The organism is Mesorhizobium sp. M6A.T.Cr.TU.016.01.1.1 (genome assembly GCF_003952585.1).
Taxonomy (GTDB): domain Bacteria; phylum Pseudomonadota; class Alphaproteobacteria; order Rhizobiales; family Rhizobiaceae; genus Mesorhizobium; species Mesorhizobium mediterraneum.
In genome coordinates this window covers 2,004,469-2,060,974 of sequence record NZ_CP034452.1, presented here as the reverse complement: position 1 = coordinate 2,060,974, position 56,506 = coordinate 2,004,469, and the positions used below count along the sequence as shown (strand labels likewise).

The 56,506-nt window shown below is 63.3% G+C and carries 53 protein-coding genes (2 of these 53 running past the window's edge); 33 read left to right on the top strand and 20 right to left on the bottom strand.

What is annotated here, in order from left to right; all coding sequences use genetic code 11:
* Both EJ075_RS09650 and EJ075_RS09645 read left to right on the top strand, forming a co-directional pair.
* Nucleotides 1-235, top strand: partial view of a CHAD domain-containing protein gene (locus EJ075_RS09650; protein ID WP_126104190.1) — the 3' portion only. It extends 713 nt beyond the left edge of the window; only the last 235 of its 948 coding nucleotides appear in the window; its start codon lies beyond the left edge, outside the window; it ends in the stop codon at nt 233-235.
* Between the two features lie 61 nt (nt 236-296).
* On the top strand, nt 297-1,124 hold the full coding sequence (locus tag EJ075_RS09645) for a lipo-like protein (protein WP_095484701.1): 828 nt from the start codon (nt 297-299) through the stop codon (nt 1,122-1,124).
* A gap of 84 nt (nt 1,125-1,208) precedes the next feature.
* Here the strand turns inward: EJ075_RS09645 and EJ075_RS09640 are convergent, their stop codons facing one another.
* The gene (locus EJ075_RS09640) at nt 1,209-2,585 is read right to left on the bottom strand and encodes an adenylate/guanylate cyclase domain-containing protein (protein ID WP_095484700.1); all 1,377 of its coding nucleotides are present in this window, start codon (nt 2,583-2,585) and stop codon (nt 1,209-1,211) included.
* A gap of 275 nt (nt 2,586-2,860) precedes the next feature.
* Nucleotides 2,861-3,661, bottom strand: coding sequence for a helix-turn-helix transcriptional regulator (locus EJ075_RS09635; protein ID WP_126104189.1), 801 nt, complete (start codon nt 3,659-3,661; stop codon nt 2,861-2,863).
* Nucleotides 3,662-3,774: 113 nt separating this feature from the next.
* Here EJ075_RS09635 and EJ075_RS09630 point away from each other — a divergent pair, with 113 nt between their 5' ends.
* A complete protein-coding gene (locus EJ075_RS09630; protein ID WP_126104188.1) occupies nt 3,775-4,635 on the top strand; it encodes an SMP-30/gluconolactonase/LRE family protein in 861 nt (286 codons plus the stop codon).
* Nucleotides 4,636-4,679: 44 nt separating this feature from the next.
* Here EJ075_RS09630 and EJ075_RS09625 read toward each other — a convergent pair whose 3' ends face one another.
* The 4 genes from EJ075_RS09625 to EJ075_RS09610 all read right to left on the bottom strand — a co-directional run bounded on the left by EJ075_RS09625 (nt 4,680) and on the right by EJ075_RS09610 (nt 8,142).
* Nucleotides 4,680-6,398: a SulP family inorganic anion transporter gene (locus EJ075_RS09625; protein WP_126104187.1), complete on the bottom strand. Its 1,719-nt coding sequence runs from the start codon at nt 6,396-6,398 to the stop codon at nt 4,680-4,682.
* A gap of 128 nt (nt 6,399-6,526) precedes the next feature.
* Nucleotides 6,527-6,796 carry a helix-turn-helix transcriptional regulator gene (locus EJ075_RS09620; RefSeq protein ID WP_095484696.1) on the bottom strand — a complete coding sequence of 90 codons (270 nt, stop codon included), beginning with the start codon at nt 6,794-6,796 and terminating at the stop codon, nt 6,527-6,529.
* Nucleotides 6,797-6,987: 191 nt separating this feature from the next.
* Nucleotides 6,988-7,686, bottom strand: a complete 699-nt coding sequence (locus EJ075_RS09615; protein ID WP_126104186.1) for a phosphatase PAP2 family protein — start codon at nt 7,684-7,686, stop codon at nt 6,988-6,990.
* Between the two features lie 117 nt (nt 7,687-7,803).
* Nucleotides 7,804-8,142 (bottom strand): hypothetical protein, encoded by a 339-nt coding sequence (locus tag EJ075_RS09610; protein ID WP_095485095.1) that lies wholly within the window; start codon nt 8,140-8,142, stop codon nt 7,804-7,806.
* Nucleotides 8,143-8,349: 207 nt separating this feature from the next.
* On the opposite strand from EJ075_RS09610, the gene EJ075_RS09605 reads away from it, so the two are divergent.
* Both EJ075_RS09605 and EJ075_RS09600 read left to right on the top strand, forming a co-directional pair.
* Nucleotides 8,350-10,371 (top strand): PhoX family phosphatase, encoded by a 2,022-nt coding sequence (locus EJ075_RS09605; protein ID WP_126104185.1) that lies wholly within the window; start codon nt 8,350-8,352, stop codon nt 10,369-10,371.
* A gap of 281 nt (nt 10,372-10,652) precedes the next feature.
* A complete protein-coding gene (locus EJ075_RS09600) occupies nt 10,653-11,690 on the top strand; it encodes a phosphatidylglycerol lysyltransferase domain-containing protein (protein ID WP_126104184.1) in 1,038 nt (345 codons plus the stop codon).
* 28 nt (nt 11,691-11,718) lie between these two features.
* Here the strand turns inward: EJ075_RS09600 and EJ075_RS09595 are convergent, their stop codons facing one another.
* Together EJ075_RS09595 and EJ075_RS09590 are read right to left on the bottom strand one after the other, a co-directional pair.
* Nucleotides 11,719-12,480, bottom strand: coding sequence for an ABC transporter permease (locus EJ075_RS09595; RefSeq protein WP_095484692.1), 762 nt, complete (start codon nt 12,478-12,480; stop codon nt 11,719-11,721).
* Nucleotides 12,477-13,403, bottom strand: coding sequence for an ABC transporter ATP-binding protein (locus tag EJ075_RS09590; protein WP_095484691.1), 927 nt, complete (start codon nt 13,401-13,403; stop codon nt 12,477-12,479). The genes EJ075_RS09595 and EJ075_RS09590 overlap by 4 nt, the downstream gene beginning before the upstream one ends.
* 456 nt (nt 13,404-13,859) lie before the next feature.
* Here EJ075_RS09590 and EJ075_RS09585 point away from each other — a divergent pair, with 456 nt between their 5' ends.
* From EJ075_RS09585 to EJ075_RS09555, 7 genes are all read left to right on the top strand, one after another.
* The gene (locus tag EJ075_RS09585) at nt 13,860-15,230 is read left to right on the top strand and encodes a cytochrome ubiquinol oxidase subunit I (protein WP_095484690.1); all 1,371 of its coding nucleotides are present in this window, start codon (nt 13,860-13,862) and stop codon (nt 15,228-15,230) included.
* Nucleotides 15,230-16,234, top strand: a complete 1,005-nt coding sequence (locus tag EJ075_RS09580) for a cytochrome d ubiquinol oxidase subunit II (protein WP_126104183.1) — start codon at nt 15,230-15,232, stop codon at nt 16,232-16,234. The genes EJ075_RS09585 and EJ075_RS09580 overlap by 1 nt, the downstream gene beginning before the upstream one ends.
* 126 nt (nt 16,235-16,360) lie before the next feature.
* Complete coding sequence (locus tag EJ075_RS09575) at nt 16,361-18,934, top strand: mechanosensitive ion channel family protein (RefSeq protein ID WP_126104182.1); 2,574 nt, start codon at nt 16,361-16,363, stop codon at nt 18,932-18,934.
* 229 nt (nt 18,935-19,163) lie between these two features.
* A complete protein-coding gene (locus EJ075_RS09570; protein ID WP_126107291.1) occupies nt 19,164-19,934 on the top strand; it encodes a transporter substrate-binding domain-containing protein in 771 nt (256 codons plus the stop codon).
* Nucleotides 19,935-19,974: 40 nt separating this feature from the next.
* A complete protein-coding gene (locus tag EJ075_RS09565; protein ID WP_095484687.1) occupies nt 19,975-20,646 on the top strand; it encodes an amino acid ABC transporter permease in 672 nt (223 codons plus the stop codon).
* Nucleotides 20,647-20,656: 10 nt separating this feature from the next.
* Nucleotides 20,657-21,316, top strand: coding sequence for an amino acid ABC transporter permease (locus EJ075_RS09560; protein WP_126104181.1), 660 nt, complete (start codon nt 20,657-20,659; stop codon nt 21,314-21,316).
* Entirely contained in the window at nt 21,294-22,019 is a 726-nt protein-coding gene (locus EJ075_RS09555; protein WP_126104180.1) for an amino acid ABC transporter ATP-binding protein, read from the top strand. Before EJ075_RS09560 ends, EJ075_RS09555 begins: the two co-directional genes overlap by 23 nt.
* A gap of 291 nt (nt 22,020-22,310) precedes the next feature.
* On the opposite strand, the gene msrA is transcribed toward EJ075_RS09555, so the two are convergent.
* From msrA to EJ075_RS09535, 3 genes are all read right to left on the bottom strand, one after another.
* Nucleotides 22,311-23,051 carry a peptide-methionine (S)-S-oxide reductase MsrA gene (gene msrA, locus EJ075_RS09545; protein ID WP_126104179.1) on the bottom strand — a complete coding sequence of 247 codons (741 nt, stop codon included), beginning with the start codon at nt 23,049-23,051 and terminating at the stop codon, nt 22,311-22,313.
* Between the two features lie 184 nt (nt 23,052-23,235).
* Nucleotides 23,236-23,526, bottom strand: a complete 291-nt coding sequence (locus EJ075_RS09540; RefSeq protein WP_126104178.1) for a pentapeptide MXKDX repeat protein — start codon at nt 23,524-23,526, stop codon at nt 23,236-23,238.
* A gap of 259 nt (nt 23,527-23,785) precedes the next feature.
* A complete protein-coding gene (locus EJ075_RS09535) occupies nt 23,786-24,874 on the bottom strand; it encodes a TadE/TadG family type IV pilus assembly protein (RefSeq protein WP_126104177.1) in 1,089 nt (362 codons plus the stop codon).
* A 212-nt stretch (nt 24,875-25,086) separates the two neighbouring features.
* Between EJ075_RS09535 and lepA the strand changes: the two genes are divergently transcribed.
* The 3 genes from lepA to EJ075_RS09520 all read left to right on the top strand — a co-directional run bounded on the left by lepA (nt 25,087) and on the right by EJ075_RS09520 (nt 28,017).
* The gene (gene lepA, locus EJ075_RS09530) at nt 25,087-26,892 is read left to right on the top strand and encodes a translation elongation factor 4 (protein ID WP_126104176.1); all 1,806 of its coding nucleotides are present in this window, start codon (nt 25,087-25,089) and stop codon (nt 26,890-26,892) included.
* Nucleotides 26,893-26,896: 4 nt separating this feature from the next.
* Nucleotides 26,897-27,205, top strand: coding sequence for a hypothetical protein (locus EJ075_RS09525; protein WP_126104175.1), 309 nt, complete (start codon nt 26,897-26,899; stop codon nt 27,203-27,205).
* Nucleotides 27,206-27,387: 182 nt separating this feature from the next.
* Entirely contained in the window at nt 27,388-28,017 is a 630-nt protein-coding gene (locus EJ075_RS09520; protein ID WP_281033462.1) for a sce7726 family protein, read from the top strand.
* On the opposite strand, the gene EJ075_RS09515 is transcribed toward EJ075_RS09520, so the two are convergent.
* Nucleotides 27,940-29,172, bottom strand: coding sequence for a hypothetical protein (locus tag EJ075_RS09515; protein ID WP_164547071.1), 1,233 nt, complete (start codon nt 29,170-29,172; stop codon nt 27,940-27,942). The genes EJ075_RS09520 and EJ075_RS09515 overlap by 78 nt on opposite strands.
* A 150-nt stretch (nt 29,173-29,322) precedes the next feature.
* On the opposite strand from EJ075_RS09515, the gene EJ075_RS33090 reads away from it, so the two are divergent.
* Nucleotides 29,323-29,835 (top strand): hypothetical protein, encoded by a 513-nt coding sequence (locus EJ075_RS33090; protein WP_164547070.1) that lies wholly within the window; start codon nt 29,323-29,325, stop codon nt 29,833-29,835.
* A gap of 229 nt (nt 29,836-30,064) precedes the next feature.
* On the opposite strand, the gene EJ075_RS09500 is transcribed toward EJ075_RS33090, so the two are convergent.
* Nucleotides 30,065-31,051: an IS5 family transposase gene (locus tag EJ075_RS09500; RefSeq protein ID WP_126103272.1), complete on the bottom strand. Its 987-nt coding sequence runs from the start codon at nt 31,049-31,051 to the stop codon at nt 30,065-30,067.
* 149 nt (nt 31,052-31,200) lie between these two features.
* Between EJ075_RS09500 and EJ075_RS09495 the strand changes: the two genes are divergently transcribed.
* The 3 genes from EJ075_RS09495 to EJ075_RS09485 all read left to right on the top strand — a co-directional run bounded on the left by EJ075_RS09495 (nt 31,201) and on the right by EJ075_RS09485 (nt 36,549).
* On the top strand, nt 31,201-31,827 hold the full coding sequence (locus tag EJ075_RS09495) for a CDGSH iron-sulfur domain-containing protein (protein WP_126104172.1): 627 nt from the start codon (nt 31,201-31,203) through the stop codon (nt 31,825-31,827).
* A 256-nt stretch (nt 31,828-32,083) separates the two neighbouring features.
* Nucleotides 32,084-34,111, top strand: coding sequence for a hydantoinase/oxoprolinase family protein (locus EJ075_RS09490; RefSeq protein WP_126104171.1), 2,028 nt, complete (start codon nt 32,084-32,086; stop codon nt 34,109-34,111).
* Nucleotides 34,112-34,377: 266 nt separating this feature from the next.
* Nucleotides 34,378-36,549, top strand: coding sequence for a malate synthase G (locus EJ075_RS09485; RefSeq protein ID WP_126104170.1), 2,172 nt, complete (start codon nt 34,378-34,380; stop codon nt 36,547-36,549).
* A gap of 339 nt (nt 36,550-36,888) precedes the next feature.
* Here EJ075_RS09485 and EJ075_RS09480 read toward each other — a convergent pair whose 3' ends face one another.
* The 4 genes from EJ075_RS09480 to EJ075_RS09465 all read right to left on the bottom strand — a co-directional run bounded on the left by EJ075_RS09480 (nt 36,889) and on the right by EJ075_RS09465 (nt 41,147).
* A complete protein-coding gene (locus tag EJ075_RS09480; RefSeq protein WP_126104169.1) occupies nt 36,889-38,421 on the bottom strand; it encodes a YifB family Mg chelatase-like AAA ATPase in 1,533 nt (510 codons plus the stop codon).
* 172 nt (nt 38,422-38,593) lie between these two features.
* Nucleotides 38,594-39,535 (bottom strand): glutathione synthase, encoded by a 942-nt coding sequence (gshB, locus tag EJ075_RS09475; protein ID WP_126104168.1) that lies wholly within the window; start codon nt 39,533-39,535, stop codon nt 38,594-38,596.
* Between the two features lie 221 nt (nt 39,536-39,756).
* Complete coding sequence (locus EJ075_RS09470; protein WP_126104167.1) at nt 39,757-40,131, bottom strand: GtrA family protein; 375 nt, start codon at nt 40,129-40,131, stop codon at nt 39,757-39,759.
* Nucleotides 40,132-40,139: 8 nt separating this feature from the next.
* Nucleotides 40,140-41,147: a glycosyltransferase gene (locus tag EJ075_RS09465; protein WP_126104166.1), complete on the bottom strand. Its 1,008-nt coding sequence runs from the start codon at nt 41,145-41,147 to the stop codon at nt 40,140-40,142.
* 131 nt (nt 41,148-41,278) lie between these two features.
* Here EJ075_RS09465 and EJ075_RS09460 point away from each other — a divergent pair, with 131 nt between their 5' ends.
* The 14 genes from EJ075_RS09460 to EJ075_RS09395 all read left to right on the top strand — a co-directional run bounded on the left by EJ075_RS09460 (nt 41,279) and on the right by EJ075_RS09395 (nt 55,413).
* Complete coding sequence (locus EJ075_RS09460) at nt 41,279-43,072, top strand: GtrA family protein (RefSeq protein ID WP_126104165.1); 1,794 nt, start codon at nt 41,279-41,281, stop codon at nt 43,070-43,072.
* 95 nt (nt 43,073-43,167) lie between these two features.
* The gene (locus EJ075_RS09455) at nt 43,168-44,277 is read left to right on the top strand and encodes an EAL domain-containing protein (RefSeq protein ID WP_126104164.1); all 1,110 of its coding nucleotides are present in this window, start codon (nt 43,168-43,170) and stop codon (nt 44,275-44,277) included.
* A gap of 185 nt (nt 44,278-44,462) precedes the next feature.
* The gene (locus EJ075_RS09450; protein ID WP_095484670.1) at nt 44,463-45,230 is read left to right on the top strand and encodes an SDR family oxidoreductase; all 768 of its coding nucleotides are present in this window, start codon (nt 44,463-44,465) and stop codon (nt 45,228-45,230) included.
* The gene (locus tag EJ075_RS09445) at nt 45,227-46,186 is read left to right on the top strand and encodes a 2-dehydro-3-deoxygalactonokinase (RefSeq protein WP_126104163.1); all 960 of its coding nucleotides are present in this window, start codon (nt 45,227-45,229) and stop codon (nt 46,184-46,186) included. The genes EJ075_RS09450 and EJ075_RS09445 overlap by 4 nt, the downstream gene beginning before the upstream one ends.
* Nucleotides 46,183-46,824, top strand: coding sequence for a 2-dehydro-3-deoxy-6-phosphogalactonate aldolase (locus EJ075_RS09440; protein WP_126104162.1), 642 nt, complete (start codon nt 46,183-46,185; stop codon nt 46,822-46,824). The genes EJ075_RS09445 and EJ075_RS09440 overlap by 4 nt, the downstream gene beginning before the upstream one ends.
* Entirely contained in the window at nt 46,821-47,702 is an 882-nt protein-coding gene (locus tag EJ075_RS09435) for an SMP-30/gluconolactonase/LRE family protein (protein WP_126104161.1), read from the top strand. Before EJ075_RS09440 ends, EJ075_RS09435 begins: the two co-directional genes overlap by 4 nt.
* Nucleotides 47,703-47,881: 179 nt before the next feature.
* Nucleotides 47,882-48,952, top strand: a complete 1,071-nt coding sequence (locus tag EJ075_RS09430; RefSeq protein ID WP_126104160.1) for a D-alanine:D-lactate ligase-like protein — start codon at nt 47,882-47,884, stop codon at nt 48,950-48,952.
* 112 nt (nt 48,953-49,064) lie between these two features.
* The gene (locus tag EJ075_RS09425; protein ID WP_126104159.1) at nt 49,065-49,751 is read left to right on the top strand and encodes an XRE family transcriptional regulator; all 687 of its coding nucleotides are present in this window, start codon (nt 49,065-49,067) and stop codon (nt 49,749-49,751) included.
* Between the two features lie 3 nt (nt 49,752-49,754).
* Complete coding sequence (locus EJ075_RS09420) at nt 49,755-50,825, top strand: extracellular solute-binding protein (RefSeq protein WP_126104158.1); 1,071 nt, start codon at nt 49,755-49,757, stop codon at nt 50,823-50,825.
* Nucleotides 50,826-50,835: 10 nt separating this feature from the next.
* Nucleotides 50,836-51,726, top strand: coding sequence for an ABC transporter permease (locus EJ075_RS09415; protein ID WP_126104157.1), 891 nt, complete (start codon nt 50,836-50,838; stop codon nt 51,724-51,726).
* The gene (locus tag EJ075_RS09410; protein WP_126104156.1) at nt 51,726-52,511 is read left to right on the top strand and encodes an ABC transporter permease; all 786 of its coding nucleotides are present in this window, start codon (nt 51,726-51,728) and stop codon (nt 52,509-52,511) included. Before EJ075_RS09415 ends, EJ075_RS09410 begins: the two co-directional genes overlap by 1 nt.
* Nucleotide 52,512: 1 nt before the next feature.
* The gene (locus EJ075_RS09405; protein ID WP_126104155.1) at nt 52,513-53,622 is read left to right on the top strand and encodes an ABC transporter ATP-binding protein; all 1,110 of its coding nucleotides are present in this window, start codon (nt 52,513-52,515) and stop codon (nt 53,620-53,622) included.
* A 24-nt stretch (nt 53,623-53,646) separates the two neighbouring features.
* Nucleotides 53,647-55,032: an FAD-binding oxidoreductase gene (locus EJ075_RS09400; RefSeq protein ID WP_126104154.1), complete on the top strand. Its 1,386-nt coding sequence runs from the start codon at nt 53,647-53,649 to the stop codon at nt 55,030-55,032.
* Nucleotides 55,033-55,059: 27 nt separating this feature from the next.
* Nucleotides 55,060-55,413, top strand: a complete 354-nt coding sequence (locus tag EJ075_RS09395; RefSeq protein ID WP_126104153.1) for a cupin domain-containing protein — start codon at nt 55,060-55,062, stop codon at nt 55,411-55,413.
* A 24-nt stretch (nt 55,414-55,437) separates the two neighbouring features.
* Here EJ075_RS09395 and EJ075_RS09390 read toward each other — a convergent pair whose 3' ends face one another.
* The 3 genes in view from EJ075_RS09390 to EJ075_RS09380 are tightly spaced (at most 28 nt apart) and all read right to left on the bottom strand, a layout consistent with a single transcriptional unit that may run on beyond the window.
* Nucleotides 55,438-55,725: a DUF1330 domain-containing protein gene (locus tag EJ075_RS09390; RefSeq protein WP_091591899.1), complete on the bottom strand. Its 288-nt coding sequence runs from the start codon at nt 55,723-55,725 to the stop codon at nt 55,438-55,440.
* A gap of 28 nt (nt 55,726-55,753) precedes the next feature.
* The gene (gene pyrF, locus EJ075_RS09385) at nt 55,754-56,437 is read right to left on the bottom strand and encodes an orotidine-5'-phosphate decarboxylase (RefSeq protein WP_095485091.1); all 684 of its coding nucleotides are present in this window, start codon (nt 56,435-56,437) and stop codon (nt 55,754-55,756) included.
* A gap of 20 nt (nt 56,438-56,457) precedes the next feature.
* Nucleotides 56,458-56,506, bottom strand: partial view of an NADPH-dependent FMN reductase gene (locus EJ075_RS09380; RefSeq protein ID WP_126104152.1) — the final stretch only. Its footprint extends 548 nt past the window's final position; only the last 49 of its 597 coding nucleotides appear in the window; its start codon lies beyond the right edge, outside the window; the stop codon is at nt 56,458-56,460.

Here is a 56,506-nt window from a genome sequence, read left to right as displayed (position 1 = left end):
GCGTGAACTTCTCGATGCCGACGACCGGCCGCTCGGCTCTCCTCAAGAAACACGGCTCCTGAGCAAGCTGTTGAAGCGCTCGGAGAAAAGCCTGAAGAAGACCTGTCTCGCCGTCGCAGCCGGTCTGTTCGGCGACAGCCCCAGGCGCTCGACAAGGAAACTTGCGCGCAAGGCGCGCGACGATCTGGCCGCCGCGCCGCGCGAAGAGGCCGGCGCGCCCGGCGCCGCCGGCTGACGCAGTCCTTCGGTTCGGGATCATGGTCTAGGCCGCCGGCCTGTGGTAATCGCCGTCTGGCATGATCGAGACCGGTGACACGCTTCTGGACCGACTTGGCCGCTGGCTTGCCGGCCGGCTGCAGGAGGAATCATCCGGCTACGAGCCTTACACGCCGTCCGATGCCGAAACGCTGCGCCGAACGCTCGAGCCCGGCGACATCCTGCTCATCGAAGGCAACCAGAAGATCTCGGCAGCGATCAAATACCTGACCCAGTCGACCTGGTCGCATGCCGCCTTCTATGTCGGCGATGCCTTGCCCGAACCGGCAGACGGATCGGAACGGCGCCGCCTGATCGAGGTCACGCTTGGCGATGGCTGCATCGCCGTGCCGCTGTCGCGCTACCGGACTTATAACACGCGCATCTGCCGGGCGAGCGGTCTGGCGCCGGAAGATCGCGACGAGGTCGTTGCCTTCATGATCGGCAAGCTCGGCCTCAGATACGATCTCAAGAACATCTTCGACATGCTGCGCTACTTCTTCCCGACACCGCCGGTGCCGGTGCGCTGGCGCCGCCGCATGCTGGCTTTCGGTTCCGGCGACCCGACCCGGGCCATCTGCTCCTCGCTGATCGCCGAGGCCTATGGCCAGATCCGCTATCCGATCCTGCCCGAGATCACCCGGGCGCCCGGCCGTGCCTCGGCCCAGTCGAATTATTCGCGCAAGGAAATCCTGCACATCCGCCACCACTCGCTCTACACGCCGCGCGATTTCGACCTGTCGCCGTATTTCCGCATCGTCAAGCCGACGCTGGAATACGGGTTCGACTACCGGGCGGTGACCTGGGAGGACAAGGCAGGCACAGACGCCGCAGCCGCGAAGGCTGGAGCAATCACCTCAGGCACGTGATGGCTTTCGGCCTGGGTCAGGACATACCCCTATGGCGTGGCCGCTATCCGGCCGAGGTGCAGGCGTTTCACATGGCGGCCTATATCACGCCGAGACCGCAACAGCGCCCTGGTTTTCGGCTCTGTGTTCGACCCAAACATGGACCGGTTCGTCCCGGCCGCGGATGCTCACCGGTCCATGATCGCGCGCATTCAACTGTGTCGTGGGCGATTCCGCCTGCGCGGCCTCAATCAGTCGTGACCCAAAGCAAATATTCGCCTGAAGCTCACGGCAGAGCGCTTGCAAACGGCTGGCGACGTTGACGGTGTCGCCCACCACCGCGAAGGACAGATTGCGCTCGCTGCCGACCGCGCCGATGACGACTGCGCCATATTGTGCACCGATCCGAACGTCCAGCGGCGGGTACCCCCTGGACACCCGCTGCACATTCCAGTCTTTGAGAGCGGCGATCATCGCTTCAGCGCACTGGATGGCCCGAGTCGCGTCGTTATGGCTGGCTTGCGGAACCCCGAATGTCGCCATGATGCAATCGCCGATATAGTTATCGACTGTGCCATGGTGGTCGAAAACGACCTGCTCCATGCGACGGTGGAACTGACGCAGAAGTTCGAACACTGCTTCGGCCGGATGATCCTCGGAATAGTGTGTGAAGCCGACGATGTCGGCGAACAGCACCGCGATATCCTGCCGGCGGACCGGGCCGAAGGGCTCGTCATCCGTGGCGAGCTGGTCGACGACATTGGGCGAAAAATGCCGGGCGAGATTGGCGCGGGCGCGCTCTGCCTTGACATAGTCTTCCGACAGATGTCGGGAACGAGAGACGACCAGCGCCATGATCGCGCCGATAATCAGCACAACCAACACGTTGGTCGCCTGCGCGAATGTATCGACGAAATTGGGATTGAGATAGAGGTTCAGTCGCTCTGTCATCGGCAGCGAATAGAGGTTCGTCGCCGGAATGACGGTTCCCGCATGAAAAATCACCCACCCCACCCCGATCGCCCACGTCAAGGCCGCGAGCGCGCCGAGATAGAGCGCCAATCGTGTCGAAAGGGTCAGCGCGCCAAGGCATACGAAAATCAGCAGGAATTTGAAGCTGCCCTCGCGCAGTTGCATCGCGGCCGGCGCGACCTCCAGGGAAAACGGGTTGGGCGTTACCAGCAGAACGGTCAGCAGAATGATGTCCAGCGTACCCACGAGGTAACCGATCCACCATGGCGCGTTGCGACGGCGCGCAAAGAGAAACTGGATCAGGCCGACGAGCTGGAACAGCACGAGGCCCGCCAGCACGAAGAGCAGCGAGGCATCCCAGCGGCTGATCGATGAAAAGAAGCAGGAGATCACGGCGAGCGATGCCGTACGCGCCCAGAACTGCAATGCAGCACCCTGGCGTTCTGCGCGCTCCCGCAAATTTTTCAGGCGCGAATAGCGGCGAAGTTCAAGTGTTGGCGCCGTCGGCATAGGATCACTTCGATTTCACGGGGACGTGTCACGCATTCGGCAAACCCGCCCTCTACTGGCAAATCAGTGCGCGAACTCTACCATGAATGTGGTTTCATTTTTGAAGCGCGGCTGCAAAGAGCAAAAAGTGTCCGGACAAAAGATCATCGTGGAAACTGAAGCAGGACAGGCGGAGGCTTCCCAGTTCAGGTCACCAAAAATGGTGGCAGTCGGCGCCGCCGGAGTGGTGCGCGACAAGCCGTCAGGTACAATCCTGCTCGGGATGATTGGCTGTGTCAGGCCGGCAAAGCACGGCGTCCCTTTGCAGGAGCGACGGGCCGGTCAGACGCCCCGGCATCTCGCGGGTGCGGCCCGATCGGCATGATCGCCGGGAACGGCGTCGCGCCAAAGGCAAACGTCCATTTGTAGCCGGTGAGCGCGTCTTCGGGCGTCGTGTGCTGGTCGTGATGGGCAAGCAGCTTGGCGCGCTCGGCCAGCTCCTCCGCCTCGCGCCTCAGCATTTCCGCCGTTTCCGGCCGCATTCGCCTGGAGAAGCTGACGAATGTCGCCTCCCGCTCCAGATGCGTGATCGCCCAGCCGATAAAATTCTTGTTGGTCATCTCGAACAGCGGCCTGAGCGGCCCTTCGAAATTCCACTGGATCGGCGTCTCGACCAGCAGCCTCGCCGACAGGCCCCGGCCGGGCGCGACGAGGCCGAGCTCCTCGAGATCACGCAGATAGAGGAACATCGAGGCCTCGCTCAACCCTTGTGAGCGCATGATGCCTTCGGGCGTGAATTTCTCGGAGAGCATGACGAAGATGAACAGCAGCGCCGGCCGGCTGGCGAGCTTGCGCTCGATTTCCGGCACGATGTGGTTGGCCGGCCCCGGTCCCCTGTTCATAGAGCCGAGCACGTTTTCCAGTTCCACGCCGGCAGCGGCACAAATCTCCATCAGCCGGTCGAGCTTGCAGTTGCGCTCGTGGAAAATTCGCTTCACCGTCGGCTCGGAAACGCCCATGCGCTCGGCAAGCACGCGATAGGTGACGCCCTTTGCCTTGAGCGTCCGCTTCAGCGCCTCGAAGATCAGGCCATTCATGCGATGCACCTCTTTCCCGCAGTTTCGTATCGATTTTCGATACTAGCTGTAATCAGCCTTCCAGAAAAGTATCGGAAAACCTAGGTCTCCGCTGTCATCACAGGAGACTCGCCATGAAAACCCTTATCCGCTCGACACTTCTCGCCGTCATCGGCATCGCAACGATGCCCACCGCCCATGCCGGTGAAATCTGGCGTGCCACTGGCCTCGAACAGCCGGAATCGGCGTTCTTCGACGCTGCCGGCAAGCGCATCATCGTCTCCAATATCGTCGGCAATCCCAGCGAAGCTGACGGCAACGGCTATCTGTCAATCCTGTCCCTGGACGGCAAGATGGTTGCTCAGCATTGGACCGACGGCATGGACGCACCCAAGGGCATGGCGATCTCGGACGGCAAACTCTACGTCGCCGATATCACCCATGTGCGCGTCGTCGATCTCGAAAGCGGCAAGCTGGTTTCGACCATTGATGTGCCGAATGCTGTCTTCCTCAACGACATGACCGCCGATGCTTCCGGCAAGGTCTATGTCACCGACATGCTGGCCGAAGCCATTTACCGCATCGATGGCGGTCGGCCGGAATTGTTCGCGAAGGACGCAGCCCTTGCTTCGCCCAACGGCATTTTCGCCGATGGCAACAGGCTGATCGTCGCCTCCTGGGGCAAGGGCATCAAGCCGGATTTCAGCACCGCGGAGCCGGGCGGCCTGCTTTCGGTCGATCTCGCCACCAGGACAGTTTCGCACCTGCCCGGCGCGCAAAAATTTGCCAACCTCGACGGTGTCATTGTCGTCGGCGACAGCGTCTACGCCACCGCCTACATGGCCGGCAGGCTCTACCGTTACAAGGCCGGCGGCAAGCCTGAGGCAGTCGCGACTTTCAAGCCGGGCAGCGCCGACATCGGCACCGACGGCAAGTCGACCATCTATGTGCCGCAGATGAACGAGGGCGAAGTCGCGGCGCTCTCCCTCGACTGAGCTTCCCCAGCGATTGACCGCCGACCGGCTATTCCGGTCGGCGGTTACTCCGCCTCCGTCTTCCTTGCCAGTTGCGCCCGCGCGTCCCTGATCGAGGCGGCGAATGTCACCAGCGGCCGCTTGACACCGTGCTTGATCAGCATGCGCCGTGTCTGCTGCGAAGCGCCTGCTATTATGAAACGGACGCCGGCGCGCCTCGCCTTGTGGGCGGCACCCTCAATGACATTGGCGGCCGTCGAATCGAAGAACGGCACCGCCGAGCAATCGAGGATGAAGTTCTTGCGCTGGTCGGCGATGCGGTCCAGCACCGTGCCGACGGTCGAAGCGGCGCCGAAGAAGAATGCGCCAGAGATCCGGTAGACGACGGTATCGGCGTCGCTCGCCTCGCTGGAATCATAGGCGCCGCCACCGTTGCTGCCGTCAGCGACATCGTCCTGCACCAGCGGCAGGTCGGTCTCCACGGCGATGCTCTTGGCCATACGGTCGATGAACAGGATCGAGCCCAGCGCGAAGCCGACGATGATGCCTTCGGTAAGATCGCGGAACACGACGATCAGGAAGGTCGCCATCAGCACCAGTGCGTCACCGCGTGAGGCGCGCAGCAGGGTGGCAAAAGCCTGTTTTTCGAACATGTTCCAGCACACCACCGCCAGCACGCCGGCAAGAGCTGCGAGTGGGATGTAGCTGGCCAGCGGCGCCGCCACCAGCATGAAGACAAGCAGGAACAGCGAGTGCAACATGCCCGAAACCGGCCCGTGCGCGCCGGACCGCACATTGGTCGCGGTGCGGGCAATCGTGCCTGTGGCGCAGATGCCGCCGAACAGGGCGGAGGCGATGTTGGCGAACCCTTGCGCCACCAGTTCGCAATTGGAGCGGTGCCGACGCCCAGTCATGCCGTCGGCGACCACGGCCGACAGCAGCGATTCGATGGCGCCGAGCAGCGCGAAGGCAACGGCGTCCGGCAGCACCGCGATCGCCTTGTCGAGGCTGAGCGCCGGCAGCGCCGGAAAAGGCAGGCTGCGCGGAATGCCGCCATAGCGCGTGCCGATCGTTTCCGCCGGCAGCGCCAGCAGCGCCACGACCAGCGAGGCGAGCCCGACGGCAATCAGCATGCCCGGCCAGCCGGGGCGCCACCGCTTCAGCCCGACAATGGTGGCGATGGTCAGCACCGCCACCAGCGTCGCCGAGATGTTGAGCGTGCCGGCGGCCTCACCGATCGCCACGAGCTTCGGCAGCAGTGGCCCGGGCTCGTTGCCGGCGAGCTTCAGCCCGAACAGTTCGACGATCTGTCCGGAAAAGATGATGATGGCGATGCCCGCGGTGAAGCCGACGGTCACCGGGTAGGGGATGAATTTGATATAGGTGCCGAGTCTGAGATAGCCGATGGCGAGCAGGAAAATGCCGGACATCATCGTCGCCAGAAGCAGCCCATCGATGCCTTCGCGCTGGACCGTCGCCGCCACCAGCACGATGAAGGCGCCGGCTGGACCGCCTATCTGGAAGCGACTGCCGCCGAGCGCCGAGACGATGAAACCGCCGACGATGGCGGTGAACAGGCCGCGCTCCGGCGTCACGCCGGAAGCAATCGCGATCGCCATCGACAGCGGCAGCGCCACGATGGCCACGGTCAATCCGGCGATCGCATCGGCCTTGAAATGCCCAAGCGTATAGCCCTCGCGCAGCACCGTCACCAGCTTCGGTGTGAACAGTTCGGAAAATGCCGGCCGCGCCGGTTGATGAACTACCCGTCGGGTTCGATCCATGGACTACCTTCCGCTCCTGATGCATGTCGCCCAAAAATGCTGAGCGGTTTTGGGGCATGCATAAAACCAAGAAGGCGGCGGGGATCGTCGGCAGGACTGTCGGCGGTCGCCGTCGCGACTTTGTCGACTCAGCCCGGCGGGTTCCGCGGCACGACCGGCTTGAGGCGCACGCCCCTGCCACCGCGCTCGCTGGCCTGGTTCTCGCCGATCAGTTCCACGCCGGCCCCATCGAGGGCCTGGATGACCTTCATCAGCGTATCGACCACGCCCCTGACCACGCCGTCGCTCGCTTCCATGCGCTGAATGGTTGGAAGCGAAACCCCGGCGCGCTCGGCGAGCGTCTTCTGATCGATGCCGGCCAGCGCCCTTGCGGCGCGCATCTGCGCGGCAGTGATCATCGGCTAAAAACCCCCGTCTTAGTCTGCATTCCCATGCATAATACTATCATTTTGATGGTTCAAGCATCATGATGCATATGTCAGACATGCACGCACCAAGATCGGTTGTATCCTGCAGAGCTTGTGCGCCAGCTGGGACAGCAGGCCCTCGGCTGTCGAGAATTTTCGAGGAGAATTAGCCGCGGCGTCGTTCAGGCGTCGGTCTGCCCGCGCCATCGCTGCAACGCCCATGCGGCCAGCCAGCATAGCATCGCCCAGGCGAAGCCGGCGCACCACCCGGCCAGCACGTCGGACGGCCAATGAACGCCGAGATAAACGCGGCTGATGCCGACCAGCAATGTCGTCAGTACGGCAAGTGCCAGCACATAGATTTTGGTCGTTCGCCCAGGCAGGAAGCGCGACGCCATGCTGCCCAGCGTCAAATATGTCACCGCCGACAGCATCGCATGGCCGCTCGGAAACGAAAGCGTCGCCACGTCGGCGAGATGCGAGACCAGATCGGGGCGCGGCCGGTCGATTCCGAGCTTCAGCGTGCTCGACAGGGCCTGCCCGCCCGCCACTGCCACGAAAACGAGAAACGCTGGTCCCGGTCTGTGGATCAGCAGCAGATAGACGATCACCGCAGCAGTGATCAGCACGAGCACGCTGGCGCTGCCGAGGCTGGTGATGTCGCGCATCGCTCCTTCCAGCCATGGCGGTCCGATCGGATTGTCGGGCTGGCCCGCTTCACGGAAGGCGAGCAGGATTTCCGTATCGAAGGCGTGCGGCGTGGTGGCTCGCGCCACCTCCATCAGCTCCTCGAACCCCCACAGTCCGCCGGCGATGACCAGTCCGGCCAGCAGCACTGGGAATTCGATCCAGTTAAGCAACTTGTTTGCGGTATTCTTCATCGACCTAATCGCCTACAGCGCCGCGCGTCCTTTGGACGCGCAAAGGACGCGGTAGCGCTTTAATTTTGCGCATGATCCCCAGCGAAAATTGATTCCGATTTTCGGGGTCATGCGCAATCACAGTTTTTGCAGATAGGGCCCGAGCGTGATCAGCGCCACCGCTGCGACGGCGAGCACGATGCCGGTCGCCTGCAACGCATTGACGCGCTCGCCGAAGAACACCAGCGCCACCACGTTCACGGATACCAGCTGGATCACCGCCGACAGGCTGAACGACACCGACATGCCGAATTCACGGATCAGCCTCAGCATGATCAGATTGCCCAGCGAATAGAGCGCCAGGGTCAAAACGATCTTGCCGAGGCTCGGCGCCAGTCCCCATTGCTTCGCCGCCGTCGCCGCCAGAAGGAAGATCACTGTAGAAATGCCGAGCTGCCCCAGTCCCCAAAAACTCACTTTTTGTCCCTCTCGAAGCGGTGCTTCCGCGCCTGCAGCAGATCTTGTTTCCGAAGCGTCGGTCGCGGTCAAGCGGGGCTGATCATGGACATGAAATCGGGGCTGGAAATTGGCCGGCAACGTCATCAAACTGTGATCTCCCGGCGATACGCGGTCAGTCAAGCAAGACGCTCCAGCCATCCCAAAGAAGCCAGAGGCAAGCCCCCCATGACCGAACATCGCTCGTCTGAACATCGCTCGACCGAACATCGCTCCCCCGACGCCAAGTTCCGCACCAGTCTGCTCGAGGAAAACGATGGGCCAGGAACCAATCCCACTGACAACAAGACGATGGGCGAGATCATCGCCGCGCGTTTCTCGCGCCGCGGTTTTCTACAGGGATCGCTCGCGGCAACCGCCATCGCCGTCACCGTCAGCCCGCTCGCGCTGATCCTCGCCGACGATGCCCGCGCCGCCGGCGGCTCGGCCTTCACCTTCGACGAGGTCGAGGCAGGCGTCGACGACAAGCATCATGTCGCTCCGGGCTATGACGCCGACGTGCTGCTGCGCTGGGGCGATCCGCTGTTTGCCGATTCGCCGGAATTCGATCCGACTAAACAGTCGGCGCAGGCCCAGGAAAGACAGTTTGGCTACAACAACGACTATGTCGGCTACATCCCGCTCGACGGCTCGGCCGAGCATGGCCTGCTGGTGGTCAACCACGAATACACCAACCCGCATCTGATGTTCCCGGGCCTCGTCACCATCGTCGATGGTGAGGCCAAGCAGGCGCCGCTGAGCAAGGAACAGGTCGATGTCGAGATGGCCGCGCATGGCGGCACCATCGTCGAGATCCGCAAGGTATCAGGCAAATGGCAGGTGGTGCGCGACGGCAATCTCAATCGCCGCATCACCTCCAACACCGAGATCGCGCTGTCCGGCCCCGTCGCGGGCCACGACCGCGTCAAGACCAATGCCGATCCGACCGGCACCAAGGTCATTGGCACCGTCAACAATTGCGCCGGCGGCGTCACGCCCTGGGGCACCTATGTCATGGCCGAGGAAAACATCCATGGCTATTTCTCGGGCGAACTGCCGGCCGGTCACGCGGAAGCGGCCAACTACAAGCGCCTGGGCATTCCCGAAGGCGCCTATGAGTGGGCAGCGCATTACGACCGCTTCGATATCGGCAAGGAACCGAACGAGCCGAACCGTTTTGGCTGGATCGTCGAGGTCGATGTCAACGATCCGACTTCGATGCCGAAGAAGCGCACTGCCATGGGCCGCTTCAAGCATGAGGGTGCCGAATCGATCGTCGCCAAGGATGGCCGCGTCGTTTTCTATCTCGGCGACGACGAGCGCTTCGACTATGTCTACAAGTTCGTCACCACAGGCAAGTTCAACGCCGAGGACCGCGCCGCCAACATGGATCTTCTCGACGACGGCACACTCTACGTCGCCAAATTCGCCGAGGACGGTACGCTTGAATGGCTTCCCATCGTCTTCGGTCAGGGCCCGTTGACGAAGGAGAACGGCTTTGCAAGTCAGGCCGACGTGCTGATCGAGACGCGCCGTGCCGCCGACCTGCTCGGCGCCACCAAAATGGATCGCCCCGAGGACATCCAGCCCAATGCCGCCAATGGCAAGGTCTATGTCATGCTGACCAACAATTCGAAGCGCAAGGCCGATCAGGTCGACGCCGCCAACCCGCGCGCCGAAAACGCTTTTGGTCACATTATCGAGATCGTCGAGGACGGTGGCGATTTCACTGCTGCCAAGGGCAAGTGGGAAGTGCTCTTGAAATGCGGCGATCCCTCGGTGGCCGAAGTCGGCGCCACCTTCTCGACCGCAACGACCGCCAATGGCTGGTTCGGTATGCCGGATAATTGCGCCATCGATGCGGCCGGCCGGCTCTGGGTCTCGACCGACGGCCAGGGTCCGAAGGCGACCGGTCGCACCGACGGCCTGTGGGCGGTCGACACGGAAGGCGAGGCGCGGACAACTTCAAAGCTGTTCTTCCGCGTACCGATCGGCGCCGAGATGTGCGGCCCGCTATTCACGCCCGACGATCAGACCGCCTTCGTCGCGGTCCAGCATCCGGCCGATGGTGGCGAAGACTGGGAGGCTTTTGGCCGTCCCTCTTACTACGAGGACCTGTCGACCCGCTGGCCCGACTTCAAGCCCGACATGCCGGTGCGGCCGTCGGTCGTCGCCATCACCAAACAGGGCGGCGGCAAGATCGCGGTCTAGGGATCGGCTCGCTCCAAAGTACACGCTGATAAGTCGTGAAGGAGGGGTTTCGGCTCGACCGAAGCCCCTCTTTTTTATGCCCAATTGCCAGTTTATGCCCAATTGCTGAGATTCCGTTCCGTTCTCGCTGCCACCACTCATCGGTGTTCACCACGCCGGTTGCGCTCTAAATGGGACATGCGCGATATGATCGACAATCAGACCGCCCAATGCGACTGATTCGAAGCCCGCGGGCTGGCGGGTATTCCCAATAGCGAAGCGCGGCACGCGGAACCTCGACCATGCCCTCCTTGCGCATTCATTTCGACCGCCTGCTCGAAGGCGCAGCGCCGAAGGTAGAGCGGCGGGAGCTGACGCATGTCGAGCGCCTGGCGCTGGTGCGCCGGCATGGCGATTTTTCGCTCGCCTATTCGACCGCCGTCCAGCGCAACCTTTCCTATTTCGGCGACGCTGACGGCTACATCGCCTTCGGTACCAAGATGAAGCACCATTTCGCGCTCGGCGACCCGGTGGTTCACCCGCCCGATCGGCCCGACTACATCAGGCGTTTCGTCGAGGCCGCCGACAACCCGTGGTTCGTGCAGATCGGCGAACAGACGGCGCGCGTGCTCGCCGGGCTCGGATACCAGGTCAATCGTCTCGGCGTGGATACGCGGCTGGTCCTGCCCGCCCATGATTTTTCCGGAAAGCGCAACGAAACCGTGCGCTATTCCGAGCGATGGCTGTTGAAGAAGGGGTTTTCCTTTGCCGAGGACAAGCGGACCATCTTTCTCGACGAGATCCAGCGACTATCGCAGAATTGGCGAGCGGACCGCATCGTCAAGCGATGGGAGATGGCCTTCCTCAACCGTCCCTTCAGCGATCATCTCGGCGTCGACATGCGCCGCTTCGTCCTGCATGGCCCCAATGGCGAGCTCGTGGCCTTGCTCGACTTCGATCCCCTGTTCAGCGGCGGCGAGGTGATCGGCTACACCACCTCGTTCAAGCGCAAGCACGTCGATGCCACGCCGCATGCCGAGATCGGCCTGACCAAATTCGCGGTCGACCGCTTCCGCGAGCAAGGCATCTCCGTCGTCACGCTCGGCCTGTCGCCGCTTGTCGACATCGGACCCAGCGGATTTGCCGAAAGCGACTTCTGGCGCACCTCTTTCCAGCGCGCCTATGGTTCGCCATGGATCAATCGCCGCAAGTTCAACCTGCAGGGGCAGGCTGCTTTCAAACGCCGCTTCCACGGCATCGAGGAGCCGACCTACGTCGCCTTCCGCAAGGGGACCTTCGTCGGGATGCTGGGGCTGCTCCGCTTGGTCAAGTCCATTTGAAAGCGGCCATTTGACCGATTTGGCGGGGTCAGTTCCGCAGCCGGTAGCCGGTCCTGAAAATCCAAGCGACGATCGCTATGCAGATAAGCAGGAAAACGACGGTCATGCCGAGGCTGATGCCGATCGAGACGTCGGACTTGCCGTAGAAACTCCAGCGAAAGCCGCTGACCAGATAGAGGACAGGATTGAACAGCGTCACCGTGCGCCAGATGCCGGGCAGCATATCGATCGAATAGAAGCTGCCGCCAAGGAAGGTCAGCGGCGTGATGATCAGCAGCGGCACCAGCTGCAGCTGCTCGAAGCTCCTCGCCCAGATGCCGATGATGAAACCGAACAGGCTGAACGTCACCGCCGTCAGCACCAGGAAGGCGAGCATCCAGAACGGATGCTCGATGGTCAGCGGCACGAACAGTGACGCGGTCGCCAGGATGATCAGGCCGAGTATGATCGACTTGGTCGCCGCACCCCCGACATAGGCAACGATGATCTCCAGATAGGACACCGGCGCTGACAGCAATTCGTAGATCGAGCCGACGAATTTCGGGAAATAGATGGCGAAGGAGGCGTTGGAGATCGACTGCGTCAGCAGCGACAGCATGATCAGCCCCGGCACGATGAAGGCGCCGTAGCTGATGCCGTCGATCTCGGTGATGCGCGAGCCGATGGCCGAGCCGAAGACGACGAAATAGAGCGATGTCGAGATGACCGGTGAGACGATGCTCTGCAGCACGGTCCGAAAGGCGCGCGCCATCTCCATCTTGTAGATCGCCCAGACTGCTCGCAGGTTCATGCGTCCTTCCTCACCAGATTGACGAAGATCTCCTCGAGCGAGCTGTTTTGCGTGTCGATATCGCGGAACTGGATGCCGGCCGTCTCAAGGTCGCGGAGCAGCGAGGCGACGCCCGGCCGTTCGCTCTGGTTGTCATAGGTATACGTCAGTTGGTCACCGTTCGGCGAAAGCTCCAGCGCATAACGCGAAAACGTCTCGGGTATGGCGGCGAGCGGGCTGCGTAGCTCCAGCAACAGTCGTTTGCGGCCAAGCGTGCGCATCAGTTCGGCCTTGTCCTCGACCAGCACGATCTCGCCGCGATTGATGACGCCGACGCGGTCGGCCATCGCCTCGGCCTCCTCGATATAGTGCGTGGTCAGGATGATGGTTACGCCATCCTCGCGCAGCCGGCGCACCATCGCCCACATGTCCTGGCGCAGCTCGACGTCGACGCCGGCTGTCGGCTCGTCGAGGAACAGCACCCTCGGTTCGTGCGACAGCGCCTTGGCGATCATCAGCCGCCGCTTCATGCCGCCGGACAGGGTGATCGCCTTGGCGTCCTTCTTGTCCCACAACGACAGGTCGCGCAGCACCTTCTCGACGAAGGCGGGGTTGGCCGGCTTGCCGAACAGGCCGCGGCTGTAGCTGACAGTCGCCCATACGCTCTCGAACGCGTCGATGGTCAGTTCCTGCGGCACCAGCCCGATCAGGCTGCGCGCAGCCCGATAATCCCGGCTGATATCGTGGCCGTCCACGGTGACCGTGCCCGACGAGCGGTTGACGATACCGCAGACGATCGAGATCAGCGTTGTCTTGCCGGCGCCATTCGGCCCGAGCAGCGCAAAGATCTCGCCGCGCTCGATATCGAGGTTGATCTCCTTCAGCGCCTTGAAACCGGTAGCGTAGGTCTTGGTGACCCCGGAAATGGAAATGATGGAGGGCATGGCTGAAAAACGGCTGCTTGAAAGAGGTCTGTTGATTTTAATCCGCTGAATGTCGGTGCGCGCAGCCGGAAGTCAATGGCACTCCTGACAGTTCTGGACATTGGCCTGCGAAGACGCATCCACCCCTGCCGCAGTCGTGCGGTCGCACGCCGGTCTGTTCACCAGGCGATACAAGGCAGAGCCGCACCGGTCGGCAATGCCGCCGCAGACGGAAAAGCGAGCCTTTTCCTGTCCGAAACGGATGAACGGCTCAACAAGTACAAGCTCGGATCCTTGCGGTCCAAGCGGGTCGGAATGTTCACCGTGATGACCAACCAACCCACAGATCATCGAGTCCAGGATCAGGGATGAATAATCCCGTCCTGCGGCGTTCCGCCTCGCGTGACGCCACGCCGCTTTGACCGTTCGGCGCATCCGGCCTATCTTCTGCCACATAAGCAGCAGCCGGAACCCGCTATGGACCCGCTCATCCTTTCGCGCATTCAGTTCGGCGCGAATATCTCGTTCCATATCCTGTTTCCGGCTATCACCATTGCGCTTGGCTGGATGCTGCTGTTCTTCAAGCTTCGCTATAACGCCACAGGCGATTCCGCCTGGATGCGCGCCTATTTCACCTGGGTGAAGGTGTTCGCGCTGTCCTTCGCCATGGGCGTGGTTTCGGGCGTCACTATGAGCTTTCAGTTCGGCACCAACTGGCCGGGTTACATGAAGACCGTCGGCAACATAGCCGGCCCGCTGCTCGCTTATGAGATCCTCACCGCTTTCTTCCTCGAGGCAGCGTTCCTCGGCATCATGCTGTTCGGCTTCCGCCGCGTCTCCAACCGCATCCACACAATGGCAACCGTGCTGGTGGCCGGCGGCACCACCCTGTCCGCCTTCTGGATCATAGCGCTCAATTCGTGGATGCAGACGCCGGTCGGCTTCGAGATGCGCGACGGGGTCGCCCACGCCGTCGACTGGTGGGCCATCGTCTTCAATCCGTCCATGCCCTACCGGCTCGTCCACATGCTGCTTGCCTCCGGCCTGACGGTTTCGTTCCTGATCGCCGGCCTGTCGGCGCTGCGCTATCTCTATGGCGACCGCTCGGAATCGATGTGGAAGGCATTGCGCACCGGTGTCTTCACTGCGGCGATCCTGATCCCCATCCAGATCTTCGCCGGCGACCAGCATGGCCTTAACACACTGGAGCATCAGCCGCAGAAGATCGCCGCCATGGAGGCAAACTGGAACACCGGTCCCAACGTGCCGCTGGTCCTTTTTGCGCTTCCCGACGAGGCGGCCAAGGAGAACAAATTCGAGCTGACCATCCCCGACGGGGCCAGCCTCATCCTCAGGCACAGCGCCAGTGGGGTCGTGCCGGGGCTGAACGACTATCCCGGCAATCATCCGCCGGTCTTCCCGGTGTTCTGGGGTTTCCGCATCATGGTCGGTACCGGCATTCTGATGCTTGTCGTCTCCTGGTCGGCGGCCTTCTTCCTCAAGCGTCGTCATAGCCTGCCGAAGCCGCTCGCCCTGGCGATGGTTCCGATGGCGTTGTCCGGCTGGCTGGCGACGCTGGCCGGCTGGTACACCACCGAGATCGGCCGCCAGCCCTGGCTGGTCACCGGCGTGCTGAAAACTGTCGATGCCGTCGGCCCGGTCGCCGGCAGCCATGTCGCACTGACGCTTGCGATATACCTCATCCTCTACGTGCTGCTTCTGATCGCCTATCTCGGCGTGCTGGTGCATCTGGCGCTGAAGGCAGCGAAGGACGGCGACGCCTCGCCGCTGCCCGGCGTTCTCGACGCGCCGCTGTCGCAGCCGGTTGCCCAACCAGGAGAACGGTGATGACCTTCGATTGGCCGACCCTGCTCCCTTTGATCTTCGCCGGCCTGATGGGCCTCGCCATCCTGATCTACGTCATCCTCGACGGCTTCGACCTCGGCATCGGCATCCTGTTCGCAGTGGCCGAGGATGCCGAGCAGGACACCATGATCGCCGCGATTGGCCCGTTCTGGGACGCCAACGAGACCTGGCTGGTGCTGGCCGTCGGCCTGCTGCTGGTTGCCTTCCCGCTGGCGCACGGGCTCATCCTCGGCGCGCTCTATATCCCGGTCTTCCTGCTTCTGGTCGGCCTGATCCTGCGCGGCGTCGCCTTCGATTTCCGCGCCAAGGTGCCGGCCGGCAGGAAGCACCGCTGGAACCGCATCTTCTTGCTCGGTTCCGTCATTGCCTCGCTGGCGCAGGGCTACATGCTGGGCGTCTATGTGCTCGGGCTCGATTTCGGCCTGGCGGGCATCGCCTTCGGCGCGCTGGTGGCGCTCTGCCTTGCCGCTGCCTATGCGGCGATGGGCGCGGCTTGGGTCATCTACAAAACGGAAGGCGACCTGCAGAAGAAGGCGGTGCTCTGGCTGCGCAGGGCGCTGGTGCTGACCGCGCTAGGCATGGTCGCCGTCTCACTGGCCACGCCGCTCGCCAGCCCGCGTATCTTCGACAAATGGTTCGTCTGGCCCGCCATGCTCTATCTGTCGCCGCTGCCGATCTTGTCGGCGGTGCTGTTCGGGTGGCTGTGGTGGCAGACCTTCCATCTGCCGAAGGCGGACGATCGCCATGCGCTTATGCCGTTCCTGACGCTGGCCGCCATCTTCACGCTCGGCTTTGCCGGCCTAGCCTGGTCGTTCTATCCCTTCGTCGTGCCCGACAGGCTGACCATCTGGCAGGCGGCGTCGGCGCCCGAAAGCCTCGCCATCATCCTGGCCGGCACGGTCGTCGTGCTGCCGATCATCATCTTCTATTCGTTCTATGCCTATCGCGTCTTCGGCGGCAAGGCGACGGATCTGACCTACGATTGACCGGCAAGCGCCGCGATCCGGCGGTGTTCCCATGACCCAGCGGAAATAGAATATTCATCTTCCGGGGCAATAACCCTTCTTCGACAGTCCGGCCCCTGCTGCGCGGGCGAGAAGAAGGACAATGCAATGAGCGGTGTCCCCGTCGCATCAGATCGAGTGGCCTTGGTCCTGATCCGCATGATCGCTCTGATCGCGGCGCTTGCCTTGGCCGGCCTGCTGCCGTTCCTGCAGCCGGCGCATGCCCAGGAAACGGCCAACTGGACCGGTGCCAACTGGACCGGTGTTTGGGACACGAAATGGCGCGGCGGCGGCGCCGAGATCACGTTCGAGCAGACCGGCGCCGAGGTGAAGGGCGTCTACCCGCTCTATAATGGCCGCATCGAGGCAAAGGCCGAAGGTGAAAAGCTTGTCGGACGCTGGTTCGAGGGCAATCGCCAGGGCGCTTTCCTCTTCGTTCAGTCGCCCGACGGCGAGAGCTTCATGGGGCGCTTCGAAACCGCTACTGCCGAATGGTGGACAGGCGTGCGCGTCAGCGCCGTCGAGGAGATCCGTGTCGACCAGACCAGCCCGATGACGACCATGCGCTCGTTCCTGCAGGCGATGAACGAGAGCGGCGCCGACAATGTGCCGCGCGCAACCGGCGGCGGCATGGGCCTCGCCGCCCGAGCGGCCGGGTTGGTCGATGTCGCCGACGCCGACCGTGGCGGCCTCAACATGCCCGACTACACCAAGCTTCTGTTCAATGTCATCGACAATGCGACCTTCCGCCTCTGGAGCCTGCCGCATGACGCGATCGCGGGCGACGAGGTGAGCGCCAAGCTCCAGCAATATGGCACCAACGTCTCCTTCGACGTCACCTTCCGCCGCAGACAAGGCGAGTGGTTCATCGTCGGGCCGCCGCTCGGCCCGCTCCAGGCCAAGCTCGCCGAATTCCAGGCGGCCCGCGGCGAAGCCGTCGACATGGTCGACAGTCCGAGCAAGCTTGCCTCGCCGCGCGATGCGTTCAAGGTGCTGCTCAGCGGCGTTACCGAGGCCGGCGACCCGGCACAGGCGGCGCTTGATCTGCGCGATTACACTCCAGCCGTGCGCGCCGACGAGGCGGTCCTTCTCGAGCGGTATCTGAAGAAGGTCATCGATCGTATCGGCTATGTCTACTGGCAGGAAATTCCGGACGATCCCAAAAGCAACACGCCCTATGTCTATTTCGAGCATCCGTCCGGCAACATCGTCATCGGCCCGGTGGAAACGGACCCCGCTGGCACCGGCAACGGCAAGATCTGGCAATTCACGCCCGAGACGCTCGCCAACATCCGCACGCTCTATGCCGATGTAGAAGAGGTCCCGGTGGCGCCGGAATTCGCCGCTTTCGCCAGCAACGACCCGTTCTTCGCCACGCGTGGCCTGGCGCGCGAGATCAGCCCCCGCCTGCTCACCCGCGCCGGACCGATGGAGCGCTGGCAATGGTGGATGCTCGGCCTCGCAGTGCTGGCCGGCATTGCCTTCGGCTTCATCGCCAATGCGGTCATTTCCTTTTTTGCGCCCAGTCAGAATCGTTCGCAGCGGTCGGGTTTCTTACGCGTCGTCGAATGGGCGGTGCGCGCGATCTTCCTAGGTCTTTTCCTTTTGGTGGCATTGCGCCCGCTTGGCCTGCCGCAAGTGGTCGCAGCACCAGTGAAGGCAGTGGCCTGGAGCCTGATCGTGATCGGCTTCGTTCCGGTGGTCTGGCATCTGATCGGCAGGATCGCCGATCGTTACCGCAATATGTGGCAGGTGCCCGGCTATCACGACACGCTGATCTCGCTGTCCACCGGCGTGGCCCGCGTGGCCGTGCTGGTCGTCGCCTTCCTGCTGTTGGCCGAAGTGCTTGCCATCCCCTATGAAGGCGTCATCGCCGGCCTCGGCATCGGCGGCCTCGCCGTGGCGCTGGCGGCGCAGCCGACGCTGCAGAATTTCCTCTCCGGCCTCACGCTCTACGCCGACCGGCCGGTCAGCGTCGGCGACTTCTGCAAGTTCGGCGGACAGTCGGGCACCATCGAGCATATCGGCATGCGCTCGACCCGCATAAGATCGCCCGACCGCACAATCATCTCGGTGCCCAATTCGGACTTCGCCGGCATGCAGATCGAAAATTACGCGCATCGCGACCGCACCCGTTTCGCGACGACGCTGCAATTGCGCTACGAGACCACGCCCGATCAGTTGCGCTATACTTTGGCCGAGCTGCGCAAGCTGCTGATCGCGCATCCGCGCGTCATCGACGATCCGTGTCACGTGCGCTTTGTCGGCTTCGGCCCCTATTCGCTCGACATCGAGGTGTCGACCTATGTCATGACGGCGGACGGGTCCGAGTTCCTCGCCATACGGGAGGATATCCTTTTGTCCATCATCAACATCATGGACGATGCCGGCACGCAGTTCGCCTTCCCCTCGCAGTTGGAGTACACCGCCGCCGATCTGCCGGCCGACGAGGAAAAACGCATCGCGGCCGAAAAACGGGTCAGCGACTGGCGCGAGGCGGAAAACCTGCCTTTCCCCGACTTCAGCCAGATCGAGAAGCTCGCCCTCAACAACACCCACGCCTATCCGCCGCAGGGCTCGGCGCATTTTCGCGAGACGAAGCCCGCCCCGACATCGACTGCGGCCGGGGCCACGCCGGAAAAGCTGCGCTGGAGCCTGCCGTGGCGCAAAGGGACGGCATAGCGGACCGTACGCTCCGCACGACGCCAAACCCGCCACAAGAATTATCTGCACAATATTTAGGCAACCTGCCAGTCGGGCGGCATGGGTCGCGAAAGCGGCCTTATCCAATCCTACAGGGGAAGCCCGATTCCCGCCGATTTCGATGGTTTGGCATGTCTGTTGCTTTGCCCTGGCGACCAATTGGTTTGTCCAGTCAAAGGGGAAAATAATGAACCGTCGCAATGTGTGCATGCTGGCCTTGGCCGCCGTGGTCGGAATGGCCATGGCTCCGTCTTCGCAGGCGCGGGCTGACGCCTTGAGCGACATCGGCGCGCGGGGCACCGTCCGCATCGCCGTTCCACAGGATTTCCCGCCCTTCGGCAGTGTTGGCGCCGACATGACGCCGCAAGGCTACGATATCGACATCGCCAATCTGATTGGCGAAAAGCTCGGCGCCAAGGTCGAGATCGTCCCGGTCACCAGCGCCAACCGCATTCCCTATCTTCAGACCAACAAGGTCGACCTGGTCATCTCCAGCCTCGGCAAGAATCCCGATCGCGAGAAGGTCATCGACTTCTCCGAGGCCTACGCCCCCTTCTACAACGGCGTGTTCGCTCCGGCGGATGTCGCGGTCGCAAAGGCGGAAGACCTCGCCGGCAAGACCATTGGCGTCACCCGCGGCGCGATCGAAGACCTCGAACTGACCAAGGTCGCCCCCGCGAGCGTTGAGATCAAGCGCTACGAGGACAATAACGGCACGATTTCAGCCTTCCTTTCGGGCCAGGTCGAGGTGATCGCGACCGGGAATGTCGTCGCCGCCGCCATTATCGAAAAGAACCCGCCCAAGCGGCCCGAGCTCAAATTCCTGATCAAGAACTCGCCTTGCTACATCGGCATGAACAAGGAGCAGCCGGCGTTGATGGCCAAGGTCAACGGGATCATCGCCGCCGCCAGGTCCGACGGCGCCCTCAACGCGATTTCGCAAAAATGGCTGAAGGTGGACCTGCCGGCTGACCTGTGATCGCCGCCCGCCGCGTGTGGTTTAGGTCAGACAGCAAGCCATGACCTATCAGTTCGATTTCGGCTGGCTGATCGATTCTCTGCCGGTGCTGCTCAAGGGCATCCGGATCACCGTGCAGCTCATCCTGATCGGCGCGGTGTTCGGCGTGGCATTGGGCATAGCCTGTGCCTGGGTGCGCGCCCTCGGGCCGAAATGGCTGAAACCCGTCGTCGCGACCTATGTCGAGCTGATCCGCAACACGCCCTTTCTGATCCAGCTGTTCTTCATCTTCTTCGGCCTGCCGTCGCTTGGCATCAGGATGTCGGAACTGAGCGCGGCCAACCTCGCCATGATCGTCAACCTCGGCGCCTACAGCTGCGAGATCATCCGCGCCGGCATCCAGGCCACGCCACGCGGCCAGTTCGAAGCCGGCGCGAGCCTCGCCATGACCCCGTTCCAGACCTTCTGGCACGTGGTTCTGGTCCCGGCGCTGCAGCGCATCTGGCCTGCGCTGTCGTCGCAGATCGTCATCGTCATGCTTGGTTCTGCCGTCGTTTCGCAGATCGCCGCCGAGGACCTGACCTTCGCCGCCAACTTTATCCAGTCGCGCAATTTCAGGGCCTTCGAAACCTACATCGTCTCCACCTTGATCTACCTGGCCCTCGCCATCCTGCTGCGCCAGATGCTGGCTGGCCTGGGCTGGATGCTGTTCCTGAGGAAGGCGTCGCGATGAGACATGCGCCATGACCGAGTTCAGCTTCTGGGACATCCTGCGTAACCTGCTTTTGGCCGCCCGCTGGACCGTTGTCCTCTCGCTGGTCTCCTTCATCGGTGGCGGCATCGTCGGAGCGGCCCTGCTTTTCCTGCGCATCGGCGGCCGGCGTTGGGCACGGCTTCTATCACGCGGCTACATCCAGCTGTTCCAGGGCACGCCGCTCCTGATGCAGCTCTTTCTCGCTTTCTTCGGCCTTGGCCTGTTCGGCATCGACGTTCCCGCCTGGCTTGCCGCTTGTGTCGCGCTCATCCTGTGGACCGCCGCCTTCCTCGCCGAGATCTGGCGCGGCTGCGTCGAGAGCATCGCCAAGGGCCAGTGGGAGGCGTCCGCCAGCCTCGGCATGGGTTATCTCCAGCAGATGCGCTACGTCATCCTGCCGCAGGCGCTGAAAGTGGCAGTGCCGCCGACGGTCGGCTTCTCGGTGCAGGTGGTGAAGGGCACCGCGCTCACCTCCATTATCGGCTTCGTCGAATTGTCGAAGGCCGGTTCGATCGTCACCAACGCCACGTTCCAGCCGTTCACCGTCTATGGCCTGGTCGCGCTCATCTACTTTGCTTTGTGCTGGCCGCTGTCGAAATCCAGCCAGCTCCTGGAAAGGAAGCTCAATGTCGCTCATCGCAATCACTGAGGTGAAGAAGCGCTTCGGCGACAGTGAGGTGCTGAAGGGGATTTCCATCGACATCGCGCCGGGCGAGGTCGTCGCCATCATCGGCAAGAGCGGTTCGGGCAAGTCGACGCTGCTGCGCTGCATCAACGGGCTGGAGACCATCGATGAAGGCTCGATCGTCGTCGCCGGCGCCCAGTTCCTGCCCGACGAGGTTCATCTCAAGGCGCTGCGCCTGAAGGTCGGCATGATTTTTCAGCAATTCAACCTGTTCCCGCATCTCACGGCTGGCGGCAATGTCATGCTGTCGCAGATGGTGGTGAAGAAGACGCCGAAAAAGGACGCCGAAGCGGTCGCACGTAAAATGCTCGATCGCGTCGGTCTCGCCCACAAGTTCGACGCATTGCCGGACGAACTGTCCGGCGGCCAGCAGCAGCGCGTGGCGATCGCCCGGGCGCTCGCCATGCAGCCCATCGCGCTGCTATGCGACGAGATCACCTCGGCGCTCGACCCCGAACTCGTTGCCGAAGTGCTGGCCGTCGTCAAGGAATTGGCTGCGGAAGGCATGACGCTGGTGATGGTCACCCATGAGATGCGCTTCGCCCGCGATGTCTGCTCGCGCGTCGTCTTCATGCATCAGGGCCGCGTCCACGAGATCGGCGCCCCCGAGGACGTCTTCGCCAACCCGAGGACGCCGGAGCTCAGGCAATTTCTGGGCGTGCAATAATCCATGTCGCCCAAAAGTGCGCAGCGGTTTTGGGACAACGACAAGAACCGCGGCACAGCAACGCCGGCAATCCTTCACGCCCCCCTCTGGCCTGCCGGCCATCTCCCCCACGAGGGGGGAGATTGGATGTCACCTCGGCCTTCGCCAATCTCCAACGTTGAAGGAAGGGCGGGATGGCAAAGCTGCCGATCTCCCCCCAAGTGGGGGAGATGTCCGGCAGGACAGAGGGGGGCGCTGTCCCGCCGACGTCTGATGGGCAGGCGTCGCCGTCCGCCGCCCGCGAAAAGAAAATCAGCTCTTGTTGGCGGCCATCACCAGCACCGGCTTCTCGCTGTAGAGATCCGGAAAGAGCGTCTTCAAATTCTCGACCTTGGGCAGGTCGTTGTAGACGATGTAGGGATAGGTCGGGTTCAGCGTCAAAAAGTCCTGGTGATAGTCCTCGGCCGGGTAGAAGGGTTTTCCGGTCTCCAGCGTGGTCACGATCGGCTCCGGAAACACCTTCGCCTTGTCGAGCTGGGCGATGTAGCTCTCGGCGATCTTCTTCTGGGCGTCGCTTTCGGCAAAGATCGTCGAACGGTATTGGGGGCCGCGGTCCGGCCCCTGATAGTTCAGTTGCGTCGGGTTGTGCGCGACCGAGAAATACACCTGCAGCAACTGGCCGTAGGTCACCTCTGTCGGCTCGTAGGTAATCTCGACGGCTTCGGCGTGCCCGGTCCGGCCGGTGCCGACCGTCTCGTAGACGGCGGTGTCCTTGTCGCCGCCGGCATAGCCGGAGACGGCGCTGGTCACGCCCCTGACGTGCTGGAACACGCCTTGCACGCCCCAGAAGCAGCCGCCGGCGAAGACCGCCTTCTCGGTGCCGCTAGCGGGTTTTTCGTCCATCGCCGGCGGCGGGATCACCACCGCCGCCTCGGCCGAGATCGCCGGCGTCTGCCACAAGGCGGCGCCGGCCGCGGCGAGCATCAGCGCCGCAAGAGCGCTCCTGGCGAAGCGCGTCGACCTTCTCGCAAATGGTTCTCGAATACCGGTCATGTCTGATCTCCCATGATGGTGTTGTGACTATAGAACATTTGGGTCCGCCGGCGTCTCACATTGCCGTGCATATTGGGCCGTGCGTTTTTGGATTGCTGCGCCGGCGCAGGTTGCCCGCGCCGGGCCGCCAAGGCCGTCCCCGACCTGGACAGGGACGGCTAGGGACTGCCGAGGCCGACAAGACCTACTTGGCCATCCCCATCGCGTCGCAGGCCTTCGTTGCCTCGTCCTTCTTCATCGCGTCGGTTGCCATGGCTGCCTTGTCCATGCAGTCCTTCATCTTTTCGGCGGCCATCGGGTCGGCCGGCTTCATCGCGTCGGTAGCCATGGCATCGGCGGGCTTCATGGCATCCGTGGCCATCGGGTCGGCGGGCTTCATCGCATCCTCGGCGCGGGCGATGCCACCGGCGAAAAGCGCCGTCGAGCAAAGCGCGAAGGCAAGCGCCGGCAGCGTCAGGCGGGTGAAGTCGGTCATGCTGGTCTCCTCTGGAGTTGGTGGCGCGCCGGAAATGGCGATCCCATCAGCTCTTCGCCGCGACCTGAGACTTCGTTACAGCCATCACTGCTTCGTGATCGGTTCGCCCCGGTTGTCACCGCCAGCGCGATCCCCAGGGACGATCGAGTCGCCGCGACAGCGGCCCAAACGACAACGCCGCCCGGCGACGGCCGGGCGGCGTTGTGATGAGGCGTTATGCGATTGCGAGGCCTTGCGGCGCCCTGCTGCGGGGGCCAGCCTATTGTGTGAGCACCGTTTCCGAAGGCCGCTTGTTGAAACCGCACCTGCCCGTCACGGTGTAGAAGAAGTCGGCATCGGTTACGGTGTTGTTGGTCAGGGAACCGCCATCTTCCCATGCTTGACTGCTGGCGATGTTGCACGGCACGGCCGTAAAGATGTCCACCGTCGTACTGGCTTTGGTCTTGACCTTGTCGATAAACAGTCGGCCAGACGTGACCGGATCGTCCGATCGCAGGGTTTCTTTCGTGCCCTTGGGCAGCTTACTACCGCCAAGACCAGGATTGGGATTCGGAATCTTCATCTCCAGATAGAGCGCGTCCATGTCCTTCACGTCGACCACCGCGCCGGCGCCAGTGGCGGGGTACATGGTGTTGACACAGGTGGTCGCGTATTTCTTGCCGTTGGAGTCGGTCTGGGTGATCGTGGTGGTGGGCAAGCCGTAAAAGCTCGTCACCGTTGTGGTCGTGCATACTTGTTTCTGGGCCAGCGTCTCTGTCGATCCGTTGATCGTATACACATTGGACGTTCCGTAGCCTTTCGGATCGCCATACCTGTTGTGTACGTAGGAGATCTTCATCAGCTTGTTGGCCAACGTGTCACCGAACTTGGTGCCGTACAGCGTCATCGTCTTGTCCCAATAGCCCGAGATCTTGTCGACCTTGAATGTGGCCGCTATCAGCGCCGGCCTCTTGCGCACCGCCGAGGCAACCCCGATCTGCACCGTTGGGACGTGGGCGATCTGCATGAAATTGGTCGGCATGGCGAAGCCGGCCGAAGCGTTGATGGTGGCAGTGCCGTCGGCGGCGACGACGAAGCCGTCGAGTTTGGCAGTGCCTTGCCCGCTATTGGCGGCAAATGACTCCTGCAGCTTAATCTGACGGTCCGCCAATGACGTGTCCGTCGGCAGCGTCGTAATCGACAGGGTCGCGGCATCGAGCGCGTTCTGCATCGATGCCTTGGTCGAAACGGCCGAGTTGTAGTCGAGCGAAAAGCCAAGGGTGGCAATCATCGGGATAAGCGCGATGGCGAGTATCGGCGCAAGGGAGCCGCTCTCGGAGTTGAGAAAATGACGTCCTGCTTGCAGCATGTCTTGGTTCCCCCAAACGGTGACGGGGTGTGCCCTATCACGCAGGGCGCGAACTATGCTCTAACGGGATGGATCAAAGTTTAACGAGTTTGCTCCCGCGGCCGGCAGGACAAGCGCTTCAGCCAAATGCTGGCGTCCAATGCATGCGCAGCGACTGGCCGCACACCCGGCCGCTTGCCCGGGCAAGCTGCCCCTGCTAAAGCCGCCCCATCATGACAACGCCGATCAAGAACATCCGCAATTTCTCCATCGTCGCCCATATCGACCATGGCAAATCCACGCTTGCCGACCGGCTGATCCAGTCCACCGGCGGGCTGGAGCTGCGCGACATGAAGGAGCAGGTGCTGGACTCGATGGACATCGAGCGCGAGCGCGGCATCACCATCAAGGCGCAGACCGTCAGGTTGAAATACCACGCCAGCAATGGCGAGGACTATATCCTCAACCTGATCGACACGCCCGGCCATGTCGACTTCGCCTACGAAGTGTCGCGGTCGCTGGCCGCCTGCGAGGGCTCGCTGCTGGTCGTCGATGCCTCGCAAGGCGTCGAGGCGCAGACGCTGGCCAATGTCTACCAGGCGATCGACAACAACCACGAGATCGTCGTGGTGCTGAACAAGGTCGACCTGCCGGCCGCCGAGCCCGAGCGCATCCGCGAGCAGGTCGAGGAGGTGATCGGCATCGATGCCTCCAACGCCGTGCTGATCTCGGCCAAGACCGGCCTCGGCATTCCCGACGTGCTCGAAGCCATCGTCAACGAATTGCCGCCGCCGCGCGAGGGCGACATCGCGGCGCCGCTCAAGGCGATGCTGGTCGACAGCTGGTACGACGCCTATCTCGGCGTCATCGTGCTGGTCCGCGTCATCGACGGCGTGCTGAAGAAGGGCCAGACCATCCGCATGATGGGCACCGGCGCCAAGTACCTGGTCGAGCGCACCGGCGTCTTCACGCCTGCCCGCATCAATGTCGACGAGCTCGGCCCCGGCGAGTTCGGCTTCTTCACCGGCTCGATCAAGGAAGTGGCCGACACCCGCGTCGGCGACACCATCACCGAGGACAAGCGCCAGACGGCGCAGGCGCTGCCAGGCTTCAAGCCGGCGCAGCCGGTGGTGTTCTGCGGCCTGTTCCCCGTCGACGCCGCCGATTTCGAGGATCTGCGCGCCGCGGTCGGCAAGCTGCGCCTCAACGACGCTTCTTTCTCTTATGAAATGGAAACCAGCGCCGCGCTAGGCTTCGGCTATCGCTGCGGCTTCCTTGGCCTCTTACATCTGGAAATCATCCAGGAGCGGCTGGAGCGCGAGTTCAACCTCGACCTCATCGCCACCGCGCCCTCGGTCGTCTATCGGCTGCTGCTGAACGACGGCACGACGAAGGAACTGCACAACCCGGCCGACATGCCCGACGTGGTCAAAATCCAGGCCATCGAGGAGCCGTGGATCCGCGCCACCATCCTCACCCCGGACGAGTATCTCGGCGGCATCCTAAAGCTGTGCCAGGACCGGCGCGGCATCCAGGCCGACCTGTCCTATGTCGGCAAGCGCGCCATGCTCATCTACGATCTGCCGCTCAACGAGGTCGTCTTCGACTTCTACGACCGGCTGAAGTCGATCTCCAAGGGCTACGCCTCCTTCGACTATCACCTGACCGACTATCGCGAGGGCGACCTGGTGAAGATGTCGATCCTGGTCAACGAGGAGCCTGTCGACGCGCTGTCGATGCTGGTCCACCGCACGGCAGCGGAAAAGCGCGGCCGGCTGATGTGCGAGAAGCTCAAGGAGCTGATCCCGAACCATCTGTTCAAGATCCCGATCCAGGCCGCCATCGGCGGCAAGGTCATCGCCCGCGAGACGATCTCGGCGCTGCGCAAGGACGTCACGGCCAAATGCTACGGCGGCGACGTCTCGCGCAAGCGCAAGCTGCTCGACAAGCAGAAAGAGGGCAAGAAGCGGATGCGCCAGTTCGGCAAGGTGGATATCCCGCAGGAGGCGTTTATTCAGGCGCTGAAGATGGGGGATTGAAGAGATGGCTGATCCTTACTTTCGCGATTTTTGGATCGTCACCCTTTCCGGCGAACAGCTTTTCCCAAAGAAAATTCGTGATCGAGACACGGGCGAATTGCGCTATCAGTTCTTGGGTGAGGGAAGTAACAAGAAGTCTGATGGAAGCTCCACTCCGGACCCTGCTGAAGCGGCAAGACGTTTCTTGGCCGGCGAGAGCCTTCGATTCGGAAACGAAAGCGCAGCCGCAAATCGATTCAAGATTAACGGCGGCTTTATCCAAAGCTTTGGCGCAAGTGCAGATTTCTGGTCGACAACTTATTTGAGTAAATAAAGGCGGACGGCTGGTGAATCGCCTGCCGCTGACACCTACAATATTTGGCTAGAGAGTATGTCCGTCACGTTGCTTGCCTAAATATGGCGATTTACCATTCGAAATTCCTTGGCCAAAGGTAAAAATCCTGTTAACCTTTTGACGATACGCTGCCGAAACGAAATCGCCTTTCAAGGATCTCAATGCGAGACGCGGACGTAAGGCGGGCGATCAAGTTGAAACTTGATGCCCTCCATAAAGACGATCCCTCGACACGCATCGTCGAGGAAATGGGTATTTGGGGATCGACAGTCCGTGTTGATATGGCTGTCATAAACGGTGAACTTGCTGGCTATGAGCTGAAGAGCAATGCCGACACCGTCCTTAGGCTTCCCTATCAGGCTGAGATTTACAGTAAGGTTTTCGACCGGATGACACTAGTTGTCGGTGACAAACTCGCCGACAAAGCTCTTCCCCTGATACCTGCATGGTGGGGGTGCACGATCGCAACCATGCATAATGACCAGATACGTCTCACGCTGAAGCGAAAAGGCCGCAAGAACCCGTCCGTTGACCCTAGCATAGTCGTCCAAATGCTGTGGCGGGAAGAGGCGATATCGGCCCTCGAAGCGCACGGCTTGGCGGATGGGTGGCGGACAAAGAGGTCCGCCGAAATAGCACACCGTCTTTTGACAAGCTTATCGCCGAAGCAGCTGGCCAATGAAGTCCGCAAGGCGCTGAAGGCCCGAATGAAGCTAGGGCAACTGGCTACGGGTAAGTTCGATATGTCTGTTGATGCCGTATGCGACCCAAGTGGCAGGGCTACCCGCTGAGGTCCCGGGTACACCTGCGATAGCATCGATGGTCTGATCGCCCCAGCAAACTGGCAATGGTACACGCTGAGGAAGCGCCACAATGGATGCAGCATAGCTGCGGTATTGTACGTCGCGGGGGACTGAACCGGGTCCTTTGGTTTTAACCCCATGGAAAATCTGAAACTGGCCGTGCGGAGTATATTTTGCGTTGATAGGCACAGGGCCAGGTATGTTGTCAGTGGAAGCATCAGGGCCCACCGTCGCGTAGTCTCCGAAGTGCAGGACGTAGCCAACGGGATGGGCGACAAGAGCCTGCCACAGATCAAGTTCCGCGCGTGCCAACATCGTTTGGCCAACTAGGTACCCGGTCAGCGTAGCTGGAATATTCCCACCAGCGACCGTTACAGAACGCCACGCTTGGGCCTGATGCAAATTCTGAAACACAGTGCGGGTAGCGGCGCCCAACGCCAGCGCAGTTCCGACACTGCCGCCAAGGTCAACGATCAAATCGGTTTGGGCTATCGGGCAGTACCAGTTGCCAACCAAGTTTGCGAGATTGGTCATTTCATTCAGCGTGACGCGCAACGCCGCGCCCCTATTGTCAGCCGCGATCATGCGTGTAACCGCTGAGTGATACGCCGGTGGCGCCAAGTACTTTACTGACGGCACAAGCGTGAGCCCCGCCGCATTTGCGCTTGCTCGAATGTTGTCAAGATGGTGGAACGCAGGTGTCCCCGGCAGATCGGAGACGTCGATGAATATCTTGCCATTCCCCCACGCGTCTCGGACCTGCTTAACGAATGCATCGGGCGCACTCAGTGGCGCGTTCTTCGGTGGTGTTTTCGGTGGTGCCTTGGGCGGCTTAGTATCGCCGTAGCTCAACTGGGATACCACAATAAGCGGAATAACGTTGGCGCGACCAGCTGGGCTAAGGTTACTCAGCGCCGAGCGTTCACCTTGCTTCCATCTTAGAATTGGACTGTAATTTACCATGCGAATCTCCCCCCGGTTTTCGCTCAACTTGTGAAAAAGTAACACACCAATTGCTCCATCGCCAGACAAGTCCTGACGAATATTTAACGTCCATCGCGGAAGCGCGATCTGGCTACTATTCCATTTATTTGCTAGTTGCACGCGAGTCGCTGCTGCTGATTTAGATTTCTGGGTATCCAATGAGTCCGAGCACATCCGCCAAGCAGCTTAGATTCCTTCAAGATATTACTCTTGCCTAGGCTCCATCGAAGCCTTCGATGTTTCTAACCCCGACCCTTCACCATGAGCCTGCGTTGTCATATCCTCTCCTCGGCTCGGGGAAGACATTATATGGGTTCCATCTCAGACACCGCCGCCGCGATCGGCCTCGCCATCGGTGGCGCCTTCGGCCTGGCCGGCACTTTTGTCGCCAGCGCTCCGCTGCGCGAAACGCTCTGGACGATCGACGGCGTGGCGCTCGTGGTGGCGACCGCGCTGCTAACGATGAAATACCAGCGGCTGGGCAATGACTGCGTCGCGGCCGGGTTCCTCACCTTCCTCGCCGGCGAGAGCCTGCTGCTGGCCGGCAATGCGGCGGGGCTGGAGGCCAGCGTTCCCTCCTATGTCGGCGGCATCTCGCTGTGGGCGGCTGCGCTCGTGCTGATCAGCGTGCCGAGCACCTTTGCCCTGTGGATGCGGCTCACCGGCCTCATCGCCGCCATCCTGTTTGTCGTGACGGTGGCCATGGTGCTGTGGGGGGCGCCCTTGCTGCCGACCTCGGCGCCTTTGCCCGCCGCCGGCTATCCGTTCCTGGTGCTGACCTTCATCGGCTGGATCTGGACCTTGCTGAAGTCCGGCCGATGAGGAGAGATGGCTGGCCGGCGTTGGAATTTCGTCCAACACCCCTCATCCGTCTCGGCGCTGCGCGCCGATCCACCTTCTCCCACAGGGAGGGCTTTGCACGGGGAGCGAAGTGGATTTCGGTGGTCAGTGAGGGCCTTTTTGAAGGCCGGCAGAGCGGTTTTCCGCGGCCCTTGCGGGGCCTTTGTCGGTTTAGGCAGCCATCCTGCCGGATTGTGGACGCACTCCTCCCTCATGTCCGCCTCTCATCGGGTGGATAGAGGACGCCAATCATGGTGCGCAGATTGTAAGCGCAGGCGGCCAGTATGCACTGCGTGCGGTTGGTGGCGAGGTTGAAGAAGCGCAGGCGTCGCATGCCGTAACGCTCCTTGAACACGGCGAAAGGCCGCTCCACTGCCGCCCGCACCTTGGCGATCAGCCGGTTGCGCAGCTTGTGGCGCGGCGGCAACTCGGGGTGATGCTTGTTGGGCCGCCGCATCAGCCGGTCCTTAATGTTGGCGGCGGCGAGCCGGGCATGGCGGGCGTGGGTGTAATAGGCTTGATCGCCATAGGCCGCCTTCTCGTCGCCGCAGATCAACTGGTCGGCCGGCTCGGTGTCGGTGACCGAGGCGTCGCTCGCCTCGACACGCCGGATCAAGGTGTGCTCCTGGTCGACGCCGATGTGCATCTTGTAGCCGAAGGTGCTCTTCTTGCCCTTCTTGCCCCAACGCGCATCCTTGTCGGCCGACGGCTTGACCGGACCTTGGTGGCCCTTTTTCGGCTGCTTGGGCGGACGGCCACGAGCCTGCAGGAACGTGGCATCGACCAAGGTGCCGCGCTTGACGATCAGGCCCTTCTCCTCCAGCTGACGGTTGATCTCCTCAAAGACCTTGTCGATCAGTCGCTCACGCGTCAGCTCCTCGCGGAAGCGCCACAGTGTCGAATGGTCGGGCGTGCGGTCCGAAAGGCTGAAACCGGCAAAGCGGCGGAACGACAATCGGTCCCGGATCTGCGCCTCAAGCGCCGGATCGCTCAGCCCATGCCACATGCCCAGCAAAAGACAGCGCACCAGCGGTTCCGCCGGATAGCTGGTGTTGCCCGAGCCAGGACCGCTGCGCTGACCCAGCAATGTTCGGATCGGCGCCCAGTCCAGTTCCTTCGATACTAGGTCGAAAATCGTCTCATCCGACGCCGCCAGACCGTCCGCCAGACTCAACTGACCCAAAACACGATCCGCCATCCCGAATCTCCCTGCTCCAACCTTCACCACAGAATCACCGTTCGGCTTCTGTGCAAAGGTCTCACAGGGGGAGAAGGGAAGAGCGCGCACTGCCAGCTTGACGCCGTCCTGACCCTCGCCATAGCGTAGTCCGACAGGAGACCCCACCCATGGCAGGCACGGTCGAAGGCGAAAAAATCGATGTCGGCTTTTCCGGCCGGCGCTGCATCCATTCGCGCAACTGCGTGCTGGGCGATCCGCATGTCTTCGTGCCCAACGCGAAGGGCCAGTGGATACATCCCGAGGCGGCCAGCGTCGAGAAGATCGTGGCGATCGCCGAAAGCTGCCCATCGGGCGCCATCACCTATGTCAGGAAGGATGGCGGCCCGCAGGAAAAGCCACCGGTGGTCAACACCGTGCGCATCAGGGAAAACGGCCCGCTGGCGGTGCATGCCGAGATCGTGCTGAATGGCGAAACGTTTTATCGCGCCACGCTCTGCCGCTGCGGTGCCTCGGAGAACAAGCCGTTCTGCGACGGCAGCCACACCAAATCAGGCTTTGCCGCCACCGGCGAGCCGGCGCTGAAGGACACGCCGGCGCTGGACGCGCGGAACGGCCCGCTGACGGTGACGCCGACCACCAACGGCCCGCTCAAGCTCGAGGGCAATCTCGAAATCGTCACCGGCACCGGCCACACGGTCGACCGCACGACGCGCACCTTCCTCTGCCGCTGCGGCCATTCGGCCAACAAGCCGTTCTGCGATGGCAGCCACAAGCGGGAGGGGTTTGTCGGGTAGGTTGACGCTGGAATCTCCCCCCTTGAGGGGGAGATGGCCGGCAGGCCAGAGGGGGTCGTCTCGCGTGGAGCGCCGACTTCTTCTTTCGCCCTATAAGAGCCTGGCACTTCACGCGAAGCGACCCCCTCTGTCGCCTTCGGCGACATCTCCCCCTCAAGGGGGGAGATTAGGCGCTTGGCCCAGCGCTCGTGGCTTTATCCGCCGGTCCGTATCGGCTAAGGGGCGGGGACGAAATTCGCCGGATCGCTGCCAGAAAATGACCACCAAGCCCAAATCCACCCCCCTGTTCCTCGGCATCGACACCGGCGGCACCTATACCGACGCCGTGCTGTGGTCGGAGGCCGGCGGCCCAAGCGGAAAAGTGCTGGCCAAGGCCAAGGCGCTGACCACGCGCCACGACCTCGCGGTCGGCATATCGAGCGCGGTCGATGCGGTGCTGCAAAAAGCCGGCACCGACCCTGCCGCGATCAAACTGGTGTCGATGTCGACGACGCTTGCCACCAATGCGCTCGTCGAGGGCCAGGGCGGGCGCGTGGCGCTGGTGATGATCGGCTTTTCCGAAGGCGATCTTGCCCGCGATGGGCTGAAGGCGGCGCTCGGCACCGATCCTGTCGTGTTCTGCCCCGGTGGCCATGATGTCCACGGCAATGCGGCAAAACTCGACCTGTCTGGGCTGGAGGCGGCGCTGCCGGAACTCGGCGCCTCGGTGTCCGGCTTTGCCGTCTGCGCCTATTTCGCCACCCGCAACCCGGCGCATGAGCTTGCCGCTCGCGACCTGATCCGCGAAAAGACCGGCCTGCCGGTCACCGCCAGCCACGAGCTTTCGGCCAAGCTCGGCGGTCCGCGCCGGGCGCTGACGACGCTGCTCAACGCCCGGCTGATCTCGATGATCGACCGGCTGGTGGCAGCGACTGAAGGTTTTCTTGTCGCGCGCAAGATCGCCGCACCGCTGATGGTGGTGCGCGGCGATGGCGCCCTGGTCTCGGCGGCCTTCGCCCGCCAGCGGCCGATCGAGACGATTCTTTCAGGTCCGGCCGCCAGCCTGGTTGGCGCCCGCCACATGACCGGCCTCGACAATGCAGTCGTCTCCGACATCGGCGGCACCACCACCGATGTCGCTGTGCTCGACGGGGGCCGCCCCAGGCTCGATCCGGAAGGCGCCACCGTCGGCGGTTTCCGCACCATGGTCGAGGCCGTCGCCATGCGCACTTTTGGGCTCGGCGGCGATTCCGAAGTGGCGCTCGAAGATGGCGCGCTCAACCCAAAAATCCTGCTCGGGCCGCGCCGCCTGGTGCCGCTGGCGCTGGCCGGCATGATGCATGGCGAAGTCGTCGCATCAGAGCTCGAACGCCAGCTGCGGGCGCCGAACCCCGGCCGCATGGATGGTCGCCTGGCGATCAGGACCGGCGTGCCGGAGCGGCTGGCCGCGGGCCTGACCGGCGCCGAAGCCAAGCTTTACGAGATGATCGGTGCTGTGCCCCTCGCCGTCGACAGGCTTTTGACCTCGAATGCCCAGAACGCCACCTTGAACCGGCTGGTGTCGCGCGGGCTGGTGCATGTCGCCGGCTTCACGCCGTCGGATGCTGCCCATGTGCTGGGCAAGCAGGCGAATTGGGATGCGGCAACGGCCCGGCTCGGCGCCGAGCTGTTTGCCCGCAAGCGCGACGGGCGGGGACAGTCGATCGCCGCCTCGCCGGAGGCTATATCGGAACGGGTGCTGACCACACTGACTCGCCTGTCAGCGGAAGTCGTCCTCGAAACCGCCTTTGCCGAGGACGGGTTAGACGGCGCGGCGACCGTCGCCCATGCGCTGGTCCAGCGCGCCGTCGATGCCCATCCCGGCATTGCCCGCCTCAGTGTCGCGCTCGACCGTCCGGTGATCGGCCTCGGCGCCTCGGCGCCGCTGCATTATGCCGGCTTGCCTCCGCTCATCGGCAACGGCTGCGTCGTGCCGGAGGATACCGATGTCGCCAACGCGCTCGGCGCGGTCGTCGGCCAGGTCAGGGTCTCGGCGGAGGCGCGCGTCAGCCAGCCCAAGGAAGGGCTGTTTCGCGTCGCCTCCGGCGAAACCGTGCGCGATTTCAATGACGAGGCGGCGGCGATCGCGGCGGCGGAAACCGACGTCCGCGCCATTGCCGCCGGGCGGGCCAGGGACGCCGGCACCGACAGCGCCGAGATCGAAATCGCCACCGAATTCCGCGTCTCGACCGTCGAAGCCCAGCGCATGTTCATCGAGGCGCATGTAGTGGCGGTGGCGTCGGGAAGGCCAAGGATTGCGGTGTGAGCGCGTAATCTCCCCCCTCGAGGGGGAGATGTCGCCGAAGGCGACAGAGGGGGTCGCCGCGCGTGCAGCGCTACTTCCTTCTGTCGCAGGAGGCCGAGCCCGGTCGGACCGACCCCCTCTGGCCTGCCGGCCATCTCCCCCTCAAGGGGGGAGATTGGCAGCTTCGCCGACTTCGAAAATCTTCCCCTTCACCCTAAGCTGAATTGACCGTGCTACCCTGACATGCCAAAGGCCCGGCCAAAGCCTTTCATCTTGGAGAAGCCCTGATGACCGATCGCGTCGAAATCGCCGGATTGCGGATTGCCCGCGAGCTTTATGATTTCGTCGTGAACGAGGCGCTGCGGGGCACCGGCATTGCCGCCAACGCCTTCTGGACCGGCTTCTCGGCCATCGTGCACGATCTTTCGCCGAAGAACCGGGCGCTGCTGGAAAAGCGCGATGCCCTGCAGGATCAGATCGACCGCTGGTATCGCGACAATGGCGCGCCCAGCGACATGGAAGCCTACAAGGCGTTCCTCAAGGAGATCGGCTATCTCGTGCCGGAGGGGCCGGCCTTCTCCGTCGCGACGGAAAATGTCGACCCGGAAATCTCGGTGGTTGCCGGGCCGCAGCTGGTGGTGCCGGTGATGAACGCGCGCTATGCGCTGAACGCCGCCAACGCGCGCTGGGGTTCGCTCTATGACGCGCTCTACGGCACCGACGCTATCCCCGAGACCGACGGCGCCGATAGGGGCGGGAAGTTCAATCCCGTGCGCGGCGCCAAGGTCATTGCCTGGGCGAAGGGTTTTCTCGACGAGTCGGTGCCGGCCACCTCGGGAAAATGGGCTGGGGTGAACGGGCTTTCGGTTGCCCACGGCATGTTGCGGCTGGGCGAGGGCGCCGGCGCCACCACGCTTGCCGACCCAAAACAGTTTGCCGGCTATCGCGGCGATGCCGACAATCCCGAAGCCGTCCTGCTCACCGGGAATGGCCTGCATATCGAGATCGTCATCGACCGCAGCAACCAGATCGGCAAGACCGATCCGGCCGGCATTGCCGACGTCGTGCTGGAATCGGCGCTGACCACCATCCAGGACTGCGAGGATTCGGTCGCGGCAGTCGATGCGCAGGACAAGGTCGTGGTCTACCGCAACTGGCTCGGCCTGATGAAGGGCGACCTTGCCGAGGAGATCACCAAGGGCGGCAAGACGTTTACGCGAAAACTCAATCCCGACCGCTCTTACACCGCGCCCGATGGCGGCGCGCTGACGCTGCCCGGCCGCTCGCTGATGCTGATCCGCAACGTCGGCCACCTCATGACCAATCCGGCGATCACAGACCGCGACGGCAACGAGGTGCCGGAAGGCATCATGGATGCGACGATGACGGCGCTGATCGCGCTGCATGATGTCGGGCCGAACGGACGCCGGCAAAACTCCCGCGCCGGCTCGATGTATGTCGTAAAGCCCAAGATGCACGGGCCGGAGGAAGTCGCCTTCGCCGTAGAGATCTTCGACCGCGTCGAGGCGCTGCTGGAGATGCCAGCGAATACCATCAAGATGGGCATCATGGACGAGGAGCGGCGCACCACCGTCAACCTCAAGGAGGCGATCCGCGCCGCCAAAGACCGCGTCGTCTTCATCAACACCGGCTTCCTCGACCGCACCGGTGACGAGATCCACACCTCGATGGAAGCCGGCCCGATGATCCGCAAGGGCGACATGAAGCAGGCTGCCTGGATTGCCGCCTACGAAGCCTGGAATGTCGATACCGGGCTGGAATGCGGGCTGGCCGGCCGCGCCCAGATCGGCAAGGGCATGTGGGCGATGCCCGATCTGATGGCGGCGATGCTGGCGGAGAAGATCGCTCACCCCAAGGCCGGCGCCAACACCGCCTGGGTGCCATCGCCGACGGCGGCGACGCTGCACGCCACTCACTATCACAAGGTCGATGTTCATGCCGTCCAAGTGGCGCTGAAGAGCCGGCCCAAGGCAAAGCTCGACGACATATTGTCGGTGCCGGTCGCGGTGCGGCCGAACTGGTCTCAGGCAGACATCCAGAAGGAGCTCGACAACAACGCCCAAGGCATTCTGGGCTATGTTGTGCGCTGGATCGACCAGGGCGTCGGCTGCTCGAAAGTGCCTGACATCAACGATGTCGGCTTGATGGAGGACCGCGCCACGCTGCGCATTTCCTCGCAGCATATCGCCAGCTGGCTGCATCATGGCGTCTGCACCTCGGATCAGGTGATGGAGACGATGAAGCGCATGGCAGCGATCGTCGACCGCCAGAACGAAGGCGACCCGCTCTACCAGCCGATGGCGCCGGACTTCGACAAGTCCATCGCCTTCCTCGCCGCCTGCGACCTCGTCTTCAAGGGCCGGGTCCAGCCCAACGGCTACACCGAGCCGGTGCTGCACGCGCGGCGATTGGAGCTGAAGGCGAAAGAGCAGGCCTGAGCGAAGCGTCCCCTCCCCCTTGAGGGGAGGGTGGCCCAAAGGGCCGGGTGGGTCCTGCGTGAAGTGCGCCGACGGCTACGCCCTCTCCTTCAGCAGTCGGTGGGCAGCCTTACTTCCAAAGAAAATGCCCGTTCCAACGCACGCAGAACGAACCCACCAGGCGTCATAGCCGGTTAACCAAATGAGCAATAAGACGAGAAGGCTGACAGCACCGGCGACAAGTGCACCCACGGCGAGAGCCACCGCTGGGGATCGAGTTGGTCTGTCTAGTGGCATATTTCTTATCCAGGTCGCGTCGAGCATCCCATCTCCCGGGCCGGTTCTCGGCCTCTCCTTGTATCACGCCGCCTGCGCCATTCGCTCCGAGCTCTTGCGGTAGGAAATCGCCTCGGCCAGATGAATGCGCCCGACCGTCTCGCTGGCCTCGAGATCGGCCAGCGTCCGCGCCACTTTCAAAACGCGGTGGTAGGCCCGCGCGGAAAAGCCGAGTTTCTCGCTGGCATCCCTGAGCAGCGCCAGGCCTGATGCATCCGGCATCGCGATCTCCTCGATGACGGAGGGCGAGCAATGCGCGTTGGTGGTGGCGGAGGTCGCGCCGTGCCGCTCGAAACGCTCGCGCTGGATCGTGCGGGCGCGGGCCACGCGCAGCGCCACCGCAGCACTTTTCTCCGCCCGGTCCGGCCGGATCAGATCGCTGGCCGAGACCGCCGGCACCTCGATCCTGAGGTCGATGCGGTCGAGCAGCGGGCCGGAAATGCGCGCCTGGTAATCGGTGCGGCAACGGTCGCCGCGCAGGCAGCGATAGCCCGGCTCGCCGGCCATGCCGCAGCGGCACGGGTTCATCGCCGCGACCAGTTGGATGCGCGCCGGATAGGTGACGCGATGATTGGCGCGGGCGATCATGCAGTCGCCGGTCTCCAGCGGCTGGCGCAGCGCATCGAGCGCCTGCGGCGAGAATTCGGGAAACTCGTCGAGGAACAGCACGCCGTGATGGGCAAGCGACGCCTCGCCCGGCCGCACGCGCAGGCCACCGCCGACCATCGCCGCCATCGAAGCCGAATGGTGCGGCGCGCGGAATGGCCGCCGGTCGGTCAGTTTTCCCTCACCGAGTTCGCCGGCCACCGACGCGATCATCGAGACTTCGAGCAACTCCCTCGGCGCCAGCGGCGGCAGGATCGACGGCAGCCGCTGCGCCAGCATCGATTTTCCCGACCCCGGCGGTCCGATCATCAGCAGGTTGTGGCCGCCGGCCGCCGCCACTTCCAGTGCCCGCTTGGCGGTCTCCTGGCCCTTGATGTCGGCCAGATCAGGCAGATCGCGCGCCGAGACATGGATGCCGGCTTCCGGCCGCGACAGAACCTGCGTGCCGCGAAAATGATTGGCGATGGCGATCAGGCTGCGCGGCGCCAGAATGTCGAAATCCTTGCCGGCCCAGGCCGCTTCCGGTCCGCAGGCGAAAGGGCAGATCAGGCCTTTGCCCTCGGCATTGGCGCCGATCGCCGCCGGCAGCGCGCCGGCCACCGCGGCGATAGTGCCGTCGAGCGACAGCTCGCCAAGCACGACATAGCCGGCCAGCATGTCGCCCGGAATGGCGCCAAGCGCCGCCATCAGGCCGAGCGCGATCGGCAGGTCGTAATGGCTGCCTTCCTTGGGCAGGTCGGCCGGCGCCAGATTGACGGTAACCTTCTTCGACGGCATCGACAGGCCGGACGCATGCAGCGCCGCCTGCACCCGCTCGCGGCTTTCGGCCACCGCCTTGTCGGCGAGGCCGACGATGTGCATGTTGACCTTGCCCGGCGCGATCATCACCTGCACGTCGACCGGCACGGCCTCGATGCCCTGGAAAGCCACCGTGCGGACCCGCGCAACCATTTTTTCACCCCGGATGCAGGCTTGCCCAAGCCTCTGCGATCATGCCGCGAACGGCTTCACCAGAGACAACCACAGATTTACGGCCAAGGCAAGAACATTAGGGGAACAGACAAATACCATTGCTGCCAGGAAGTTGCGTCAGAGTTGCGGGCTCGAAATGCGCCTGGGAAGGCTACTTGCGCTTGCCCTCGACCGCATCCCAGAACAGGCTCGCAATATCGGCGCCGCCGAAGCGTTTTACCTCGCGCACGCCGGTCGGCGACGTCACGTTGATCTCGGTCATGTAGTCGCCGATCACGTCGATGCCGACGAGGATAAAACCGCGCTCCTTCAGCGACGGGCCGATGCGGGCGCAGATCTCGCGCTCGCGCGCCGTCAGTTCGGTTTTTTCGGCGCGGCCGCCGACATGCATGTTGGAGCGTGAATCATGCTCGGCCGGCACCCGGTTGATGGCGCCGACCGGCTCGCCGTCGATCAGGATGATACGCTTGTCGCCCTTGCGCACGTCCTTCAGATAACGCTGCACGATGTAGGGCTCGCGGAACATCTGGCCGAACATCTCGAGCAGCGAGGCGAGGTTGCGGTCGGCCTCGTGCAGATGGAAGATGCCGGCGCCGCCATTGCCGTAGAGCGGCTTGACGATGATGTCGCCGAACTCCTTGCGGAAGGCGGCGACCTCCAGCGGATCCTTGGTGATCAGCGTTTCCGGCATCAGGTCGGGAAACTCGGTGACGAAGATCTTTTCCGGGCTGTTGCGCACCCAGGCCGGGTCGTTGACCACCAGCGTCTTAGGATGGATACGCTCAAGTATGTGCGTCGTGGTGATGTAATTCATATCGAAGGGCGGATCCTGCCTGAGCAGGACGACGTCCATCTCCGACAGGTCGGTGCGCACTTCTTCGCCGAGCGAATAGTGATCGCCTTTCTCATCGCGGACCTGCATTGCCTCGATGCGGGCAAACACCTTGCCGCCGCGCAGCGACAGCCGGTCGGGCGTATAGTGGAACAGCTGGTGACCGCGGCGCTGCGCTTCCAGCGACAGCGCAAACGAGGTGTCGCCGGCAATCGAGACGGTGGAGATGTGGTCCATCTGGACGGCGATTTTCAATTTCATGGCGGCTCTCCGGCGCACTTGGAGCGACGTGCGTCCATTTGGACGCACAAAGTACGCTCCAACACTTTGAATCTATCCATCGTGCTTTCCGAAAATCGATTCCGCTTTTCGGGCCGATGCATCGACCACAGCGATATATGGAACTCGGCGCCTTCTGCCAATCGGCCCAAGACCTATATCGACCAAGACTATATGGGGCCGCGCTTCGCTTGGCGCACCCTTCACCGATCGAAGACCAGCCTGGAATAACCGAGGAAGGAGAGCGCCATCGCGACCAGCGAGGCGATGGCAAGTGCCGTCAGCGGTGGCATTGCCGGCAGCGCCATCAGGATGGCGCAATAGGCGAGGTAATTGACGATGCTGGTGGCGATGCCGACGCCGCCATAGCGTGCGCCCTCTTGCGCGATGCCGCGGCTCGACGGCGAGAAGGTCAGGTGGCGGTTGATGGCCCAGGTGACGGACAGCGCAAAGCCGATCGAGACGACACGTGCGACGAAGGGTCCAAGCTGCGTGAAGGCCAGCAGAAGCCACAGCGCCGCCGCGTCGACGACGAAACCGACGCCGCCGGCAAAGATGAAGCGGACGAGGCGTTTCACAACAGAGCCTAGGCCGCCCGTGGGGTCTTGCCCGGTCCGGTCTTCAAGGTCGCGGTCGCGCCTGCGCGTTCGCGCTCGACCCGGCCGGAAGGCATCGACAGATAGAAGATGCGCTTCTGCTCGGCCCGGCCGCGCGATACCGAATCGAGGATCAGGCCGGTCACCGCCGCCAGCATCGACAGAAGCAGCAGGCCGACCGACAGCACCCAGGTCGGCATGCGTGGGACAAGGCCGGTTTCGACGAACTCGATCAGCACCGGCATCATCAGGAACAGGCTCGATGCCAGGAAGAGCACCGCGAAGGCGCCGAAAAAGCGCAGCGGCTGCGTCTCCTTCATCAGCATGGCGAACATCCACAGGATCTTCGCGCCGTCGCGATAGGTCGACAGTTTCGACGAGGAGCCCTCCGGCCGGCGGCCATAGTCGAGCCCGATCTCGCTGACCGGCAATTTGAGCTGCGAGGCGTGGACCGACATTTCGGTCTCGATCTCGAAGCCGCCGGAGACGGCGGGAAAGCTCTTGACGAAGCGCCTGGTGAAGGCGCGGTAGCCGGAGAAGATGTCGGTGAACTCGCTGCCGAACAGCCATTTGTAGAGGCGATTGAAGACGCTGTTGCCGAAGGCATGGCCAGTCCTGCCGGCATCGTCGGTGACGCCTCGCCTTGTCCCGACCACCATGTCGGAGCGCTCGGTGAGCAGCGTGTTGATCAGTTGCGGCGCGTCCTCCGGCGCATAGGTGCCGTCGCCGTCGGCCATCAGATAGATGTCGGCTTCGATGTCGGCGAACATGCGGCGCACCACATTGCCCTTGCCCTGGCGCGGCTCGCGGATGACGGTAGCGCCGGCCGCGCGGGCTCGGAGCGCCGTCAGATCGCGCGAATTGTTGTCATAGACATAGATCGCGGCCGTAGGCAGGGTTTCGCGAAAACGCCGCACCACGTCCGCGATCGTCAGCTCCTCGTTGTAGCAAGGCAGAAGCACGGCGATGGCGGGTTCGTAGCGAACTTCTTGCGGCATTTTCGTCTCCGGATGCCTTGGCCCGGGTCCTTGGCCGTGCTGAATGCCGGCCTGCTCGGGCGCCTTTACTATTTATTGAAGCCGTTAAGGCTAGGTTTAAGTTGCCCCATATTCCTTCCAAAGGTCATAGAATGAGCATAGCCAAGCATGGCGCCTCCATTTGGAGGTCCGAAATCGTGCTGGCGCTGCTTGCCACGCTGGTGGCGTTCGCCGTCAATGCCTGGGCCGGATTCCCCCAATTGACCAACGCCCACGGCGACAACGACAATTTGCTGCGTTTGGTCGAGGTTCGCGACTTTCTGGCCGGCCAGGGCTGGTTCGATCTGCACCAGTACAGGATGGGGCTCGAAGGCGGCTTCGTCATGCACTGGTCGCGGCTGGTCGATGCGCCGATCGCCGCCATCATTCTTGCAGCGACGGCCCTGACCGGCAGCATGGCTCTGGCCGAGAACGTCGCGCAAGTGCTGTGGCCGGCGCTGCTCTTCTGCCTCGCGGTGTTTTTCATCACCCGCGCGGCGCGCAATTTCGCCGGTGAGGCCGCCGTGCTGCCCGCTGTCGTCGTCGGCGCGGCGGCGTTGCACTTCATAGGCATCTTCTCGCCGGGCGCGCTTGATCATCACAATGTTCAGCTCACGCTGACCATAGCCAGCCTCAGCCTGCTGCTTGAAGCCACCATGCGCGGGCCGGCAGCGCTGTTCTCCGGCGTGTGCGCCGCGCTGATGCTGGCTGTCGGCATGGAAACTGCCCCCTATGTCGCCACCATCGGCGCCTGCGTCGCGCTCCTGTTCGCTTTTGACGCAAATGGCGAAAGACGGATCGCTAGGGACTTCGGCGTCGGTTTTGCCGGCGCTTCCGCTCTCGTCTTTGTCACCACTGTTCCCGTCTCCGCCTGGAGCCAGGCGCAATGCGATGCCTTCTCGACCGTGCAGTTCGTCGTCGCCGTGTTGGCCGGAACCGGCCTTGCGGCGATAGCCTCGATCGAGGCCGGCGGCCGCACGCGCCGGCTGGTGTCGCTTGGCATCCTTGCGCTCGCGCTGGGCACGGTCGTTATGGTGTTGTTCCCGCAATGCCTGGCGGCTCCCTACGCGAACCTCGATCCGCGCCTCAAGGAGCTGTGGCTCGATCACGTCGACGAAGCGCAGTCGCTGTTCAACCTTGTCGCCCAGGACCCGGCCAGGGTGGCGGCGCGCTATGTCACGCCGGCCGTCGCGCTCGTCCTGATGGCGCTTCGCTTTGGCCGTGGCGGTTGGCGGCGGCAGGACAGTCTTGTCGGCGCGCTGCTTGTCGTGGCGTTCGTCGTCAGTGCCTGGCAGGTGCGCGGCTCGACATTCTCGGTCGCGCTGGCGGTCATCCCGCTTTCCGCCTGGATCGCCAGTTGGCGTCAGCGGGCGGAGACCAGTCATTCGAGCAGCGTGGCGCTGCGCATGGCCGCGGTCTGGCTCGTCTCGGTGAATGCCGTGTGGACGGGCGCCGCGGCAGCGGCCGCGGTGGCGTTCGAAGCCGATAAGACGGCGGCCAATGACAGCGGTGCCGACATGGCCTGCCAGCGCCAGGCCTCCTTTGCAGCGCTTGGCGGTGTGCCGGACACCACGGTGCTGGCGATTTCCAATCTCGGGTCGCCGATCCTCGCCTATTCCGGGCATCGCGTCTTCGCCGGGCCCTATCACCGCAACATCGCCGGAGATCTGCTTGCGCTCGACACCTTCCTGGGGTCATCCACCGCTGCCAGGACGGTCGTGGCAACGCATCATGTCGGCCTCGTCGCGGTTTGTCGTGGCAATGCGGAAAGCGAGCTTCTCGCCGCCAAGGCGCCTCAGGGCTTTCTTGGCGGGCTGATGCGCGGCAACGTGCCGGAATGGCTCGAGCCGGTCGCGCCAGTCAGAGCAGGTTCCCTCGAGCTGTACCGCGTTCGGCTCGACCGCTGAAACGGTTCTTCACCTGTGAAAGAAATCGGTTTGGGATATGGTTCCTAAAGGGTTTGCTGCCAGCCTCGAAATATTCCGACCTAACAGGGTTACCGATGCAAACGACGTTTGGCACCGGGCAAGCAACCGGGGAAAGCACGGATCTGGCCTTTACCGATCCGTTGACCGGGCTTGGCAATCATCGCCGCTTCTTCGACAAGGTCGACCGCCTGATCAGCGACCGCGCCGACGATCCGGCGCCGTTCACCGTCGGCATCCTCGACCTTGATGGCTTCAAGCCGATCAACGACCTGTTCGGACACAAGGCCGGCGACGAGATCCTGATCCAGGCGGCGATGCGGCTGCGCGCTTCGATGGACAGCCATTCCACAGTCTGCCGCATCGGCGCCGACGAATATGCCTTCCTCTATCCGATGGTGTTCAGCGAGGAGGCGGCGGCCGAAAAGTCGCGAATGCTGATCGAGATCCTGTCGGCACCCTATGATGTCGGCGAACGCACTGCCAGGCTTTCGGCCTCGGTCGGCTGCTCGATGTTCTATTCGGGCGACGAGACCACCGAAATTCTGGTCGGCAAGGCCGAGACGGCGCTGTACCATGCCAAGCGTTCGGGCCGCGGACGGGTGGTCGTCTATAGCAGAGAGATGGAAGAAGCGGCCAAGCGCGTCACCCGCATCGAGCAGGCGCTGCGCCGGGCCGTCTCGGCCGGCGAGGTCGAGCCGCATTTCCAGCCCATCGTCGATCTTAGGACCCGCCGCATCATCGGCTTCGACCCGCGCCGGCTGGAGATCGAGATCACCGAAACCGGCCTGATGAACGATCCGGCCTCGGCCGAAAAGATCGTCGAGAATCTGCGCCGCGTCGGCATCCGCGTCGCGCTCGATGATTTCGGCACCGGCCAGTCCTCGCTCGGGCGTCTGCGCGAATTTCATTTCGACAAGCTCAAGATCGACCGGGCCTTCGTCTCCTCCATTCTCGACGACCGCCCGTCCGAACACATCATCCGGGCGATCCTGGCCATGTGCGAGGGGCTCGGCATGGACGTGGTCGCCGAAGGTATCGAGCAGGAAGCGCAGGCCGAGCGCCTTGTCCAGTTCGGCTGCGCCGGTGGGCAAGGGTTTCTGTTCGGCAGGCCGGTCGATGCCGACGCCACGCTCGGCTATCTCAGAGATTCCTTCCGCGGCGCGTTGCGCGCCAAGGCAATCTGACGACCGGCCGCGCTGCCGCAGCGGCGCAGCCTTCTTTTTGTCAGACATAAGCCGTAAGAATCCGTTTTTCGCCCTTGCTCCCTGGACCGGGCTGGCTAGGATGCGCGCCGGCCAGACCACAGCCCCGTGCGTCCGTTTGGGACGCGCCAAGGACGCTGCCGCACTTTGACTTTGTGGAGAAAAAAATGATGCCATCGGCGCGCTTTGCCGACCTTGAAGGCGCTTCGGTGCTGATCACCGGCGGCGGCTCCGGCATCGGCGCGGCGTTGACGGAGGGTTTTGCACGCCAGGGGGCGAAGGTCGCCTTCATCGACATCGCTGACGGCCCGAGCCTGGCGCTGGCCGACCGCATCGAGAAGGATCTCGGCCGGCGACCCCTCTATCTCAACACAGACATACGCGACATCGAGGCGCTGCGGGCTTCTGCCGCCAAGGCGGCCGAAGCGCATGGCGACGTCACCGTGCTGGTCAACAATGCAGCACTTGACGAACGCCACGCGGTGGAAGACGTCACGGTGGAATTCTGGGACAACAATCAGGCGATCAATCTGCGTCCGCATTTCTTCTCCGCCCAAGCGGTGGCGCCGGGCATGAAGCGGGCCGGCGGCGGCTCGATCATCAACTTCACGTCGACGTCGTTTCTCATCAACCACCCCGACATGCCGGCCTATACCGCGGCCAAGGCCGGCATCGTCGGCCTGACCAAGGGCCTTGCCGGCAAGCTCGGCGCCGACGGCATTCGCGTCAATGCGATCGCACCCGGCTGGGTGATTACGGAGCGGCAGAAGGAACTCTGGGTCACCGAACAGGCGCTCGCCGCCCATGTCGCCAAGCAATGCATCAAGCAGGTAATGCAGCCGGATGACATCGTCGGCACGGTGCTGTTCCTGGCGTCGGACGCTTCGCGGATGCTGACCGCCCAGATGCTGATCGTCGACGGGGGCTTCCTGTGAACCCAGGATCCCCGAGCAAAGCACCCTCTGTCGCCGCCGTGGATTGGGGCACCACCCGTCTCAGGGTCTGGCTGGTCGATGAGGCCGGAAAAATCCTTGCCGAGCGCCGCGGCGACGACGGGCTGATCACTGCGCAAGCCACCGGCTTTTCGACCATCCTCGAAGGACATCTGGCGGCGATGGGCGCGCCGGAAGCGATGCCCGTCATCATCTGCGGCATGGCCGGCTCGCGCCAGGGCTGGCTCGAGGCGCCCTATGTCACCGTGCCGGCGCCGATCGGCGCCATTTTGGCCGGTGCGGCGCGCATTCCGGGCCAGCGCCGCGACATCCGCATCGTGCCGGGCCTTGCCCAGCGCCAGGCCGACGCGCCCGACGTCATGCGCGGCGAGGAAACGCAGCTTGCCGGCGCTGGTTTGCCGGCAAAGGGTCGCCATCTCGTCTGCATGCCCGGCACCCATTCGAAATGGGTGCTGGTCGAGGACGGCGCCGTTACAGGTTTCGGCACCTGGCCAACCGGCGAGCTGTTTTCGGTGCTGGCGGCGCATTCGATCCTGCGCCATTCGCTGGGCGAGCAGCCCAAGCCGGTCGCATCAGGAAATCCGTTTTTCCGGCGCTGGTGCGAGCAAGCGCTGGCCGACGGCGGCGATGTCACGTCGAGACTATTCTCGATCCGTGCCGCGGGCCTGCTGCAGGACCTGAAACCCAACGATGCCGCTGCTTGCCTGTCCGGCCTGCTGATCGGCGGCGAGATCGCCTCTGCCAGCCACCGCTATGGGAAAGGCGCTGCGTCGGTCGTGCTGATTGCTTCCGGCGCGCTCGGCGCTCTCTACGCTGAAGCGCTCGGCCTTGCCGGACTTGCGGTCGAGACTGTCGACGCCGACGAGGCAGTGCGTGCCGGCCTGATCGAGGCCGCGCGCGAAAATGGCATGATTGCCGGAAGCGGAGTTGTAGCATGACCGAGACCGCACCGTTTCCGAAGCTCGGGCGGGGCCTTGTCGCCATCCTGCGCGGCCTCAAGCCGGACGAGGCGGTGGCCATTGGCCGGGCAATCTTCGAGGCCGGCATCGAAGCGATCGAAGTGCCGCTCAATTCGCCGGACCCTTTTGCCTCGATCGCAAAGATCGTGCAGGCGCTGCCGGCGACGGCGCTGGTCGGTGCAGGAACCGTACTGACAACAGCCGATGTTGACGGATTGCACAAGGCGGGCGGCCGGCTGCTGGTCAGCCCCAACATCGATGCCGAGGTCATGGACCGCGCGATGAATTACGGCATGGTGACGATGCCCGGCGTGTTCACGCCGACCGAGGCCTTCCAGGCGCTCCGGCTCGGCGCCTCGGCGCTGAAATTCTTCCCGGCCAGCGTGCTTGGCGCGACGGGCATCGCCGCGATGCGCGCGGTTTTGCCGGCAGAGACGCTGGTCGGCGCGGTCGGCGGTGTTTCAGAGAAGGACTTTGCCGGCTACAAGGCGGCCGGCGTCAGCGTCTTCGGCCTCGGCTCCAGCCTGTTCAAGCCTGGCATGAGCGTCGAAGAGGTGGCCGCGCGGGCCCGTGCTGCCACCGTAGCCTGGGATGCGGCGTTTGGAGCGGCAGGATGAGGGAAACCATCGTTTCTGTTTTTTCCGACCATGTCTGCCAGCTCGGTGAGGGACCGAGCTATGACCCAGCCACCGACACGCTTTACTGGTTCGACATCGTCAATGGCCAGCTTCTGGAAAAACGCCTGTCCGGCGGCGCGGTCAAAATCCACGAGCTTGGCCAGATGGCCAGCGCGATAGCCATTATCGACGACAGCAGGCAGTTGATCGCCACCGAAACCGGCCTGCACGTCCGCGACGTGGCGACCGGCAAGATGACGCTGCACACGGCGATCGAGGCCGACAACCCGGTGACGCGCTCGAACGATTCGCGCGTCCACCCCTGCGGCGCCTTCTGGATCGGCACCATGGGCAAGGGCGAGGAAAAGGCCGCCGGCTCGATCTACTGGTTCTCTAGGGGGGAGTTGCGCCGGCTTTACTCGGACATCACCGTGTCGAACTCTATCTGTTTTTCCGAAGACGGAACGACCGCCTACTACACCGATACCAGCACCGGACTGCTGATGCGGGTCGGCTGCGATCCGGCAACCGGCCTGCCGTCCGGCGAGCCGAAGATCTTCGTCGATCACCGCAAGGCCAAGGGCTATATCGATGGTTCGGTGCTCGATCGCGACGGTGTCCTATGGAACGCCTGCTGGGGCGGCAGCGTCATCGAAGCCTACGGACCCGACGGCAAGCTCATCCGGTCGGTCGCGATGCCGGTGACGCAGCCGTCTTGCCCGGCCTTTGTCGGCAGGAATGCCGACCGGCTGGCGGTGACGTCCGCCTGGTCGGGGAAGGATGAGAAACAGCGCCTGCTGGACCCGCAAGCCGGCATGACGTTTCTGCTCGATGTTCCGGTCAACGGCCGCTTCGAGCCGCGCGTGCTGATCGCCTAGGCGATGATCCCGAACCTTCGGTTCGGAAAAGAACATGGTACCAAACGGGAAGATCGCACCAGCACTGTCGTGCAGGCGTCCGACTGACGTCGGTTTCCGCGAAAGCCTGATACATTCGCCGTGCGATGGTAGACAATCGCGCTGCCAGGACCCGTTCATCCCCAGGACCCGCTCATCCCATGTCAAGCCGCAAGCCGAAGCTGATCCTTGTCTACGAGCCGGAAAGGGCCTGCTTCGACCGGCTGGTCGTCGAAGGCCATTTGCCGGCGCGTGCCGCCGAAATCGCCTCCTATCTGGCGCAGTCGACTGACATCGCCCCTGAGTTCGATGCACTAGCCGCAGCCTGTCTGACGCGCGGCCTGTCCTTCGCGCCGGTGGCGCTCGACGATGCCGCAAACGGGCTTGCCGGTGAGGACCCGGACACGACGCTGGTGTGGACGCTGACCGATGGCATCGCCTATTTCCGTGGCTGTGCAGCACCGGCTGTGGCAAGACTGAACGGCCTGAAGGTGCTCGGCGCCGATGATGCGCTGTTTGCGCTCTGCCAGGACAAATTCCGCTCCGGCGCCGTGCTCGGCGCGCTCGGCCTGCCGGTGCCGCGATCCGGCTTGGCCCGCGACGGCCGTTGGCTGGTCGAGCCGCCGGCTTCGCCAGCCGGCTGGTTCGTCAAGCCGAACCGGCTCGGCGCCAAGATCGGCATCTGGCCAGATTCACGCAGCAGTGATCTCGGCCACGCGCTGGAGCTTAGCCGGCGTGTGTTCGCCGCCTATCGCGACGATGTCGTCGTGCAGCCCTACGTCGCCGGGCGCAACGCGCGCGCTAGTTTTCTGGGCTTGAAGCCGAACACCGGCGTCGAGGCGCTCGGCGTCGCCTTTGTCGATTCGGGTGGTGATTTCCAGACCATGGCAGACAGCCTGGCACTTTACGGCGACACCGGCGAGGCTGCCAGAGCGGCGGGGACATACGCCGAGCCGGTGCTGCTGCCGGTCGCCGCCAGCCAGCCGCGAGCCGATGCAAGGATACGCCAAGTCGCGCAAAGGCTGATGATTGGGCTTGGCCTGCGGGACGTCTTTTCGATCGATCTTCGGATCGAGGCCGACGACACGGTCCATCTCATAGAGTTTGAAGTGTGTCCCGGCCTGCCCTGCTTCGATTTCCGCGCCTATTGCCGCTCGCAATGGAGCATGAGCCTCGCCGATGCGATGGTCGAGACCGCGGCGAGTCGTTTTAGCCGAGTGGCCGCGTCCTGAGCAGAAATCCTGCGCAAAGCTGCCCCGGGCGACCCGGGATCGTATCGTATCTCGACAAATGGCTTGCGTTCCGGCACTCCACTTAATAGGGTGTTAAGTGAAGGAGCACTCGGTGAAAGTCGACCCTGCGACATCCCCGGACGTGGCGGCGCTGCCAGCGGCGGACGCGGACAAGACGAAGCATGTCGGTGGGCGGATCAAGGCCATTCGCACGGCCCGACGCATTTCGCTTCGCCAACTGGCCGACATGATCGGCACGACGGCGAGCTTCATCAGCCAGCTCGAGCGCAATCTGAGCGGAGCCAGCGCCAGCACCCTGATGCGGATCGCGGCTGCCTTGGACCTCGGCATCAACGACTTGTTCGAGCAGACCGACGGTGGGTTCCACAAGGTGCTCACCAGAGCCGACCGGCCCCTGCTGCCGATCAGCCACGGTTGTCGAAAGACGGTGCTGTCGCGGCGGCCGATCCATGAATTCGAGGTTTATTCGGGGGATTTCGACGTCGGCGGCTCGACCGGCAACGACGCTTACACGCATGGCGGCAAGCACGAGATGTTCGTCGTCCTGAAGGGGACAGTCGAGCTGACGCTGGCGGACGAGCGCTTCACCATGAACGAGGGCGACAGCATCGAGTACGCAACCTCGACGCCGCATCGCACGGTGAACATCGGCAAGACGCCGGCGCAGGTGCTCTGGATCATCGCGCCCCCGACCAGCGGCGCGGCGGAACTCAATCAATACACGCCCGGACAAGGCTCGCAGCCGGGCGGACAGCGGGTGCACGTAAATGGGAGATAAAACATGAAGACCAAGATCGGAAAGGTGACCGCGCTCGGGCTGCTGATGATCACGACCGCAGCGCTTGCGCAGAGCAAGCCCGTGGCGGGCGAGGTGGCCGAGGGCTCGCTGAAGGACAAGACGCTTACCTTCGTCTCGTATGGAGGCATTTATCAGGATGGTCAGATCGCCGCGCTGAAAGAGTTCGTCGACAAGTCCGGTGTGACGCTGCTCAGCGACGGGCCAACCGAAATCTCGAAACTGCAGGCGCAGGTCGAGTCCGGAAATGTGACCTGGGACGTCGTCGACACCGGCGATTTCCCGCCCTACGTCTATTGCGGCAAGCTGTTCCAGAAGCTGGACTTCTCGAAGATCGATACGTCCAACATTCCACAGGGCCAGATCAGTGATTGCAGTGTGCCGGCCATGAACTATGGCGTGGTGCTGATGTACAACACCGAAAAGTACAAGGATAATCCGCCCAAGAACTGGAAGGATTTCTTCGATATCGAGAAGTTCCCGGGCTCGCGCGCTCTGGAAGGCAGCGGCGATCTGTCCGGCGGCATGATCGAGCAGGCGCTGCTCGCAGCCGGCGGGTCGGTGGAAAACATGACGGTTGCCGACATCGACAAGGCTATCGAGAAGGTGAAGTCGCTCGGTCCGGACACGATCTTCTGGAAAACCGGCGCCGATTCCCAGCAGCTCGCCGAATCCGGTGAAGCCGACATGATCGCCATGTGGACCGGACGTGCCATGACCGCGGTGAAGAACGGCGCGGCGTACACGCCGGCGTGGCAGGACTGGCTGGTTGTGATGGACCAGATGACCATTCCGATGGGCGTCAAGGATCCCGACGCAGCACATGCGCTGATCAACGCCTATGTCGGCAAGAGCGCGCAGGAGACGCTTGCAAAAACCACCTCGTATACCCCGATCCACAAGGACGCGAAGCCCGAAGTGGACGAGGTCACCGCGGCGTTCATGACCAATACGCCGGACAAGCTGAAGCTTGGCTATCAGCAGAACATCAAGTTCTGGGTGGAGAACTTCGAGGTGGCGAACGAAAAGTGGAACGCGTTGATGGCGGGCAACTAGGTCCGCCGCAGTGGCAACGATAACAACCGACAGCCGGAAAACTGGTCCGGCTGTCGCAGCAGACGACCGCCGGCGCTGGTTTCGTGGACAGGCTTTCTGGCTCGTCGCGCCGGCGCTGCTGCTGCTCGTCGTCTGCCTGGGCCTGCCGCTCGCCATCGTGACCTTGCGTAGCTTTTCCGAGCCGCAATGGGGATGGCAGAACTATGCCTGGTTCTTCGGCACGCCGGTCAACCTGACCGTGCTTCAGCGGACCTTCGCGATCTCCGCCTGGGTGACGCTGGTATGTCTCATTGCCGGCTATCCCTATGCCTATGTGATGACTGCGGTCGGGCCCAAGATGCGGCTCGTCCTCATCCTGTGCGTTCTGGTGCCGTTCTGGGTGAGCGGTGTGGTGCGCACCCTGGCATGGGTCATCCTTTTGCAGGACTCCGGCGTGATCAACTCCGTTATCCGGGCAGTCGGCCTTAGTCCGGTCAAGCTGATCCGCACGCAGACAGGCGTGGTGATCGGCATGGCGCAGGTGCTGTTGCCGTTCATGATCCTGCCGCTCTATTCGGTGATGAAAACGATCGACCTGCGGCTCATGCAGGCGGCACGGAGCCTCGGCGCGAGCCCGGCGCGCGCCTTTGCCCAGGTCTATCTGCCGCTCTCGCTTCCAGGCGTCTATGCTGGCGCCATCATCGTGTTCATTCTTGCGCTTGGGTTCTACATCACCCCAGCGCTGCTCGGCGGTCCGCGTTCGACCATGCTCTCGACCCTGATCCAGAACCAGGTGCTCAGCCTGCTCAACTGGGGTCGCGGTGGTGCGATGGGTGTGGTGTTGTTGATCGCGACCTTCGTCCTGCTCGCGCTCGCAGCACCGCTGTCGCGCCAACCGCACAAGACGGGCTCGACACGCTGATGAAACAGTCCGGTCGAATCCTGCTCGGTCTGTTCTGCCTGCTGGTCGCGGTCTGGCTGGTCGCACCGACAATCGTCGTCGTGCCGATGTCGTTCAACGACAAGAAGTCGCTGGCCTTTCCGCCATCCGGCTTTTCCTGGCAGTGGTACCAGAACTTTTTCACCAACCCCGAATGGTCGGCGAGCCTGGTCGGCTCGCTAAAGGTTGCCGTCGTCACTGCGGTGTTCGCCACTGTCATCGGCACGCTGGCGGCATTCGGCCTCGATCGCATGAAAAGCCGCGTCAGCGGCGTGCTGCGTGCACTGCTGATCACGCCGATGGTCGTGCCGGGGGTGGTGCTCGCCGTCGGGATCTATGCGGTCTATCTCGATACGCGGTTGGTCGGCACCATGACCGGCTTCGTGCTGGCCCACACGATGCTCGCCGTCCCTTTCGTGATCATCGCCGTTTCCGCCAGCCTGGAAGTCTTCGACAAACGGCTGGAGACGGCTGCGGCCAGCCTCGGCGCGACCCGGCTGACAGCATTCAGGACGGTGACGTTGCCGCTGATCGCGCCGGGCATCCTGTCGGGGCTGCTGTTTGCGTTCGTAACCTCGTTCGACGAGATCATCGTCGCGCTGTTCATCACCAGCCCTTATCTGAAGACACTGCCGGTCCAGATCTTCTCCAGCATTACCCGGGATGCCGACCCCACCGTTGCGGCGGTGGGCACGCTGCTCTTCATCGTGACGTCGCTGGTGATCGGGGCGGGGCTGCTGATCGGTTCGAGACAGGGAAAACGTTGACATGGCCTCACCATCGACCCGCGGCGCAGCCATCGATCTCAAATCCGTCAGCAAACAGTATGGCAGCTTCATTGCTCTCGATAAGGTTTCGCTGCGCATCGAGCCGGGGGAGTTCATGACGCTGCTCGGACCCAGCGGTTCGGGCAAGACGACCACGCTCAACGTCATCGCCGGCTTCACCGAGGTCAGCTCGGGTTCGCTTGATGTCGGCGGCAAGAGCGTCATCGGCGTACCGGCGCACAAACGCAACATCGGCGTGGTCTTCCAGCACTATGCGTTGTTTCCGCACATGACGGTGAGCAGGAACGTCGCATATCCACTGACCTTGCGCGGCATCGCCAATCCCGATCGCGAGGCGCGGGTGCGCAAGGCGCTGGACATGGTGAAGATGGCGGATTTCGGCCACCGCTTCCCCAGCGAGCTTTCCGGCGGGCAGCAGCAGCGCGTCGCGCTGGCGCGCGCCATCGTATTCGACCCGCCGCTGCTCCTGATGGACGAGCCGCTCGGCGCGCTCGACAAGAAGTTGCGTGAATGGCTGCAGCTCGAGATCAAACGGATCCACCGGGAGTTGGGCACCACCTTCGTTTACGTCACGCACGACCAAGAGGAGGCCCTGGTCCTCTCGGACCGCATCGCCGTGTTCAACCAAGGACGCATCGAGCAGATCGGCACCGGTCGCCAGCTCTACGACGAGCCCGAGACCTTGTTCGTCGGAAAGTTCGTCGGCGACTCGACGATACTGCGTGGCGCGGCCTCCACCTCCGGGAACGAGACCGCCATCGAGATAGAAGGGCGGAAAGTGGCCGCCGCCAAACGCCTTCCCGATGGCGCCAAACCCGTGATGCTGCTGCGGCCGGAGAAGCTGAGCCTCGCCAGACGGGGGAAGGGCGGACAGGATCGAAACACCCTGCCCGGGCGCATCGGCGAAGCCATCTATCTCGGATCGGGCTCCAAATACGAAGTCGTGCTGGCGGACACCTCCAAGGCGATCGTGCGCTCGACGCTGGATGCCGAGACCTTCGCCATCGGCGACGAGGTCGACCTCATATTCGCGGGCAGCGACGTGAAGCTGTTAGCGGACGACGAAAAGGCCGATTTCACGCTGACCTGAATCCTACCTGGGAAAATCGCGACAATGGACGTGAAGAAGAACGGCGACGTTTCATTCTGGTATGCAGACATCGGCGGCGTGCCCGGCTACCGGCCGCCGCTGCAGGGCGATACCATGGCCGACGTTTGCATCGTCGGGGCCGGCTACACCGGCCTTTGGACCGCCTATTACCTGAAGCAGGCAGCGCCGCACCTCAACATCGTCATCGTCGAGAAGGAGTTCGCCGGCTTCGGTGCTTCGGGACGCAATGGCGGCTGGCTGTCCGGCGGCTTCTCATGGTCGCGCGAAAAATATGAGGAGGCATCGTCGCGCCAAGGGGTCATCGCCATGCAGGCGGCGATGATGGGCACGGTGAACGAGGTCATATCGGTCGCGGAGACCGAAGGCATCGACGCCGACATTCGCCGTACCGACGAACTGCTGGTCGCAACCAACGAGGCGCAGGAGCAGCGCGCCAAGGCGATGTATGCCCATGCCAGATCCTGGGAGCTGACCGACGACCGCGTCGGGTACATCGATGCAGCAGAGATGCGCCGGCGCATAGCGGTGCACAATGCGCGCGGCGCCTTCGTCATCAAGAAAGTTGCGCGGGTTCAGCCCGCAAAGCTGGTGCAGGGGCTCGCCAGGGCAGTGGAGCGCCTCGGTGTCCAGATCTGTGAACAGACGACCGTGCTGTCGATCGAGAAGGGCAAGGTCGTAACCAATCGGGGCGTGGTGCGCGCCGAAAAGATCGTGCGGGCGACCGAGGGCTTTACCGCCGGAATTGCCGGCCACGAGAGACTTTGGTTGGCGCTCAACAGTGCCATCGTGGTGACCGAGCCGTTGTCCGAAAAGCTATGGAGTGAAATCGGCTGGGATGGCTACGAGGTGCTCGGCGACGCTGCGCACACATACTGCTATGCGCAGCGCACCCGGGAAGGACGCATTGCCATGGGCGGGCGCGGGGTGCCTTATCGTTTCGGCTCCAAGACCGACGTTCGAGGCGTCACCCAGCAGGCGACGATCGACAAGCTGCACAAGATCCTGACGACGCTTCTGCCACAGACCAAGGGGCTCAAGCTCGACCATGCGTGGTGTGGAACGCTGGGCGTGCCGCGCGACTGGTGCACGACGGTGGGCTTTGACAAGCAGACCGGAATAGGCTGGGCCGGTGGCTATGTCGGCCTCGGCGTTTCCACCTCGAACCTCTCGGGACGCACATTGAGGGATCTGCTGCTGGGCAACGACACCGAGCTGACGCGGCTTCCCTGGGTCAATCGAACCGTGCGCAAATGGGAGCCGGAGCCGCTGCGCTGGCTGGGCGTGCATTCGATGTATCAGCTCTACCGAATTGCCGACGAGCGGGAAGCGAAGGGACTGCCGCGCACATCGCGGCTGGCCGCCCTGGCCGATCGCATCACCGGGCACTGAACCGCATTACCTCGAGGACTTAAGAAAATGATCGACTTCAAGACCTTCGCCCACCTTGCGCATATCGACCTCGGTGAGCCCCAGTCGAAGCCCACCTCGGTGGAGGGCGATCAGCTGGAAGCAGCCAACACGCTTTGGACTTCGGATGATGGCAAGATCGAAGTCGGTGTCTGGGAATGCTCGCAGGGCCGGTTCACCGCGCGCCGAGACACGAATTCCGAGATCTGCCACATCGTCTCCGGCCGCGTGACGCTACACGGTCCCGATGGCGCGGCCAGGAATGTCGGACCTGGCGAATTGCTTGTCCTGCCGCTTGGCTGGGAGGGCGAATGGACCATCCACGAGAAAACGCGCAAGCTTTACATCCTGCATTCGGTCTGACCGCCGCAGGCGGTTGCCGCTGGACTAAACCCCTTCGACCAGCACGATCTCGCCGTCGGCCACTTTCTGGCGGATCGCCACGGCGCGCTGATACTCCGGCGAGTGATAGCAATCGTGCGCCGCAGCCAATGACGGAAATTCGATGATCACGTTGCGGTCGCGGCCCGGCCCTTCTGCCTTTTCATGCGCACCACCACGTGCCAGGAAAACGGCCCCGAAACGATCGAAAGCCGGTTTGGCGGCAGTGACATAGTCCTTGTAGCCTTCCGCATCGCGCACATCGACGCGGGCGATCCAGTATCCCTTGGGCATGCTTTTTCTCCAGTTTCGGAATTGATCCTTAGGCCGAGCGCATTTCGTCAAGGATCGCTTCCGCGACTGCCCGCCTGTCGGCGGCGCCGACGATCGGCCGGCCGACGACGAGATGGCTGGAGCCGTTGCGGATCGCTTGTGCCGGCGTCACCACGCGTTTCTGATCGCCATGGTCGCTGCCCTTGGGCCGTATTCCCGGCGTGACGACGGCCAGGTTGGGCCCGACGATCCGGCGCACCGCTTCCGCTTCCTCGGCCGAGCAGACGATGCCGCCCATGCCGGCATGCAGCGCCTGCTCGGAGCGCCTCAGCACCAGCGTATGCGGGTCATATTCATAGCCGGCGTCGATCACGTCCTGCTCGTCCATCGAGGTCAGCACGGTGACGCCAAGCAGGCAGAGATCGCTGCCCCTGGCGGCCTCGACCGCTGCCTTCATCGTCTTCGGATAGGCGTGCAGCGTCAGCATGGTCATGCCCATCCTGGCAATGGCCTCGACACCCTTGGCCACTGTGTTGTCGATGTCGAGCAGCTTCATGTCGAGGAAGATTCTGGTGCCGCCGCTGGCGAGCTCGCGGGCGAAGTCGAGCCCGCCGGCGAAAGCGAGCTGATAGCCGATCTTGTAAAAGGAGACGACCCCGTCGAGCTCGCGCACCGCCTTCTCGGCTTCCTTCAGTGTCGGCACGTCGAGGCCGACGATCAGCCTGTCTTGCATGGTGCTGGCGCGCTCCTGGGTCAAGCCTCGATCCGCGTGGACAGCAGGCGCGAGGTTTCGATCAGCGTG

Coding starts and splice junctions, on each gene's coding strand:
- EJ075_RS09645 (WP_095484701.1), top strand. CDS start 297: ATGATCGAGACCGGTGACACGCTTCTGGACCGACTTGGCCGCTGGCTT.
- EJ075_RS09640 (WP_095484700.1), bottom strand. CDS start 2,585: ATGCCGACGGCGCCAACACTTGAACTTCGCCGCTATTCGCGCCTGAAA.
- EJ075_RS09635 (WP_126104189.1), bottom strand. CDS start 3,661: ATGAATGGCCTGATCTTCGAGGCGCTGAAGCGGACGCTCAAGGCAAAG.
- EJ075_RS09630 (WP_126104188.1), top strand. CDS start 3,775: ATGAAAACCCTTATCCGCTCGACACTTCTCGCCGTCATCGGCATCGCA.
- EJ075_RS09625 (WP_126104187.1), bottom strand. CDS start 6,398: ATGGATCGAACCCGACGGGTAGTTCATCAACCGGCGCGGCCGGCATTT.
- EJ075_RS09620 (WP_095484696.1), bottom strand. CDS start 6,796: ATGATCACTGCCGCGCAGATGCGCGCCGCAAGGGCGCTGGCCGGCATC.
- EJ075_RS09615 (WP_126104186.1), bottom strand. CDS start 7,686: ATGAAGAATACCGCAAACAAGTTGCTTAACTGGATCGAATTCCCAGTG.
- EJ075_RS09605 (WP_126104185.1), top strand. CDS start 8,350: ATGACCGAACATCGCTCGTCTGAACATCGCTCGACCGAACATCGCTCC.
- EJ075_RS09600 (WP_126104184.1), top strand. CDS start 10,653: ATGCCCTCCTTGCGCATTCATTTCGACCGCCTGCTCGAAGGCGCAGCG.
- EJ075_RS09595 (WP_095484692.1), bottom strand. CDS start 12,480: ATGAACCTGCGAGCAGTCTGGGCGATCTACAAGATGGAGATGGCGCGC.
- EJ075_RS09590 (WP_095484691.1), bottom strand. CDS start 13,403: ATGCCCTCCATCATTTCCATTTCCGGGGTCACCAAGACCTACGCTACC.
- EJ075_RS09585 (WP_095484690.1), top strand. CDS start 13,860: ATGGACCCGCTCATCCTTTCGCGCATTCAGTTCGGCGCGAATATCTCG.
- EJ075_RS09580 (WP_126104183.1), top strand. CDS start 15,230: ATGACCTTCGATTGGCCGACCCTGCTCCCTTTGATCTTCGCCGGCCTG.
- EJ075_RS09575 (WP_126104182.1), top strand. CDS start 16,361: ATGAGCGGTGTCCCCGTCGCATCAGATCGAGTGGCCTTGGTCCTGATC.
- EJ075_RS09570 (WP_126107291.1), top strand. CDS start 19,164: ATGCTGGCCTTGGCCGCCGTGGTCGGAATGGCCATGGCTCCGTCTTCG.
- EJ075_RS09565 (WP_095484687.1), top strand. CDS start 19,975: ATGACCTATCAGTTCGATTTCGGCTGGCTGATCGATTCTCTGCCGGTG.
- EJ075_RS09560 (WP_126104181.1), top strand. CDS start 20,657: ATGACCGAGTTCAGCTTCTGGGACATCCTGCGTAACCTGCTTTTGGCC.
- EJ075_RS09555 (WP_126104180.1), top strand. CDS start 21,294: ATGTCGCTCATCGCAATCACTGAGGTGAAGAAGCGCTTCGGCGACAGT.
- msrA (WP_126104179.1), bottom strand. CDS start 23,051: ATGACCGGTATTCGAGAACCATTTGCGAGAAGGTCGACGCGCTTCGCC.
- EJ075_RS09540 (WP_126104178.1), bottom strand. CDS start 23,526: ATGACCGACTTCACCCGCCTGACGCTGCCGGCGCTTGCCTTCGCGCTT.
- EJ075_RS09535 (WP_126104177.1), bottom strand. CDS start 24,874: ATGCTGCAAGCAGGACGTCATTTTCTCAACTCCGAGAGCGGCTCCCTT.
- lepA (WP_126104176.1), top strand. CDS start 25,087: ATGACAACGCCGATCAAGAACATCCGCAATTTCTCCATCGTCGCCCAT.
- EJ075_RS09525 (WP_126104175.1), top strand. CDS start 26,897: ATGGCTGATCCTTACTTTCGCGATTTTTGGATCGTCACCCTTTCCGGC.
- EJ075_RS09520 (WP_281033462.1), top strand. CDS start 27,388: ATGCGAGACGCGGACGTAAGGCGGGCGATCAAGTTGAAACTTGATGCC.
- EJ075_RS33090 (WP_164547070.1), top strand. CDS start 29,323: ATGGGTTCCATCTCAGACACCGCCGCCGCGATCGGCCTCGCCATCGGT.
- EJ075_RS09500 (WP_126103272.1), bottom strand. CDS start 31,051: ATGGCGGATCGTGTTTTGGGTCAGTTGAGTCTGGCGGACGGTCTGGCG.
- EJ075_RS09495 (WP_126104172.1), top strand. CDS start 31,201: ATGGCAGGCACGGTCGAAGGCGAAAAAATCGATGTCGGCTTTTCCGGC.
- EJ075_RS09490 (WP_126104171.1), top strand. CDS start 32,084: ATGACCACCAAGCCCAAATCCACCCCCCTGTTCCTCGGCATCGACACC.
- EJ075_RS09485 (WP_126104170.1), top strand. CDS start 34,378: ATGACCGATCGCGTCGAAATCGCCGGATTGCGGATTGCCCGCGAGCTT.
- EJ075_RS09480 (WP_126104169.1), bottom strand. CDS start 38,421: ATGGTTGCGCGGGTCCGCACGGTGGCTTTCCAGGGCATCGAGGCCGTG.
- gshB (WP_126104168.1), bottom strand. CDS start 39,535: ATGAAATTGAAAATCGCCGTCCAGATGGACCACATCTCCACCGTCTCG.
- EJ075_RS09465 (WP_126104166.1), bottom strand. CDS start 41,147: ATGCCGCAAGAAGTTCGCTACGAACCCGCCATCGCCGTGCTTCTGCCT.
- EJ075_RS09460 (WP_126104165.1), top strand. CDS start 41,279: ATGAGCATAGCCAAGCATGGCGCCTCCATTTGGAGGTCCGAAATCGTG.
- EJ075_RS09455 (WP_126104164.1), top strand. CDS start 43,168: ATGCAAACGACGTTTGGCACCGGGCAAGCAACCGGGGAAAGCACGGAT.
- EJ075_RS09450 (WP_095484670.1), top strand. CDS start 44,463: ATGATGCCATCGGCGCGCTTTGCCGACCTTGAAGGCGCTTCGGTGCTG.
- EJ075_RS09440 (WP_126104162.1), top strand. CDS start 46,183: ATGACCGAGACCGCACCGTTTCCGAAGCTCGGGCGGGGCCTTGTCGCC.
- EJ075_RS09435 (WP_126104161.1), top strand. CDS start 46,821: ATGAGGGAAACCATCGTTTCTGTTTTTTCCGACCATGTCTGCCAGCTC.
- EJ075_RS09430 (WP_126104160.1), top strand. CDS start 47,882: ATGTCAAGCCGCAAGCCGAAGCTGATCCTTGTCTACGAGCCGGAAAGG.
- EJ075_RS09420 (WP_126104158.1), top strand. CDS start 49,755: ATGAAGACCAAGATCGGAAAGGTGACCGCGCTCGGGCTGCTGATGATC.
- EJ075_RS09410 (WP_126104156.1), top strand. CDS start 51,726: ATGAAACAGTCCGGTCGAATCCTGCTCGGTCTGTTCTGCCTGCTGGTC.
- EJ075_RS09405 (WP_126104155.1), top strand. CDS start 52,513: ATGGCCTCACCATCGACCCGCGGCGCAGCCATCGATCTCAAATCCGTC.
- EJ075_RS09400 (WP_126104154.1), top strand. CDS start 53,647: ATGGACGTGAAGAAGAACGGCGACGTTTCATTCTGGTATGCAGACATC.
- EJ075_RS09395 (WP_126104153.1), top strand. CDS start 55,060: ATGATCGACTTCAAGACCTTCGCCCACCTTGCGCATATCGACCTCGGT.
- EJ075_RS09390 (WP_091591899.1), bottom strand. CDS start 55,725: ATGCCCAAGGGATACTGGATCGCCCGCGTCGATGTGCGCGATGCGGAA.
- pyrF (WP_095485091.1), bottom strand. CDS start 56,437: ATGCAAGACAGGCTGATCGTCGGCCTCGACGTGCCGACACTGAAGGAA.